The 57,098-nt window shown below is 69.0% G+C and carries 48 protein-coding genes, 1 tRNA gene and 6 pseudogenes (1 of these 55 running past the window's edge); 29 read left to right on the top strand and 26 right to left on the bottom strand.

The window, feature by feature from the left end; all coding sequences use genetic code 11:
* The 6 genes from ACWCQ6_RS18045 to ACWCQ6_RS18020 form a co-directional block, all read left to right on the top strand.
* A protein-coding gene (locus ACWCQ6_RS18045) for a copper chaperone PCu(A)C (protein ID WP_451090219.1) crosses the window boundary here: on the top strand, positions 1-377 show its 3' portion. It extends 73 nt beyond the left edge of the window; 377 of the gene's 450 nt are visible here — the last part of the coding sequence; the start codon falls outside the window, past its left edge; its stop codon occupies positions 375-377.
* A 14-nt stretch (positions 378-391) separates the two neighbouring features.
* Positions 392-2,389 carry a copper resistance CopC/CopD family protein gene (locus tag ACWCQ6_RS18040; RefSeq protein ID WP_451090217.1) on the top strand — a complete coding sequence of 666 codons (1,998 nt, stop codon included), beginning with the start codon at positions 392-394 and terminating at the stop codon, positions 2,387-2,389.
* A gap of 74 nt (positions 2,390-2,463) precedes the next feature.
* Positions 2,464-3,708, top strand: coding sequence for an iron uptake transporter deferrochelatase/peroxidase subunit (gene efeB, locus ACWCQ6_RS18035; RefSeq protein ID WP_451090265.1), 1,245 nt, complete (start codon positions 2,464-2,466; stop codon positions 3,706-3,708).
* A gap of 27 nt (positions 3,709-3,735) precedes the next feature.
* Complete coding sequence (gene pheA, locus ACWCQ6_RS18030; RefSeq protein WP_451090215.1) at positions 3,736-4,671, top strand: prephenate dehydratase; 936 nt, start codon at positions 3,736-3,738, stop codon at positions 4,669-4,671.
* A gap of 653 nt (positions 4,672-5,324) precedes the next feature.
* On the top strand, positions 5,325-6,614 hold the full coding sequence (serS, locus tag ACWCQ6_RS18025) for a serine--tRNA ligase (protein ID WP_451090213.1): 1,290 nt from the start codon (positions 5,325-5,327) through the stop codon (positions 6,612-6,614).
* Positions 6,611-7,414, top strand: coding sequence for an HAD family hydrolase (locus ACWCQ6_RS18020; protein WP_451090211.1), 804 nt, complete (start codon positions 6,611-6,613; stop codon positions 7,412-7,414). Before serS ends, ACWCQ6_RS18020 begins: the two co-directional genes overlap by 4 nt.
* 45 nt (positions 7,415-7,459) lie before the next feature.
* On the opposite strand, the gene ACWCQ6_RS18015 is transcribed toward ACWCQ6_RS18020, so the two are convergent.
* From ACWCQ6_RS18015 to ACWCQ6_RS17990, 6 genes and pseudogenes are all read right to left on the bottom strand, one after another.
* Positions 7,460-7,547, bottom strand: a tRNA-Ser gene (locus tag ACWCQ6_RS18015).
* 288 nt (positions 7,548-7,835) lie between these two features.
* Positions 7,836-8,129 carry a hypothetical protein gene (locus ACWCQ6_RS18010; protein ID WP_451090209.1) on the bottom strand — a complete coding sequence of 98 codons (294 nt, stop codon included), beginning with the start codon at positions 8,127-8,129 and terminating at the stop codon, positions 7,836-7,838.
* Positions 8,130-8,265: 136 nt separating this feature from the next.
* The gene (locus ACWCQ6_RS18005; protein ID WP_451090207.1) at positions 8,266-8,985 is read right to left on the bottom strand and encodes an ABC transporter permease; all 720 of its coding nucleotides are present in this window, start codon (positions 8,983-8,985) and stop codon (positions 8,266-8,268) included.
* Positions 8,986-9,015: 30 nt separating this feature from the next.
* Positions 9,016-9,927, bottom strand: coding sequence for an ABC transporter ATP-binding protein (locus tag ACWCQ6_RS18000; protein ID WP_451090263.1), 912 nt, complete (start codon positions 9,925-9,927; stop codon positions 9,016-9,018).
* Positions 9,924-10,820 (bottom strand): ABC transporter permease, encoded by an 897-nt coding sequence (locus ACWCQ6_RS17995; protein WP_451090205.1) that lies wholly within the window; start codon positions 10,818-10,820, stop codon positions 9,924-9,926. Before ACWCQ6_RS17995 ends, ACWCQ6_RS18000 begins: the two co-directional genes overlap by 4 nt.
* Positions 10,813-11,800: pseudogene (locus ACWCQ6_RS17990) on the bottom strand (ABC transporter ATP-binding protein); the annotation flags it as partial. The pseudogene ACWCQ6_RS17990 and the gene ACWCQ6_RS17995, both read right to left, overlap by 8 nt.
* 288 nt (positions 11,801-12,088) lie before the next feature.
* Here ACWCQ6_RS17990 and ACWCQ6_RS17985 point away from each other — a divergent pair.
* From ACWCQ6_RS17985 to ACWCQ6_RS17960, 6 genes are all read left to right on the top strand, one after another.
* The gene (locus ACWCQ6_RS17985; RefSeq protein WP_451090203.1) at positions 12,089-12,940 is read left to right on the top strand and encodes a M24 family metallopeptidase; all 852 of its coding nucleotides are present in this window, start codon (positions 12,089-12,091) and stop codon (positions 12,938-12,940) included.
* Between the two features lie 5 nt (positions 12,941-12,945).
* Positions 12,946-14,718 (top strand): SDR family oxidoreductase, encoded by a 1,773-nt coding sequence (locus ACWCQ6_RS17980; RefSeq protein ID WP_451090261.1) that lies wholly within the window; start codon positions 12,946-12,948, stop codon positions 14,716-14,718.
* Positions 14,715-15,689, top strand: a complete 975-nt coding sequence (locus ACWCQ6_RS17975; protein ID WP_451090201.1) for a MerR family transcriptional regulator — start codon at positions 14,715-14,717, stop codon at positions 15,687-15,689. Before ACWCQ6_RS17980 ends, ACWCQ6_RS17975 begins: the two co-directional genes overlap by 4 nt.
* 148 nt (positions 15,690-15,837) lie before the next feature.
* A complete protein-coding gene (locus ACWCQ6_RS17970; protein WP_451090199.1) occupies positions 15,838-16,380 on the top strand; it encodes an RNA 2'-phosphotransferase in 543 nt (180 codons plus the stop codon).
* A 123-nt stretch (positions 16,381-16,503) separates the two neighbouring features.
* A complete protein-coding gene (locus tag ACWCQ6_RS17965) occupies positions 16,504-17,415 on the top strand; it encodes an LLM class flavin-dependent oxidoreductase (protein ID WP_451090197.1) in 912 nt (303 codons plus the stop codon).
* 131 nt (positions 17,416-17,546) lie between these two features.
* On the top strand, positions 17,547-18,413 hold the full coding sequence (locus ACWCQ6_RS17960; RefSeq protein ID WP_451090195.1) for a Cof-type HAD-IIB family hydrolase: 867 nt from the start codon (positions 17,547-17,549) through the stop codon (positions 18,411-18,413).
* Between the two features lie 45 nt (positions 18,414-18,458).
* Here the strand turns inward: ACWCQ6_RS17960 and ACWCQ6_RS17955 are convergent, their stop codons facing one another.
* From ACWCQ6_RS17955 to hisC, 5 genes are all read right to left on the bottom strand, one after another.
* A complete protein-coding gene (locus ACWCQ6_RS17955; protein ID WP_451090193.1) occupies positions 18,459-20,162 on the bottom strand; it encodes a GAF domain-containing sensor histidine kinase in 1,704 nt (567 codons plus the stop codon).
* A 57-nt stretch (positions 20,163-20,219) separates the two neighbouring features.
* A complete protein-coding gene (gene cydD, locus ACWCQ6_RS17950; RefSeq protein ID WP_451090191.1) occupies positions 20,220-23,777 on the bottom strand; it encodes a thiol reductant ABC exporter subunit CydD in 3,558 nt (1,185 codons plus the stop codon).
* A gap of 106 nt (positions 23,778-23,883) precedes the next feature.
* Entirely contained in the window at positions 23,884-24,885 is a 1,002-nt protein-coding gene (gene cydB / locus ACWCQ6_RS17945; RefSeq protein ID WP_451090189.1) for a cytochrome d ubiquinol oxidase subunit II, read from the bottom strand.
* A gap of 18 nt (positions 24,886-24,903) precedes the next feature.
* Positions 24,904-26,412 (bottom strand): cytochrome ubiquinol oxidase subunit I, encoded by a 1,509-nt coding sequence (locus ACWCQ6_RS17940; RefSeq protein WP_451090187.1) that lies wholly within the window; start codon positions 26,410-26,412, stop codon positions 24,904-24,906.
* 290 nt (positions 26,413-26,702) lie between these two features.
* Positions 26,703-27,782: a histidinol-phosphate transaminase gene (gene hisC, locus ACWCQ6_RS17935; protein ID WP_451090185.1), complete on the bottom strand. Its 1,080-nt coding sequence runs from the start codon at positions 27,780-27,782 to the stop codon at positions 26,703-26,705.
* 373 nt (positions 27,783-28,155) lie between these two features.
* Here hisC and ACWCQ6_RS17930 point away from each other — a divergent pair, with 373 nt between their 5' ends.
* From ACWCQ6_RS17930 to ACWCQ6_RS17920, 3 genes are all read left to right on the top strand, one after another.
* Entirely contained in the window at positions 28,156-29,268 is a 1,113-nt protein-coding gene (locus tag ACWCQ6_RS17930; RefSeq protein WP_451090259.1) for a LacI family DNA-binding transcriptional regulator, read from the top strand.
* Between the two features lie 173 nt (positions 29,269-29,441).
* On the top strand, positions 29,442-30,500 hold the full coding sequence (locus ACWCQ6_RS17925; protein ID WP_451090183.1) for a metallophosphoesterase: 1,059 nt from the start codon (positions 29,442-29,444) through the stop codon (positions 30,498-30,500).
* Between the two features lie 182 nt (positions 30,501-30,682).
* Positions 30,683-31,507 (top strand): hypothetical protein, encoded by an 825-nt coding sequence (locus ACWCQ6_RS17920; RefSeq protein ID WP_451090181.1) that lies wholly within the window; start codon positions 30,683-30,685, stop codon positions 31,505-31,507.
* A 113-nt stretch (positions 31,508-31,620) separates the two neighbouring features.
* On the opposite strand, the gene thiC is transcribed toward ACWCQ6_RS17920, so the two are convergent.
* Positions 31,621-33,435 carry a phosphomethylpyrimidine synthase ThiC gene (thiC, locus tag ACWCQ6_RS17915; protein ID WP_451090179.1) on the bottom strand — a complete coding sequence of 605 codons (1,815 nt, stop codon included), beginning with the start codon at positions 33,433-33,435 and terminating at the stop codon, positions 31,621-31,623.
* A 157-nt stretch (positions 33,436-33,592) separates the two neighbouring features.
* Between thiC and ACWCQ6_RS17910 the strand changes: the two genes are divergently transcribed.
* On the top strand, positions 33,593-34,954 hold the full coding sequence (locus ACWCQ6_RS17910; protein WP_451090177.1) for a YibE/F family protein: 1,362 nt from the start codon (positions 33,593-33,595) through the stop codon (positions 34,952-34,954).
* A gap of 82 nt (positions 34,955-35,036) precedes the next feature.
* Here ACWCQ6_RS17910 and ACWCQ6_RS17905 read toward each other — a convergent pair whose 3' ends face one another.
* The 4 genes from ACWCQ6_RS17905 to ACWCQ6_RS17890 all read right to left on the bottom strand — a co-directional run bounded on the left by ACWCQ6_RS17905 (position 35,037) and on the right by ACWCQ6_RS17890 (position 37,268).
* A complete protein-coding gene (locus tag ACWCQ6_RS17905) occupies positions 35,037-35,474 on the bottom strand; it encodes an SsgA family sporulation/cell division regulator (RefSeq protein ID WP_451090175.1) in 438 nt (145 codons plus the stop codon).
* A 101-nt stretch (positions 35,475-35,575) separates the two neighbouring features.
* The gene (locus ACWCQ6_RS17900) at positions 35,576-36,346 is read right to left on the bottom strand and encodes an IclR family transcriptional regulator (RefSeq protein WP_451090173.1); all 771 of its coding nucleotides are present in this window, start codon (positions 36,344-36,346) and stop codon (positions 35,576-35,578) included.
* A 243-nt stretch (positions 36,347-36,589) separates the two neighbouring features.
* Positions 36,590-36,802 (bottom strand): DUF5326 family protein, encoded by a 213-nt coding sequence (locus ACWCQ6_RS17895; RefSeq protein ID WP_451090257.1) that lies wholly within the window; start codon positions 36,800-36,802, stop codon positions 36,590-36,592.
* Between the two features lie 148 nt (positions 36,803-36,950).
* Positions 36,951-37,268: a cupin domain-containing protein gene (locus ACWCQ6_RS17890; RefSeq protein WP_189546434.1), complete on the bottom strand. Its 318-nt coding sequence runs from the start codon at positions 37,266-37,268 to the stop codon at positions 36,951-36,953.
* A 68-nt stretch (positions 37,269-37,336) separates the two neighbouring features.
* On the opposite strand from ACWCQ6_RS17890, the gene ACWCQ6_RS17885 reads away from it, so the two are divergent.
* The 4 genes and pseudogenes from ACWCQ6_RS17885 to ACWCQ6_RS17870 all read left to right on the top strand — a co-directional run bounded on the left by ACWCQ6_RS17885 (position 37,337) and on the right by ACWCQ6_RS17870 (position 39,892).
* Positions 37,337-37,714 carry a phage holin family protein gene (locus tag ACWCQ6_RS17885; protein ID WP_451090171.1) on the top strand — a complete coding sequence of 126 codons (378 nt, stop codon included), beginning with the start codon at positions 37,337-37,339 and terminating at the stop codon, positions 37,712-37,714.
* An 81-nt stretch (positions 37,715-37,795) separates the two neighbouring features.
* Entirely contained in the window at positions 37,796-38,938 is a 1,143-nt protein-coding gene (locus ACWCQ6_RS17880) for a cystathionine gamma-lyase (protein WP_451090169.1), read from the top strand.
* Positions 38,939-38,971: 33 nt separating this feature from the next.
* Positions 38,972-39,349 (top strand): annotated as a pseudogene (locus tag ACWCQ6_RS17875) (LysR substrate-binding domain-containing protein); the annotation flags it as partial.
* A gap of 63 nt (positions 39,350-39,412) precedes the next feature.
* Positions 39,413-39,892 (top strand): NUDIX domain-containing protein, encoded by a 480-nt coding sequence (locus tag ACWCQ6_RS17870; protein ID WP_451090167.1) that lies wholly within the window; start codon positions 39,413-39,415, stop codon positions 39,890-39,892.
* 36 nt (positions 39,893-39,928) lie between these two features.
* Here ACWCQ6_RS17870 and ACWCQ6_RS17865 read toward each other — a convergent pair whose 3' ends face one another.
* Positions 39,929-41,131 (bottom strand): globin domain-containing protein, encoded by a 1,203-nt coding sequence (locus ACWCQ6_RS17865; protein ID WP_451090165.1) that lies wholly within the window; start codon positions 41,129-41,131, stop codon positions 39,929-39,931.
* 292 nt (positions 41,132-41,423) lie between these two features.
* On the opposite strand from ACWCQ6_RS17865, the pseudogene ACWCQ6_RS17860 reads away from it, so the two are divergent.
* Both ACWCQ6_RS17860 and ACWCQ6_RS17855 read left to right on the top strand, forming a co-directional pair.
* Positions 41,424-41,951: pseudogene (locus ACWCQ6_RS17860) on the top strand (DUF2269 domain-containing protein).
* Positions 41,952-41,956: 5 nt separating this feature from the next.
* Positions 41,957-42,823: a GNAT family N-acetyltransferase gene (locus tag ACWCQ6_RS17855; RefSeq protein ID WP_451090163.1), complete on the top strand. Its 867-nt coding sequence runs from the start codon at positions 41,957-41,959 to the stop codon at positions 42,821-42,823.
* Between the two features lie 10 nt (positions 42,824-42,833).
* On the opposite strand, the pseudogene ACWCQ6_RS17850 reads toward ACWCQ6_RS17855, so the two are convergent.
* Positions 42,834-43,146, bottom strand: a pseudogene (locus ACWCQ6_RS17850) (GlcG/HbpS family heme-binding protein); the annotation flags it as partial.
* 215 nt (positions 43,147-43,361) lie between these two features.
* Here ACWCQ6_RS17850 and ACWCQ6_RS17845 point away from each other — a divergent pair.
* Together ACWCQ6_RS17845 and ACWCQ6_RS17840 are read left to right on the top strand one after the other, a co-directional pair.
* Complete coding sequence (locus ACWCQ6_RS17845; protein ID WP_451090161.1) at positions 43,362-43,814, top strand: N-acetyltransferase family protein; 453 nt, start codon at positions 43,362-43,364, stop codon at positions 43,812-43,814.
* 31 nt (positions 43,815-43,845) lie between these two features.
* A pseudogene (locus ACWCQ6_RS17840) lies at positions 43,846-44,990 on the top strand (winged helix DNA-binding domain-containing protein).
* Positions 44,991-45,029: 39 nt separating this feature from the next.
* On the opposite strand, the gene ACWCQ6_RS17835 reads toward ACWCQ6_RS17840, so the two are convergent.
* A complete protein-coding gene (locus ACWCQ6_RS17835; protein WP_451090159.1) occupies positions 45,030-46,412 on the bottom strand; it encodes a serine hydrolase domain-containing protein in 1,383 nt (460 codons plus the stop codon).
* Between the two features lie 228 nt (positions 46,413-46,640).
* On the opposite strand from ACWCQ6_RS17835, the gene ACWCQ6_RS17830 reads away from it, so the two are divergent.
* Positions 46,641-47,366, top strand: coding sequence for a dienelactone hydrolase family protein (locus tag ACWCQ6_RS17830; protein ID WP_451090157.1), 726 nt, complete (start codon positions 46,641-46,643; stop codon positions 47,364-47,366).
* 485 nt (positions 47,367-47,851) lie between these two features.
* On the opposite strand, the gene ACWCQ6_RS17825 is transcribed toward ACWCQ6_RS17830, so the two are convergent.
* The gene (locus ACWCQ6_RS17825; RefSeq protein WP_451090155.1) at positions 47,852-48,532 is read right to left on the bottom strand and encodes a TetR/AcrR family transcriptional regulator; all 681 of its coding nucleotides are present in this window, start codon (positions 48,530-48,532) and stop codon (positions 47,852-47,854) included.
* Between the two features lie 65 nt (positions 48,533-48,597).
* Here ACWCQ6_RS17825 and ACWCQ6_RS17820 point away from each other — a divergent pair, with 65 nt between their 5' ends.
* Positions 48,598-49,707: an FAD-dependent oxidoreductase gene (locus ACWCQ6_RS17820; protein WP_451090153.1), complete on the top strand. Its 1,110-nt coding sequence runs from the start codon at positions 48,598-48,600 to the stop codon at positions 49,705-49,707.
* 310 nt (positions 49,708-50,017) lie between these two features.
* Here ACWCQ6_RS17820 and ACWCQ6_RS17815 read toward each other — a convergent pair whose 3' ends face one another.
* Together ACWCQ6_RS17815 and dnaB are read right to left on the bottom strand one after the other, a co-directional pair.
* Entirely contained in the window at positions 50,018-50,980 is a 963-nt protein-coding gene (locus ACWCQ6_RS17815; protein ID WP_451090151.1) for a phosphotransferase family protein, read from the bottom strand.
* 208 nt (positions 50,981-51,188) lie between these two features.
* A complete protein-coding gene (dnaB, locus tag ACWCQ6_RS17810; protein ID WP_451090255.1) occupies positions 51,189-52,649 on the bottom strand; it encodes a replicative DNA helicase in 1,461 nt (486 codons plus the stop codon).
* A gap of 477 nt (positions 52,650-53,126) precedes the next feature.
* Between dnaB and ACWCQ6_RS17805 the strand changes: the two genes are divergently transcribed.
* A complete protein-coding gene (locus ACWCQ6_RS17805) occupies positions 53,127-54,464 on the top strand; it encodes an MATE family efflux transporter (protein WP_451090149.1) in 1,338 nt (445 codons plus the stop codon).
* 183 nt (positions 54,465-54,647) lie between these two features.
* Here the strand turns inward: ACWCQ6_RS17805 and rplI are convergent, their stop codons facing one another.
* The 4 genes from rplI to rpsF form a co-directional block, all read right to left on the bottom strand.
* Entirely contained in the window at positions 54,648-55,094 is a 447-nt protein-coding gene (gene rplI / locus ACWCQ6_RS17800; protein WP_451090147.1) for a 50S ribosomal protein L9, read from the bottom strand.
* Between the two features lie 18 nt (positions 55,095-55,112).
* On the bottom strand, positions 55,113-55,349 hold the full coding sequence (gene rpsR / locus ACWCQ6_RS17795) for a 30S ribosomal protein S18 (RefSeq protein ID WP_003967857.1): 237 nt from the start codon (positions 55,347-55,349) through the stop codon (positions 55,113-55,115).
* Positions 55,350-55,392: 43 nt separating this feature from the next.
* Positions 55,393-55,983, bottom strand: coding sequence for a single-stranded DNA-binding protein (locus ACWCQ6_RS17790; RefSeq protein ID WP_451090145.1), 591 nt, complete (start codon positions 55,981-55,983; stop codon positions 55,393-55,395).
* A gap of 74 nt (positions 55,984-56,057) precedes the next feature.
* Positions 56,058-56,348, bottom strand: a complete 291-nt coding sequence (rpsF, locus tag ACWCQ6_RS17785) for a 30S ribosomal protein S6 (RefSeq protein WP_072487610.1) — start codon at positions 56,346-56,348, stop codon at positions 56,058-56,060.
* A 278-nt stretch (positions 56,349-56,626) separates the two neighbouring features.
* On the opposite strand from rpsF, the gene ACWCQ6_RS17780 reads away from it, so the two are divergent.
* A complete protein-coding gene (locus ACWCQ6_RS17780) occupies positions 56,627-56,941 on the top strand; it encodes a hypothetical protein (RefSeq protein WP_451090143.1) in 315 nt (104 codons plus the stop codon).
* A 72-nt stretch (positions 56,942-57,013) separates the two neighbouring features.
* Positions 57,014-57,098, top strand: a pseudogene (locus ACWCQ6_RS17775) (DUF4442 domain-containing protein); the annotation flags it as partial.

Genomic DNA, 57,098 nt, shown 5'->3' with positions numbered 1-57,098 from the left:
CGGACAGCGCGCCGGAGCTCAAGGTGAGCGGCGCGTACATGCCGCAGCCCGTCAGCGACATGGCGGCCGGATTCCTCGTCGTGAAGAACAGCGGCGCGGAGTCCGACCGGCTCACCTCCGTCACCAGCCCGCTCTCCGACGACATCACGATCCACGAGACGAAGAACCAGACGATGCGCATGGTGACGTCCTTCGACGTGCCCGCGGGCGGCGAGCTGAAGCTGCAGCGCGGCGGAAACCACATCATGTTCATGAAGCTCAAGCAGCAGCCCAAGCAGGGCGAAAAGGTGTCCGTGGAGCTGCACTTCGAGAAGGCCGACCCGATAAAGGTCGACCTTCCCGTGAAGGAGACCACCTACAACCCGAAAAAGCAGTGAGGGACTGACTCGTCATGACAGCCACCGCCCCGCACTTCGGACCGCCCCCGTCCACTCCCGCGGTACGCCGCCCACTCGCCGCAGCCGCGCTCCTTGCCGCCCTCGTCGGCATGGTGTTCAGCCTGTTGCTGGCAGGCGCGGGCCCCGCGTCCGCGCATGCCGCACTGACCGGGAGCGATCCGCAGGACGGGGCGGTGGTCGCCACCGCCCCCAAGGAAGTCACGCTCACCTTCTCCGAGCAGGTCGCCATGGGCGACGACTCCATCCGGATCCTGGACCCCGCCGGCAAACGCGCCGACACCGGCGCCGCACCACGTGATCTGCAGAGCGGGTCCACCGTGAAGTACGGCGTATCGCTGCACTCCGGGCTGCCCGACGGGACGTACACCGTCGCCTGGCAGGCCGTGTCGGCGGACAGCCACCCCGTGTCCGGCGCCTTCACCTTCTCCGTCGGAGCACCCTCGAAGACCGCCGTGGCGCTCCCGACGGACCAGGCCGGCGGCGGCCTCGTCGGCACGCTGTACGACATCGCGCGCTACGCCGCGTACGCCGGTTTCATCCTGCTGGCCGGCGGCTCCGCCTTCGTACTGGCCTGCTGGCAGCGCGGGGCGGGATCCCGCCCGCTCCAGCGCCTGGTGGCACGCGGCTGGACGACCCTCACCGTCGCCACCCTGGCCATGCTCCTCCTGCGCAACCCGTACACCGGGTCGGGGAAGCTCGTGGACGCCTTCGACCTCGACGGGCTGAAGGCCGTGCTCGACACCAAGACCGGCGCCGCGCTGGTCTCCCGGCTGCTGCTGCTCGGCGCCTCCGCGCTCTTCGTCGCCGTGCTCTTCGGAACCTACGCCAGGCGCGAGGACGAGCGCGAGAAGAGGGACCTCACCTTCGGACTGGCCATCGGCGGCACGGTGATCGCGGCCGGGATCGCCGGGACATGGGCGCTCGCCGAGCATGCCTCGACCGGGATCCAGTCCGGCATCGCCATGCCGGTCGACGTGCTCCACCTGCTGGCCGCCGCCGCCTGGCTCGGTGGTCTCACGGCCCTGCTGGTCGCGCTCTACCGGGCCCCCGACATCGATGCGACGGCCGTACGGCGCTTCTCCCACGTCGCGTTCGGCAGCGTGATCGTGCTCGCCGCGACCGGGATCTACCAGTCCTGGCGCCAGGTCGGCACCTGGTCCGCGCTCACCGGCACCGGATACGGGCAGTTGCTGCTCGTGAAGGTGGGGCTGGTAGCCGTCCTGATCGTGATCGCCTGGTTCTCACGACGCTGGACGGCTCGCCTGGTCACGGGCGGGGGCGGCGCGGTGACGGAGTCCGGGGCCGTGACCGAGGCCGAGGCACGGGCCGGGGTCGGGGTCGGGGAGAGTGCCGACGACGGGGACGGAAAGCAGTCTTCGGCGGAGGCGTCCGAGAAGGCCGAGAAGGCCGAGGACCCCGCGCGGGCGGCTCAACTCGCCCGGCAGCAGGCCGCCGTGGCCACCGCCGAGAGGAAGCGGATCCGCGACGCCGACCCCGACCGGTCCGGGCTGCGCCGGTCGGTGCTGGCCGAAGTGGGAGTCGCCGTGGCGCTGCTGGCGGTGACCACCGTACTGACCTCGACCGAGCCGGCGCGTACCGAGGAGGAAGCAGCCCGCTCGTCCACGGCGGCGGCCGCACCGGCGAACGATGGCCCGGTCAGCCTGAAGCTGCCCTTCGACACGGGCGGCGAGAACGGCAGGGGAACGGTGCGGATGGAGATCACCCCTGCCCGTACCGGCGTCAATGAGCTCCACATCTGGGTCGACGGCACCGACGGAAAGGCCATGGACGTCCCCGAGCTGAAGGTCGCCTTCACCTTGGAGTCCAAGGACATCGGACCGCTCCCCGTGATCCCCGCCCGGCTGACCGAGGGCCACTGGGCCGCCGACGGCGTCCAGATCCCGATGGCGGGCAACTGGAAGGTCGCCGTGACCGTACGTACGTCGGACATCGACCAGACGACCATCGACAAGAACGTAGAGATCGGTTGAGCAGGATCGTGAGCGCAGACAACAACAGGAAAGCAACCGGCAGCGGGGACGACGGTGTCCGCAGCAGCGCGGGCATCTCCCGGCGCCGGCTGATCGGCAGCGCGGGCGCTGCCGGTGCGACCGGGCTGGTGCTGGGCGCGGCGGGCGGTGCCACCGGCTACGCCGCGACCCGGCCCGACGAGCCCGCCGCGCTGACCACGGTCGGCTCCACCCGGGTGATGTTTCACGGGAAACATCAACCGGGGATCACCACTCCGCTTCAGGCCTGCGGCCATCTCGTCGCCTTCGACCTGGTGCCCGGTGCCGGACGCAAGGAGGCCATTGCTCTGATGCGCCGGTGGTCGGCCGCGGCCGGCCACCTGATGGCCGGCGAGCCCGCCGGGAGCGGCGCTGCGGACGGGCCGGACCACGACACCGGCATCGCGCTGGATGCCGGACCGTCCTCGCTGACCGTCACCTTCGGCTTCGGCCGGACCTTCTTCGAACGCACGGGCCTGACGGACCACCGCCCGCCGGGGCTCGACCCGCTGCCGCCCTTCTCCTCCGACCGCATCGACGCCGAGCGCTCCAACGGTGACCTCTGGGTCCAGATCGGCGCGGACGACGCCCTCGTCGCCTTTCACGCACTGCGTGCCGTGCAGAAGGAGGCCGCCCCGGCGGCCAGGGTCCGCTGGCAGATGAACGGCTTCAACCGCGCTCCCGGCGCCACGGCCCAGCCGATGACCGCCCGCAATCTGATGGGCCAGGTGGACGGCACCGCCAACCCGAAACCGGCCGAGAGCGACTTCGAGCGCCGCGTCTTCGTCCCGGGCGGAACCGATGCGAAGTACGACTGGCTCGCGGGCGGCTCGTACGTGGTTGTGCGCCGGATCAGGATGCTGCTCGACGACTGGGAGAAGCTCCCGGTGGCACGGCAGGAGCAGGTCATAGGGCGCCGGAAGGAGGACGGCGCCCCGCTGAGCGGTGGCACCGAGACCACCGCGATGGACCTCGACCGGGCGGGCCCCGACGGCAAGCTCCTGATCCCGGAAAACGCCCACGCCCGGATCTCCACCCCCGAGACGAACAGCGGTGCGGCCATGCTGCGGCGCCCCTTCTCGTACCACGACGGCATCTCGGCGGACGGCACTCCGGACGCCGGTCTGTTGTTCATCTGCTGGCAGGCGGATCCGCTGCGCGGGTTCATTCCGGTGCAGCGCAAGCTGGACCGGGGCGATGCCCTGTCGCCGTTCATCCGGCACGAGGCGAGCGGCCTGTTCGCGGTGCCGGGCGGTGCGGCCGACGGCGAGTACGTGGGGCAGCGGCTGCTGGAGTCCTGAGCCATCGGGGCGCATTAGGGTGACGGTATGTCCGCCACGCGCTACGCATATCTCGGCCCCGAAGGCACTTTCACCGAGGTCGCCCTCCGTACGCTCCCGGAGGCCGCCACCCGCGAACTCGTCCCGATGGTCTCCGTACCGGCGGCTCTGGACGCGGTACGCAGCGGGGCCGCCGCGGCGGCGCTCGTGCCGATCGAGAACTCGGTCGAGGGCGGCATCACCGCGACACTCGACGAGCTGACCACCGGCGAGCCGCTGATGATCTACCGCGAGGTGCTGCTCTCCATCACCTTCGCGCTGCTGGTGCGGCCGGGTACGAAGCTGTCCGACATCAAGTCGGTCACCGCGCACCCGGCCGCACAGCCGCAGGTGCGCAACTGGATGGCCGCCCACCTCCCGGACGCCGTGTGGGAGTCGGCGGCCTCCAACGCGGACGGGGCCCGGCTGGTGCAGGAGGGCCGGTACGACGCCGCCTTCGCCGGTGAGTTCGCGGCGGCGACCTACGGTCTCGAACCGCTGGTGACCGAGATCCATGACGCGGTGAACGCGCAGACCCGCTTCGTCCTGGTGGGCCGCCCGGCCCGGCCTGCGGCACCGACGGGCGCGGACAAGACCTCGGTGGTCATCTGGCTGGGTGAGGACCACCCCGGTGCGCTGCTCGAACTGCTCCAGGAGTTCGCGGTGCGCGGGGTGAACCTGATGCTGATCCAGTCGCGGCCGACGGGTGCCGGCATCGGGAACTACTGCTTCGCGGTGGACGCCGAAGGGCACATCGCCGACCGCCGGGTCGGCGAGGCGTTGATGGGGCTGAAGCGGATCTGCCCGAAAGTACGATTCCTGGGTTCGTATCCGCGTGCGGGGGTCGCGTTGCAGGACGTACGGCCGCTGCGGGCGGGCACATCGGACGCGGAGTTCACGGAGGCCGCTGACTGGCTGGCCAGGAACCTGGACGGACGGGGCTGACGGACGGGATCGAGGAGACCGGGCCCGCCAGGGCTGACGAAGTCGGTCGGGACCGGGCCCGTCGGGGGGTTCTCGGGTCTCAGCGCACCCTCACCGCTGGTCCGATCTGCCGATTTTCGATATCCACAGAGTTATCCACAGGAGCGGTTCCCGACCTGGGGACAAGTCGACACCTCAATGCGACATGGTCGACATATCACCCCAGTCGACTCAGGTGCATCCACAGGCTGACAGGTCGCCTGGGTCGCCCCACCTCGCCCCAATTCCATTGATCAACTCTTTAGGACGGTAAATTCCCACCCGAACGAGCACCTGAAGCGGGTTTGAACGGGAAATCCATGAGCCACCGCACGACTTCCGGAATGCCCCCTTCCGGCATCCACAGACCTTCCTCACACCCTGTGGATAACTTTCGAAAGCCCAGGAGCCTGTGGACAAGTAACGGCCAACTTCCGCTCCAGGTAAGGGGGATACGTCAAGACGAGTGAAGCCTTCTACCCCATTTGGGTGAGTAAGCTCTTTCTATTGACGATCTGGATCCGCTCCAGCCACACAATCTCCCCCAGCATTGCCAATTCAGGCAATTAGGGCAAAGTGACACGCTCGGCAATATCGGTTCGAGCGGAGGAAGTGCACACCGGTAGCCTGGAGGGGTGATTGACCTTCGCCTGCTCCGTGAGGACCCCGACCGTGTTCGCGCCTCCCAGCGCGCCCGTGGAGAGGACGTCGGACTCGTCGACGCCCTTCTCTCCGCCGACGAACGGCGCAGGTCGTCCGGTGTCCGCTTCGACGAACTCCGCTCCGAACAGAAAGCGCTTGGCAAACTCATCCCCAAGGCCTCGCCCGACGAGCGCGCCGAGCTGCTCAAGAGGGCCGAGCAGCTGAAGGCCGACGTCAAGGCCGCCGACGCCGCACAGGACGAGGCCGACGCCGAGGCCAAGAGCCTGATGCTCCAGATCGGAAACATCGTCCACGAGGACGTGCCGGTCGGCGGCGAGGAGGACTTCGTCGTCCTGGAGACGCACGGCACGATCCGTGACTTCGGGGCCGAGGGCTTCGAGCCCAAGGACCACCTGGAGCTCGGCGAGAAGCTCGGCGCCATCGACATGGAACGCGGCGCCAAGGTCTCCGGCTCGCGCTTCTACTACCTGACGGGCGTCGGCGCACTGCTGGAGCTGGCTCTCGTCAACGCGGCGATCGCGCAGGCCACCGAGGCCGGCTTCGTCCCGATGCTGACGCCGGCGCTGGTCCGCCCGCGCGCCATGGAGGGCACCGGATTCCTAGGCCAGGCCGCGGAGAACGTGTACCACCTGGAGAAGGACGACTTCTACCTGGTCGGCACCTCCGAGGTCCCGCTCGCCGCGTACCACATGGACGAGATCATCGACGCCGAGAAGCTGCCGCTGCGCTACGCGGGCTTCTCCCCCTGCTACCGCCGCGAGGCCGGTACGTACGGCAAGGACACCCGGGGCATCTTCCGGGTGCACCAGTTCGACAAGGTCGAGATGTTCTCCTACGTCGACCCGGCGGACGCCGAGGCGGAGCACCGCAGGCTCCTCGACTGGGAGAAGCAGTGGCTCACCGCTCTTGAGCTGCCCTTCCAGGTGATCGATGTCGCCACCGGCGACCTGGGCGCCTCGGCCTCCCGGAAGTTCGACTGCGAGGCGTGGATCCCGACGCAGGGCAAGTACCGCGAGCTGACCTCCGCGTCGAACTGCAACGGTTTCCAGGCTCGCCGCCTGTCCGTCCGGATGCGCGACACCCGCGACGGCAAGAAGGTCCTCCAGCCGCTGTCCACGCTGAACGGCACGCTCTGTGCCGTACCGCGAACGATCGTGGCGATTCTGGAGAACCACCAGTTGGCCGACGGTTCGGTGCGGGTGCCCGAGGTGCTCCGGCCGTATCTGGGCGGGCGCGAGGTTCTGGAGCCGGTCGCCAAGTGACCTTCCCGTACAGGCTCGTTGCGACCGATCTCGACGGCACGCTGCTGCGTGACGACGACACGGTCTCCGAGCGCACCCGCGCGGCACTGGCCGCGGCGACCGCGGCCGGTGCCGCGCACATCATCGTCACCGGCCGGGCGGTCCCCTGGACCCGCCACATCCTGGACGACCTCGGCTACGAGGGACTCGCCGTCTGCGGCCAGGGCGCACAGGTCTACCACGCGGGCGAGCGCAAGCTGCTGACCTCGCTGACGCTGGACCGGCAGCTCGCCGGTCTCGCGCTGTCCAAGGTCGAGGCCGAGGTCGGGCCGCTGGCTCTGGCGGCGAGCCGCGACGGGCTCGACGGCGAGGTGATGGTCGGCCCCGGCTACCGGGTACAGGAAGGCCCGCTTCCGGCTGTCTTCGTGAAGGACCCGGCCGAGCTGTGGTCCGCGCCCCTGAACAAGGTCTACCTCCAGCATCCCGACCTGGACGACGACGCACTGGCGAAGGCCGCGCGCGCGGCCGTCGGCAATCTCGTGGACGTGGTCGTGGCAGGTCCGGGAGTGGTGGAGATCCTGCCGCTGGGGCTGAGCAAGGCGACCGGGCTCTCGCTGGCCGCGCGTCGGCTGGGCGTGAAGGCCGCGGACACCCTGGCCTTCGGCGACATGCCGAACGACATCCCGATGTTCGCCTGGGCGCGGCGGGGCGTGGCGATGGCCAACGCGCACGAGGACCTGAAGGCCGTGGCCCAGGAGATCACCGCGTCCAACGAGGACGACGGCATCGCCGTGGTGCTGGAGCAGCTGCTCCAGTCGTAGGAGTGCGGACGCAGGGACGCGTGCCGACGCGCGGCCCTGCTGCGGCGGAGGATGCGCGGATCGAACGCGCGCGGGGTTCACGGCCCCGACGACGGCTTAGCAAGCCGCTGCCTTACCACTCGGCCAATCCTCCGGGTGGGCGGCCGCGCGATGCGCAGACCGGGCCGCCCCGGGCGTGCTGCTCCGGGCGCGGCAGGGTGGAGTCTTCGGTGACTACGCCGGCGCCTGCTCGGGTCCGTCCTGCGGGGAACTCGACGGACTCGGACTCTCGGTCATCGTCGCGCTCCTCTCCCAGTCCGTGGCATGCCTGTCGGTGTGCTGTTCCTGCCGGCGTGTGCCGCACCGACAACTGTGCCGGGGACGGCCTTTCGGCGCCACCCGTTTTCCGGGCGGCGCCGAAAGGCCGCGAACTCCCGCCGGATCAGCGCTGCTTGTTGTTGCGGCGGCTCAGATCCTTCAGTGTCCGGGCGAGATCGTCCATCCTGCGGTCGATGCGGACGATGTCCTCGGACATGTGGCCCAGCCGTACGCTCATGGCGCCGACGACCTGATGCGTGACGCCCAGCCTCCGGTCGAGGCTGTCGAGCCGGTGCGACATCCGGTCGAGGACGGGGCCGAGCCCGGCGGGTGCTGCTCCCTCACCGGCACCGGCAATCCCTGTTTCACGAAAGCTACGACGCCACAGATTCCGGTTGCCTCCACGCACCCTGCTCAACGAACCGATAACCGTACAGTTACGCGTACAACTGCCGGGAATGCGTCAACCCCCGCCCGGATGGCGAGGGTTGACGGATGCCGGAGTTTTCAGAAATGGACCGTTCGGTGAGGTGGGCCGGAGGGCGGCCCCCCGGTCACTCGTCGCCGGCCAGCTTCAGCGTGCGCAGCTTCTGGCCCGCGTACCAGGTCGCCACCACCGTGACCGCCGCCAGCAGGACCGTCGCGGCCGGCAGTCCGACGTCGGAGGTGATCGTGCCCGCCCCGCCGACCTTCTCGGCGACCGCGAGGGACCACTGCTGGACGCTGAGCGTGCGCGCGCCGGGCACCAGGGTGCCGAACAGGGCCTCCCACACCAGCGCGTAGACGAGGCCGAAGACGACCGCGTGCCGGCTGACGGTGCCCAGCAGCAGGAACAACGCGCTGTACGCGATCGAGGCGACCAGTGCCGCGATGGTGTAGGCGACCGCGATCTGCTGGCCGTTGCCGTTGAGGATCAGGCCCGCGATCAGCGTGGGCAGCGCGGAGAAGACCATCGTCACGGCGATGGCGACGATCAGCTTGGTGAAGATGATCGTCGGCCGCTTCACCGGCTTGGACAGCAGATAGACGATCGAGCCGTCGTCGATCTCGGGACCGATGGCCCCGGTTCCCGCGATCACTCCGATCAGCGGCACCATCGTGGCGATGGCGAAACCGCCCAGCACGTCCGAGGCCACCTGGTCGTCGGACCCGGTGAGCACCCGTACCGCGAAGGCGATGGCCACCAGCAGTGCGGGCAGGACGAACAGGATGGCGGCCCGGCGCCGGCCGAGCAGGGCCCGGTAGGTGAGCCGGGCGACTGTGGGGTCGTACATGACGCTTCACAGCTCCTTTCAGGCCACTACTCAGGCCGCTACGAGATAGGAAAAGACCGATTCGAGGGACTCGTCGGACGGCGAAACGGTCAGAAGACGAATTCCGTGCTCCCGCGCGACCTTCGGCAGCAGTTCGGTGAAGCGACCGAAGTCGACCGCCTGGATCCGCAGCGCCCGTTCGCCCAGGTCCACTTCGATACCGGCCGTCGACGGATCGGCGATCAGCGCGGCGGCGAGGGCGCGGTCGTCGCTGGAACGTACGAGATAGCGGTGCGGTCGGTCCGTCATCAGCCGGCGGATCCTGCGGAAGTCGCCGGACGCCGCGTGTCGTCCCGCCACGATCACCTCGATGTGGGAGGCGAGTTGCTCGACCTCTTCGAGGATGTGGGAGGAGAAGAGCACCGTACGGCCCTGGGCCCCCATCTGCCGCAGCAGCTCCATCAGTTGCATCCGCTGGCGCGGGTCCATGCCGTTGAACGGCTCGTCGAGCAGCAGCACCGACGGTTCGTGGACCAGGGCGGACGCCATCTTCACGCGCTGGCGCATGCCCTTGCTGTACGTCGAGATCTTGCGGTCCTGCGCGTACTCCATCTCGACCGTGGCCAGCGCCTTCTGCGCCTCCGCGTCGCCGAGCCCCTGGAGCTCGGCGTTGGCGACGACGAACTCGTAGCCGGTCAGGAAGTCGTACATGGCCTCCCGCTCCGGCACGATCCCGATCTCCTTGTACACGGCTTCGTTGCGCCAGATCGCCTGGCCGTCCAGCGTGACCGTGCCCGTGGACGGGGCGAGGAAGCCGGCCATCATGTTGATCAGCGTGGACTTTCCCGCACCGTTGGGACCGAGCAGACCGGTGACTCCCGGGCCCACCGTCATGCTCACGTCGTTGACGGCGACCACATTGCCGAACCAGCGCGAGGTGTGGTCGATCTCGATGGTGGTCACAGCCCGACCCTCCGGTAGCGGCGCATCAGTACGGCGTACGAGCCGGCGACGAGCGCGAGAACAACGATCAGATAGACCAGGCCGACCCCGGCTCCCGGGCCTTCCCCTCCGGGGAAGGCCGAGTTGGCCCCGAGGAACGCGGTCTGCACGCCGCCGATCAGCGTGATGGGGGAGAAGAGCCCCAGCCACTCGATGGCGCCGGAGGACCCCGTCTGCCAGGCGATGGCCTGGACCGTGGAGACCGCACCGTAGGTGATGGTCAGTACGGCGATCACCGCGGCGACACCGAAGCCGCGGCGCGGTGTCAGCGCGGCCATCACCAGGCCGAGTGCGGCGAAGAGCACCGAGAGCAGCGCCACCGATACCAGCCCCTGTCCGAATCCCTTGGTCTGGTCGGCGAAGTCGAACTTCCCGAGCAGCGCGCCCACATAGAGGATGAGGAGCGGCGTGCCGGTGAGAATGAAGAGCGCGGACGCCATGGCCGCCATCTTGGCCAGGACGTAGTCGACCCGTTCGATCGGCCGCGAGAAATACAGCGGCACACTCTTGAAACGCAGGTCCCGGGAGACCGACTGCGGTGCCTGTGCGGCGAGGAAGAGGCCGATCACGGCCTGGAGATAGATCGCGAACGCGGTGTACTTGATCGGCAGGGACGTCGATCCGGGGGCGGCGATGGCGACGGCGACGATGATCGCCGCGATCATGCACATCACGCCGAAGAGCAGCATCGGCAGCACCTTGGACTTGGCGGAACGGCCGAGTCCGAACGCACCCCGCAGGGACTGCGAGTAGAGCGAGCGCCGCGCATAGCCGCGGCCCAGCCGCGGGCCGTCGTAGGAGCGGTACCCGATGTTGTGGATGCGGGAGGTCTCGCTCCCGGTCTCGGTGCTCATCACGACCGCTCCCCTTCTGCTGTACGGCGTTCTGCAGGCGCGGGCGCGTTCTGGGCCACGGCTGCGGACGCGGGCGCCGGGTCGGTACGGAAGACCTCGGCAATGTGGTGGCGCCGCTGCTCCATCCGCACGAGGCCGAGTCCGAGGCCGGCGACGCTGTCGCGCACGATGTCGTACGTCTCGTCGCCGGTCGCCTCGACCAGCAGGATGTGGCCCGCGCCGGGCAGCCCCTGGGCGTCGTGGCCGTCCTGGCCGATGAACTTCACGCCGGCCCGGGTGAGGACCTGGCGCAGCGCGTCGGTGCCGTCCGGGTGGGTGTCGCTGTCGGTGACCTCGACGGCGAGGGTCGCGGTGGTCTGGGTGAAGTCGCTGGTGGAGCTGGAGCGCAGGAGTGTGCCGCCGTCGATGACGACGACATGGTCACAGGTGCGTTCCAGCTCGCCCAGGAGGTGCGAGGTGACCAGGACCGAGATGCCGAAGTCGGTGTGGACGCGGCGGATCAGTCCGAGCATCTCGTCGCGGCCGACCGGGTCGAGGCCGTTGGTCGGCTCGTCGAGCAGGACCAGCTGCGGGTCGTGGACCAGCGCCTGCGCCAGCTTCACGCGCTGCTTCATACCGGTCGAGTAGCCGCCGATGGGGCGGTAGCGCTCCTCGTAGAGGCCGACGTGCCGGAGCGTGTCGGCGGTGCGTTCGCGCGCCGCCGTCGGCGGCAGCCCGGACATCCGCGCCATGTGGACGACGAACTCGGTGGCCGAGACGTCCGGTGGCAGGCAGTCGTGCTCGGGCATGTAGCCGACCCGTTCCCGGATGGCGGCACCACTGGTGGCGACGTCGAGCCCGAGCACGGCGGCCCGGCCTTCGGTGGCGGGGGACAGACCCAGCAGGATCTTGATCAATGTGGACTTGCCGGCTCCGTTGGAACCCACCAGGCCGGTCACACCGGGGCCGATGTCCAGGGAGAGCCGGTCAAGTGCGGTCACCCGGGGGAACCGCTTGCTCAGGCTTTCGGTCGCGATCACAGTCACAGTCCGAAGGTAGTGGCGCGGGCCACATCAGTCGTCAGCCCTGGCGGCTGGATCGGCCTCCGACTCCAGATGTACGGACCCGTAGGGGGCCACCACGGGGGTATGACATCCGCGGCCGGAGTGGGGTCCGGAGCGTTGTCCACAGGTCCCCGCACACCCCTTGACGTAGCCGCTGGGCATTGTCACATTCATCAGTGTCACGTTACGGGCACGTACCGCACACGACAGGGGACGGACGGTGGCATGGCTTCGGCAGTGAAGGACACAAGGGCCCCGGATCTGCAGGCGTTCAGAGAAGTGCAAAGCCTCGCGTACGCCTGCGCGGAGGCGGTTGCGGGCCGGCTCCGGCCGGGGGTGACCGAGCGTGAGGCGGCTCGTATGCAGCGCGACTGGCTGCGTGAGCGCGGGGTGCGGGACTGGTTCCATCTTCCCTTCGCCTGGTTCGGGGACCGCACGGCGTTCGTCGGCTTCAGAGTCCCCCTGCAGTTCTTCCCGACCAACCGGAAGCTGGAGCCGGGGATGCCCTTCATCCTCGACATGGCTCCGGTGTACAAGGGCTTCACGGCCGATATCGGCTACTCCGGCCGTCTGGGGCTCAACCCCCTGCACGACAAGCTGCTCGCCGATCTGGAGGCCCACCGCGAGCTGATACTGCGCGAGGTGCGCGAGCGGCGTTCACTGCGCGAGATATATGAGGACGTCGACCGCCTGATGATCAGGCAGGGCTACGCCAACAGGCATCGCGCCTACCCCTTCGGCGTCATAGCCCACAAGGTCGACCGCGTTGCCGAACGCCGTTGGTCCCCACATGTGTTCGGCTTCGGCACCCAGTCCCTCAAGGGGCTGATGAGCGACGCTCTGCACGGGCACCGGGACGGCTGGTCGCCGCTGTGGAGTCCGTACCACTTCTCCGACCACCCGCCGCAGCCCGGCCTGTGGGCGGTCGAGCCGCATCTCGGGTTCCGGGGCACAGGTGCCAAGTTCGAGGAGATCCTGGTGGTCACCGACTCCAAGGACCCCGAGGAGAGCGCCTTTTGGCTGGACGACGATCTGCCGCATGTGCGGCGCTGGGCCGAGGAAAGGGTGGCGGCATGAGTCTGCTGGACCTGCCGGGGGCGCGAGAGCGCCGGGTGCGTACGGGCGGAATCGAGCTGTGCGTCGTCGAGTTGGGCGAGGAGGGGCGGCCGACGATCGTCCTGGTGCACGGCTATCCGGACAGCAAGGAAGTCTGGACGGAGGTCGCGAGCCGGCTGGCCGACCAGTGGCATGTCGTGCTGTACGACGTGCGCGGACACGGCCGGTCGACGGCCCCGAAGCCACTGCGCGGCGGATTCACCCTGGAGAAGCTCACCGATGACTTCCTGGCCGTCGTCGACGCGGTGAGCCCGGACCGGCCGGTCCATCTCGTCGGGCACGACTGGGGTTCGGTGCAGTCCTGGGAGTTCGTCACGGTCAAGCGGACCGAGGGCCGGATCGCCTCGTTCACCTCGTTGTCCGGCCCCTCGCTCGACCACTTCGGGCACTGGATCAAGCAGCGGATGGCCCGGCCCACCCCGCGCCGGGTCGGCCAGTTGCTGGGCCAGGGCGCCAAGTCCTGGTACGTCTACATGCTGCATACGCCGGTCCTGCCCGAGCTCGCCTGGCGCGGCCCGCTGGGCAAGCGGTGGCCGGGGATGCTCCAGCGGCTGGAGAAGGTACCGGCGGGCGACTACCCGACGCCCTCGCTGCCCGACGACGCGGCGCACGGCGCCTGGCTGTACCGCGACAACGTCCGCGCCCGGCTGAGCCGGCCGCGCACCGACGCCTACGCACATGTGCCGGTCCAGCTGATCACACCGACCGGTGACGTCTTCCTCTCGGAGAAGCTTTACGACCAGCTGGAGCTGTGGGCACCGCAGCTAATGCGCAGATCGCTGAACGGCAAGCACTGGGTGCCGCGTACCAGGCCGGACCAGCTCGCCGCCTGGACAAGCGAGTTCGTCGCCGCGAACGAGGCGGCGAAGGAGAACGGCGGCCCGGTGCAGGACACCGCCCCGACCGGGGCGTACGCGGACAGGTTCGGCGGCCTGCTGGTCCTGGTGACGGGCGCGGCCGGAGGCATCGGCCGGGCCACCGCCTTTGCCTTCGCCGAGGCGGGTGCCCGGGTGGTGGCCGTGGACCGGGACGCGGAGGGAGCGGCCAGAACGGCCGAGATGGCCCGGCTGATCGGCGCCCCGGCCGCCTGGGGCGAAGCAGTCGACGTCAGCGACGAACAGGCGATGGAGAAGCTCGCCGAGAAGGTCGCCGCCGAGTACGGAATCGTCGACGTCCTGGTCAACAACGCGGGGATCGGCCTGTCCGGCTCTTTTCTGGACACCACGAGCGAGGACTGGAAGAACGTCCTCGACGTCAATCTGTGGGGGGTCATCCACGGCTGCCGGATCTTCGGCAGGCAGATGGCCGAGCGCGGCCAGGGCGGCCATATCGTCAACACGGCCTCCGCCGCTGCCTATCAGCCGTCCAGAGCGCTGCCCGCGTACAGCACCTCCAAGGCGGCCGTGCTGATGCTCAGCGAATGTCTGCGGGCCGAACTCGCCGAGCGGTCGATCGGGGTCAGCGCCATCTGCCCCGGCATCGTGAACACGAACATCACCGCGACGACACGCTTCGCCGGCGCCGACGCCGCGGAGGAGAAGCGCCTGCGGAAGCAGACCGGCCGGCTGTACGGGCTGCGCAACTACCCGCCGGAGCGGGTGGCCGACGCGATCCTCAAGGCGGTGGTGCGCAACCAGGCCGTCGTGCCGGTGACCCCGGAGGCCCGCGGCGCCCGGCTGCTGTCCCGGTTCAGCCCCGGCGCGCTGCGCGGGATCGCCCGGCTGAAGCCGCCGCTGTGAGCGGCCCCGGGCGGTCGTCGGCGGGCCGGCAAGCCGCCGCCGAGTACCGGATCGAGGGCCTGGCGCACGCAAGCGGGGCCACGGTCCGCACGATCCGCGCCTACCAGGACCGCGGTCTGCTGCCGACACCGGAGCGGCGCGGCCGGGCCAATGTGTACCGGGACATCCATCTCGCCCGGCTCCGGCAGATAGCCGATCTGCTGGACCGCGGCTACACCCTGGCCAGCATCAAGGAGCTCCTGGACGCCTGGGACACCGGCCGCGGGCTGGGCGGGGTGCTCGGGCTGGTCGCCGAGGTGCACAATCCCTGGACGGACGAACAGGCCGACCTGATCACCCGGGACGAGTTGAACCTCAAGTTCGGCGGCACCTCGGACGACGAGGCGGTCGCCGAGGCGGTGGAGCTCGGTGTGCTCGAACCGATCCCGGGCAGGGAAGGGGAGTTCCTGGTGCCGAGCCCACAGGAACTGTCCGTGGCAGTCGAGTTGCATGCGGCGGGAGTGCCGCTCGGAGCGATATCCGGGCACCTGAGGGAACTTCGCGGTCAGGTGGAGCAGATCGCCTTGCGCTTCCTGGAGTTCACCACCGAGCATGTCTTCGCGCGCTATCTGGGCCATCGGCCGCCGACCGACTCGGAAGCGGCCGAGGCAGCCGCCATGGTACGCAGGCTGCGCCCGCTCGCTCAGCAGACCGTGGATGCGGAACTGGCCCGAGCGATGCGCCTGTTCGCCACCGGGCATCTGTATCACCACCTCGGTGCGGACACCCCGCTCGGCGCGGATTCTCCATCATTCGCGCCCCAGAGTGTGGATCTCCCGCAGGGCACAATCCGGGCTGTTCAACAGCTGGTTGGACCGGAGAACGTTCCGGCCTTTGTCGCAGCCGCAACAGAACGCGAGGTGCAATCAAGGACATTGGACTCGCTTGTTTCACCCGGCTTCAAACTTGGGCAAGTTGACCAAAGTGATTAATTCTACATGACCTTGTCCACAGAATCGCCAATTAGCCTGTGGATAAGTTGAACTGACTGTGGATCAAACCTGTGGACGAAAATTACTTCGGCACATCGTGAGCGAAACCCGGATGCGCCGGGGACGCCGTCGCGGGCACCCTGGCGGTATGGATGAAAGACGCACCGTCAAGGTGTCCAAGTACCTCTCGAAACACCTGCGCCATCAGCCGGAGCGGATCGGCATCACGCTCGACGCAAACGGCTGGGTACCGATCGACACGCTGCTGCGCGCCACTGCCCGCAACAACTTCCCCCTCACCCGGACCGAGCTCGACCATGTCGTCGCCGTCAACGACAAGCAGCGCTTCGCCGTCGAGAACGACCGGATCCGCGCGAGCCAGGGCCATACGGTCCCGGTGGACCTCGCCCTGCCGCCGGCCGAACCGCCCGCGTACCTCTACCACGGCACGGTGGGCCACGCGCTGGACTCGATCCGGAGCGAGGGCCTGCGGCCCATGGACCGCACGCACGTCCACCTCTCGTCCGACCGCGAGACGGCGACCAGGGTCGGCGCCCGGCGCGGCCGGCCCGTCGTCCTGTCCGTGCACGCGGGCGCGATGCACCGCGCGGGCCACACCTTCTACGTCAGCGCCAACGGCGTCTGGCTCACCGCCTCCGTGCCGCCCGAGTTCCTGCGGTTCCGCGACTGACCGGCGGTACCTGGTCCGGCGCCCCGTCCCGTGCCCTGCCGCACGTTCGCGCCCTGTCCCGTGTCCTGCCGCGCCGAAAAAACGCACACCTGCACGAATCGGTCCCGGCGCCTTCCGGCCCGTATGGTCGTATCCATGCGTCTGAGCACCGTGATTCTGCCGATCCACCGCTGGAGCGAGGGCCAGAAGCTCTGGCAGCGCGCCGAGCAGCTCGGCTTCCATGCCGCCTACACCTACGACCACCTGGCCTGGCGGACCTTCCGCGACGGCCCCTGGTACGGCGCCCTGCCGACCCTCACCGCCGCCGCCACGGCCACCACGCGGCTCCGCCTGGGCACCCTCGTCACCTCCCCCAACTTCCGGCACCCCGTCACGCTCGCCAAGGAACTCATCACGCTCGACGACATCTCCGACGGGCGCCTCACCCTCGGCATCGGCGCCGGCGGCAACGGCTTCGACGCCACGACCCTGCGCCGCAGCGACGAGGAAGCGTGGACGCCGCGCGAACGGGCCGACCACTTCGACGAGTTCGTACCGCTGCTCGACCAGCTCCTCCGTAACCCCTCCGTGTCGCACGAGGGCACGTTCTACTCGGCGAACGAGGCCCGGAACATCCCCGGCTGCGTGCAACGGCCCCGGCTGCCGTTCGCGGTGGCCGCGACCGGCCCGCGCGGCATGAAGCTCGCCGCCCGGTACGGCCAGGCCTGGGTCACCACGGGTGACCCGAAGCTGTACGAAACAGGGACCCCGGCGCAGTCCGTCGAGGCCATCCGGGGGCAGCTCGCCAAGCTGGGCACGGCCTGCGAGTCCATCGGCCGGGATGCCGACGAGCTGGACAAGATCCTTCTCACCGGCTTCACCCCGGACCGCCCGCTGCAGTCCTTCGACGCCTTCGTGGACTTCGCGGGCACCCACTTCGCCCTCGGCTTCACCGAGATCGTCGTCCACCTGCCGATCCCCGACTCCGACTTCGCGGCGGACGACAAGGTCTTCGACCGCATCGCCACCGAGGGCCTGGCCCAGCTCGGCCACTGACCCGGCCACCACCACCAGAACCGGTCCCCCTCTGGCATATGCAAACGGCATGTTCACCTGGTCAGGGGCGTGCATTCTCAGATGCGCGCCCCTCCGCACGCCCGTGCACCCTCGTGCGCGAGAATGGGCGGGTGACCTCAGCTACCGACTCGCCTTCGCCTGCCGCAATCCGGCTGATCGCCACCGACCTGGACGGCACCCTGCTCCGTGATGACAAGACGGTCTCCGACCGCACGGTCGCCGCGCTCGCCGCTGCCGAGGAGGCCGGTATCGAGGTCTTCTTCGTCACCGGGCGCCCGGCCCGCTGGATGGATGTCGTCAGCGACCATGTGCACGGCCACGGCCTGGCGATCTGCGCCAACGGCGCGGCGGTCGCGGATCTGCACGCCGGCGGCGAGCTGGTCAAGGTCCGGCCGCTGGAGCGCCCCATCGCCCTCGATGTGGTCCACTCGCTGCGCGCCGCCGCCCCCGGCACCTCCTTCGCCGTCGAGCTGGCCACGGGCATCCACTACGAACCGGACTACCCGCCGTTCCACCTGGACCCGTGCGCCTCGGTCGCCGTCGCCGAGAAGCTGCTGCACGAGGAGACGAGCGGCACCGGCGTCCCTGTGCTGAAGCTCCTCGCCCACCACGCCGAACTGACCCCGGACGACTTCCTCGACCTGGCCCGTACGACGGCCGGGGACCGGGCCTCCTTCACCCGGTCCAGCCCCACCTCCCTGCTGGAGGTCAGCGGTCCCGGGGTCTCCAAGGCCAGCACACTGGAGCTCTGCTGCGCCGAACGCGGCATCTCGCCCGCCGAGGTCGTCGCCTTCGGGGACATGCCCAACGACGTGGAGATGCTGAGCTGGGCGGGCACCTCGTACGCGATGGGCAACGCCCACCCGGCCGCGCTCGCCGCCGCCACCGGCCGGACCGGCACCAACGGCGAGGACGGCGTCGCGGTCGTCATCGAGCGGATCATCGCCGGGCGCCTGGCGTCCAGCGCCGGGCGCTGAGCCCCTCCGGGGAGGGACAGGCCGCCCGGCCACTCTCCCACACCCTCAGAGGGGCACCTCCCACACCACCGTCGTACCGGCTCCGTCCTCCCCGATCCCGGGGCCGAACCAGCTCGCGCCGCCGAGCGACTCCGCCCGGCGCGCCAGGTTCCGCAGCCCGCTGCGCCGGCCGCCCTCGGGGATGCCCACTCCGTCGTCGGCGACCGACAGCCGCACGGCCTCCCGCCCGTCGGGCAGCGTGACAGTCGCGTCGACGACTACGTCGATCAGCGACGCCTCGGCGTGCCGGAAGGCATTGGACAGTGCCTCCCGCAGCGCCGCGATCAGGTTCTTGCCGGTCAGCTCGCCGACCAGTGAGTCGACCGGGCCGAGGAAGCGGTGCGAGGGCTTGAAGCCCAGCGGCACCGCCGCCATGTTGATCTCGCGCAGGACGCGGGTACGGAGCCCCGACGGCGCCTCGGTGGGTTCCTGCTGCAAAGCGAAGATCGCGGTGCGGATCTCCTGGATGGTCACGTCCAGCTCGTCGACCGCCCGGCCGACCCCGGTCTGCACCTCGGGCACCACCGACCGGCGCTGGGCGCTCTCCAGCATCATCCCGGTGGCGAACAACCGCTGGATGACCAGATCGTGCAGATCGCGGGCGATCCGGTCCCGGTCCTCGTAGACCGCGAGCCGCTCCCGGTCCCGCTGTGCCTCGGCCATCATCAGCGCGAGCGCCGCCTGTGAGGCGAACTGGGTGGCGAGGGTCCGCTCCGCCTCCGTGAACGGTCTGCCGCCCCGGGCGCGGGGGGTGGCGAGCGCGCCGAGCACCCGCCCGCCGCTGTGCAGGGGCAACAGCATGCTCGGGCCGTACCGATGGGCCAACCCGGTGATCATGCGGGCGTCATCGGCCGAATCGTCCACGAAGACCGCCTCGCCGCCCAGCAGCTTCGCCGCCACCGGGCTCTCGGGCCCGATGATCACTCCGAGCAAGGAGGAGGGGTCGTCCGCGGAGACGGCGACGATCTCCAGCCCGCCGTCCTCGGTGGGCAGCAGCACCACCCCGGCGGCGGCGTCGGCGAGCCGGCGTGCCTGTTCGGCGACGACCGAGAGCGCGTCGTCGGCGTCCCCGCCGGAGAGCAGGGCGGTCGTCACGGCCACCGATCCGTCGATCCACCGCTCGCGCTGGCGTGCCGCCTCGTACAGCCGGGCGTTGCCGATGGCGATCCCGGCCTCCGTGGCGAGCACCCGCACCATGTGCAGGTCGTAGTCGTTGAACTCGCCACCCTCCTTCTCGGCCAGATAGAGGTTCCCGAAGATCTCTCCCTGTACGCGGATCGGAACGCCGAGAAAGGTCCGCATCGGGGGGTGGCCGGGCGGAAAACCGGCGAACCTCGGATCGGCCGTCAGATCGGCGAGCCGCACCGGCACCGGGTCGTGGATCAGCGCGCCCAGCAGCCCCCGGTGCCCGTCGGGGCGGTGGCCGATCTCCTCCGCCACCTCGTCCGGCACCCCGTACGTGACGAAGTCGGAGAGCCCCTCGCCCTCCTTGTCGACGACGCCGATGGCGGCATAGCGGGAGTGGGTGAGTTCGGCGGCCGTCTCGCAGATCCGGTCAAGGGTGGAGTGCAGTTCCAGGCCCGCACCGACGGAGCGCATGGCCTCCAGCAGCTGGGGGATGCGGGCGGTGATTTCGGTGGACAGGCCCTGCAGGCTGCGGGTCGCCTGGGTAGCGGCTTCGAGTGAGTCCTTCGGGTCCTGCTCCGGCATACCCCGAGAGTAGTTAGTCCAGATTGGGGAGGAAAGTCGGATGTTGTGTCGCACGGCTCATGCCCGCGTACCCACGGCTTCCTCCGGCACCCGCACGGTCACCCGCTCGACCATCGCTCCACCCGGTACCCGCGCAGTCTCCCGCTCTCGCTCCAGCATCCTCCGCAAGGGACCTTCCCCGGCGGTGAGATCGGCGTACGGGCCACGCTGCACGATCCGGCCGGCGTCCAGCACCAGCACCTCGTCGACGGCTCCGAGCCCCTCCAGACGATGGGTGATCAGTACGGTCGTGCGCCCCTCGGTGGCGGCCAGCAGATCCGCCGTCAGGGCGTCCGCGGTCGCCAGGTCGAGATGCTCGGCGGGCTCGTCCAGGACGAGGACGGGGAAGTCGGCGAGGATCGCCCTGGCCAGGGCGAGGCGTTGGCGCTGACCGCCGGAGAGGCGTGCGCCGTGCTCGCCGACGAGGGTGTCGAGCCCGTCGGGCAGCGCCTCGGCCCAGTCGAGCAGCCGGGCCCGGCCGAGGGCGGCGCGCAGTTCCTCGTCCGTCGCGTCGGTGCGGGCCAGCCGCAGATTCTCCCGGATGGAGCTGTCGAAGACATGGGCGTCCTGGGCGCACAGCCCGACGTACCGCCGGACCGTGTCCCCCTCCAGCGCACCGGCCTCGACCCCGCCGATCCGGTACGTCCCCTCCCGCGCGTCGAGGAAGCGCACCAGGATCTGCGCGAGGGTCGTCTTCCCGGAGCCGGAGGGCCCGACGACGGCGATGCGCCGGCCGGCCGTCAACGTCAGGTCGACAGCGTCGAGGGCGTCCTGTTCTGCTCCCGGGTAGCGGGCCGAAAGCCCCCGTACCTCCAGCGGGAAGGGCGATGCGGGCGCCTCGGCCGGGCTGCCGGGTTCGTGTACCGGCAGCGGCGCGTCCAGCACCTCGAACACCCGCTCCGCGCTCCGCTCGACCCGCCTGCGGTACTGCGCGGCGAGCGGCAGTCCGGTCACGGCCTCGAAGGCGGCCAGCGGGGTGAGCACCACCACCGCGAGTTCCACGCCCGCGAGCCGGCCGTCGTGCACGGCGGGAAGGGCGACGAGCGCGGTGGCGACGACGGTGAGGCCGGCGATCAGGGTGGTCAGGCCGGTGCCGAGTGCGGTGGCGGTCGCCGCACGGGCGGCGATGCGGGTCAGTACGCCGTCGGCCTCCCGGGTCCGTTCCGCGCGGGCGGGCAGGGCACCTGCGACGGTCAGTTCGGCGGTCCCGCCGAACAGGTCCGTGATCCGGGTGGCCAGTTCGGCGCGTGCGGGAGCGAGCCGGCGTTCCGTGTGGCGGGAGCAGGCAATGCTGACCAGCGGCACTCCCACCCCGGCCAGCAGCAGCCCGGCGGCCAGTACGACGCCCGCGGCCGGCAGCATCCAGCCGATGAATCCGGCGGCCGCCACTCCGACGACCACGGCGGTCCCGGCGGGCAGCATCCAGCGCAGCCAGTAGTCCTGCAGGGCATCCACGTCGGCGACGAGCCGGGAGAGCAGGTCCCCGCGCCGGGTCCGGCGCAGACCGGCGGGCGCGACGCGCTCCAGGCCCCGGTAGACCGCGACGCGCAGCTCGGCGAGCATCTTGAGCACCGCGTCGTGCGACACCAGGCGCTCGGCGTAGCGGAAGACGGCCCGCCCGATTCCGAAGGCGCGGGTCGCGGTCACGGCGATCATCAGATAGAGCACCGGGGGCTGTTCGGAGGCGCGCGAGATCAGCCAGCCGGAGACGGCCATGAGCCCGACGGCCGAGCCCACGGCGAGGCTGCCCAGCAGCAGCGCCAGTGCCAGCCGGCCGCGCTGTGCCCCCGCGGCCTCCCGGACCCTTGCCAGGACCCGCCCGGAGCGGGCCGCGGTGTCCCGCAGCGCCTCGGGCTCCGGTGCCTCCTCGTTCCGGTCGGAGCGAGTGTTCGTCGGGCGCGGCGCGGTCGCGGACGCCCCGGTCCTCGCCGGCCGCGCCGTCGCGGACGGTTCGAGGGTCACCACCCGGTCGGCCACCGAGAGCAGCGCCGGGCGGTGCACGACCAGCAGCACGGTCCGTCCCGCCGCCAGCCGCCGTACCGCCTCGACGATCCCCGCTTCCGTCTCGCCGTCCAGACTCGCGGTCGGCTCGTCGAGCAGCAGCACCGGGCGGTCGGCGAGGAAGGCCCTGGCGAGCGCCAGCCGCTGCCGCTGTCCGGCGGAGAGGCCGGCGCCGTCCTCGCCGATCAGTGTCCGCTCCCCGTCCGGGAGTTCCGCCACGAATTCGTACGCTCCGGCGTCCCGCAGCGCGGCCGTCACCGCGCCGTCGTCGGCGTCCGGCCGGGCCAGTCGTACGTTCTCCGCGATGGTGCCCGCGAAGAGATACGGGCGCTGCGGCACCCAGGCGATCCGCTCCCGCCACTTCTCGGGCGCGAGCGTCGCCAGATCGACGCCGCCGACCCGTACCCGTCCCTCGTCGGGCGCCGTGAAGCCGAGCACCACATCGAGCAGGGTGGACTTCCCGACGCCGCTGGGTCCGACCAAGGCCACGGTCTCCCCCTCGTCCACCACCAGCGAGGCCCCGTCCAGCGAGGGTTCGGACCGGCCCTCGTGCCGTACGGTCACTCCCTCCAGCTCCAGCCGCAGCACGCCGGGGACGTCCGCCGTGCCGCCCTGCCGGGGCTCGGTCTCCAGGACCGCGAAGATCTCCTCCGCGGCCGAGAGCCCCTCGGCTGCCGCGTGGTACTGCGCTCCGACCTGGCGGATCGGCAGATAGGCCTCGGGCGCCAGGATCAGCACCACCAGGCCGGTGTAGAGATCGAGTCCGCCGTGGACCAGCCGCATGCCGATGGTGACGGCGACGAGGGCCACCGACAGCGTCGACAGCAGTTCCAGGGCGAAGGACGACAGGAACGCGATCCGCAAGGTCCGCAGTGTGGCCCGGCGGTACTGCGAGGTGATCGTACGGATGGACTCGGCCTGCGCCTTGGCGCGACCGAAGACCTTCAGCGTCGGCAGTCCGGCGACCACGTCGAGGAAGTGTCCGGAGAGCCGGGACAGCAGCCGCCACTGGCGGTCCATCCGGGACTGGGTCGCCCAGCCGATCAGGAACATGAAGAGCGGGATGAGCGGCAGCGTGACGACGATGATCGCCGCCGAGACCCAGTCCTCGGTGACGATCCTGGCGAGGACCGCCACCGGCACGACCACCGCGAGTCCGAGCTGCGGCAGATAGCGCGCGAAGTAGTCGTCGAGCGCGTCCACACCACGGGTCGCGAGCGCCACCAGGGAGCCGGTGCGCTGTCCGTTCAGCCAGCCGGGGCCGAGCGCCGCGGCCCGCGCCAGCAGCCGACCGCGGAGTTCGGACTTGACCGCCGCGCTGGCCCGGTACGCGGCCAGTTCGGTCAGCCAGGACACCAGCGCGCGGCCGAGCGCGACCGCGGCAAGCAGGATCAGCGGGGTCCGCAGCCCGGAGACCGTCAGTCCGTCCTCGAAGCCGCCCACCACCACTTCGGCGATGAGCATGGCCTGGGCGATGACCAGCGCGGCGCCGATGGCTCCGAGCACCACCACGGCTGCCAGGAAGAGGCGGGTGGCGCGGGCGTAACGAAGCAGACGCGGGTCGATCGGTTTCACGTGAAACAGCCCCTAGCAAGCTCGGTCGGTGGACCAGGGTCTGTCCGGCGGATCGGGTTCGGTCCGGTGTCCCGGCCACGATCCGCCGGACAGGCTTCGGATGCGTTCAGTGTGCGTCGGCGATGTGCTGCGTGCCGATGCGCTTGCGGAACACCCAGTACGTCCAGCCCTGGTACAGCAGGACGAGGGGGGTGGCGATCCCCGCACACCAGGTCATGATCTTCAGTGTGTACGGGGTGGACGAGGCGTTGGTGACCGTGAGGCTCCAGGCGTCGTTCAGCGAGGACGGCATGACGTTCGGGAAGAGCGTCAGGAAGAGCATCGCGACCACGGCTGCGACGGTCACCCCGGAGAACGCGAACGACCAGCCTTCGCGTCCCGCCGCGATCGCGACGATCGCGGCGACCAGCGCCACCACGGCGATGATCATCGCCAGCAGGCTCCAGCCGTCCCCGTTGTCGAGCTGGGTCCAGGTCAGGAAGCCGAGCGCGAGCACCGCGGTGACGATCCCCAGCTTCAGCGCCAGCCTACCGGCCCGCTCCCGGATGTCCCCGACCGTCTTGAGCCCTGCGAACACGGCGCCGTGGAAGGTGAAGAGGGCGAGCGTGACCAGTCCGCCGAGGATGGCGTACGGGTTGAGCAGGTCCCAGAAGTTGCCCACGTACTCCATGTCGGCGTCGATCTTCACACCACGCACTATGTTCCCGAAGGCCACGCCCCAGAGCAGGGCGGGGAGCAGCGAGGTCCAGAAGATGGCGTGTTCCCAGTTGGTCTGCCACTTCTCGCCGGACCGCTTGGCCCGGTATTCGAAGGCGACCCCGCGCACGATCAGGCAGACCAGGATGAGCAGCAGCGGCAGGTAGAAACCGGAGAACAGGGTGGCGTACCACTCGGGGAAGGCGGCGAAGGTCGCACCGCCCGCGGTGAGCAGCCACACCTCGTTGCCGTCCCAGACGGGCCCGATCGTGTTGATCAGAACCCGCCGCTCCTTGCGGTCGCGGGCCAGCAGCTTGGTCAGGACGCCGATCCCGAAGTCGAATCCCTCCAGGAAGAAGTAGCCGGTCCAGAGGACGGCGATGAGTACGAACCAGACGTTGTGGAGTTCCATCTCTCAGCTCCTCTGCTCTCAGTAGGAGAAGGCCATCGGCCGGTCGGCGTCTTCATGGTCGCCGCCGATCTTGGTGGGCGGGTTGAGGTCGGCCTCGGTGAGCTCCGGCGGACCTGCCTTGATGTACTTCACGAGCAGCTTGACCTCGACGACCGCGAGCGCGGCGTAGAGCAGGGTGAAGCCGATCATCGAGGTGAGCACCTCAGCCTGCGAGACGCCGGGGGAGACCGCGTCGCGGGTCTGGAACACTCCGTAGACGACCCAGGGCTGGCGGCCCATCTCGGTGAAGATCCAGCCCCAGGAGTTGGCGATCAGCGGGAAGAGCATCGTCCAGAGCGCAAGGATCCAGTAGCACTTGGCGAACTTCGGGCTGAGTGCCTTGTTCTTGAAGAGGACCAGATTCGGCACTTCGTCCTCACCGGTCCGCAGTCCCGGCGGCAGCATGAACTTCTTCCGAGTCAGCCACAGTCCGAGGATGCCGAGGGCGAAGGACGCCATCCCGAAGCCGATCATCCAGCGGAAGCTCCAGAACGCGACCGGGATGTTGGGCCGGTAGTCGCCGGGGCCGTACTTCTCCTGCTCGGCCTTGTTGATGTCGTTGATGCCGGGGACGTACGAGGTGAAGCTGTCGTCCGCGAGGAAGGACAGCATCCCCGGGATGGAAATCTCCACGGTGTTGTGGCCCTTGGCCACATCACCGACCGCGAAGAGCGAGAAGGGCGCCGATTTCTGGCCATCCCAGAGCGCCTCGGCAGCGGCCATCTTCATCGGCTGCTGCTTGAACATGACCTTGGCGAGTATGTCGCCGCTGACGGCGGTGAGCAGTCCGGAGATGACCACGGTCACCAGGCCGAGCCGCAGCGAGGTCCGCATCACCGGGATGTGCTTCTTGCGCGCCAGGTGGAAGGCGGCGATGCCGACCATGAACGCGCCGCCGACCAGGAAGGCCGCAGTGATGGTGTGGAAGAACTGGGCGAGCGCGGTGTTCTGGGTGAGCACGAGCCAGAAGTCGGTGAGCTCGGCCCGGCCCCGTTCCTCGTTGATCCGGTAGCCGACCGGGTGCTGCATCCAGGAGTTGGCCGCCAGGATGAAGTAGGCGGACAGGACCGTCCCGAGGGAGACCATCCAGATACAGGCGAGGTGGATCTTCTTCGGCAGCTTGTCCCAGCCGAAGATCCACAGCCCGATGAAGGTGGACTCGAAGAAGAACGCGATCAGTGCCTCGAACGCGAGCGGAGCACCGAAGATGTCACCGACGAACCGCGAGTAGTCGGACCAGTTCATGCCGAACTGGAACTCCTGGACGATGCCGGTGACGACGCCCATGGCGATGTTGATCAGAAAGAGCTTGCCCCAGAACTTCGTCGCCCTGAGGTACTTCTCGTTGTTCGTCCGGACCCAGGCCGTCTGCAGGCCGGCGGTGAGCGCGGCGAGCGAGATCGTCAGGGGGACGAACAGGAAGTGATAGACGGTAGTGATACCGAACTGCCATCGCGCCAAGGTTTCCGGCGCCAGAGCTAGCTCCACGTCGTCTTCTCCTTACGTCGCCGTAATCACACCGGCAGTTTGCCCTTTAAATCCGACTAATGACGGGAGGAACAGGACACGTTTGTGAACGCGTTCACATTCACAAATATTATGACGCACACACTTTCGGGACGTTCGGGCGGGGTACCCCTCTTGGGACGTTCTGATCAATCCGCCCGAACCAGACGCCCCGGAAGCACCACGGCCCCCGGCAGCGAGAAGGCCCCGCGCCTCGTCGAACGAGGTACGGGGCCCTGGCCCTGGGTCGCGCAGTCGGCCTGCGCGACCGCCTACAGCTCCTTGCGGTACGACTCCGCCACCTTCAGGAACAGGTCGTTCGCCTCGTCCTCCCCGATCGTGACCCGCACACCCTCGCCCATGAACGGCCTGACCACCACTCCGGCTCGCTCGCACGCCGCGGCGAAGCCGGCGGTACGGTCCCCGAGACGCATCCAGACGAAGTTCGCCTGGGAGTCCGGAACCGTCCACCCCTGGCCGGCCAGCGCCCGCTGCACCCGCTGGCGCTCGGACACCAACGAGCCCACCCGACCCAGAAGTTCGTCCTCGGCGCGCAGCGAGGCGACCGCCGCGTCCTGCGCGAGCTGGCTGACGCCGAAGGGCACCGCCGTCTTGCGCAGCGCGGCTGCCACCGGCTCGTGGGCCACGGCGAAACCGACCCGCAGCCCCGCCAGGCCGTACGCCTTGGAGAAGGTCCGCAGCACCGCCACATTGGGCCGGTCCCGGTAGATCTCGATGCCGTCCGGCACCTCGACGTCCCGGATGAACTCCCGGTACGCCTCGTCGAGCACCACGAGGACATCGCCCGGCACCCGGTCCAGGAACCGTTCCAGCGCGGCCCGGCGCACCACGGTGCCGGTCGGGTTGTTCGGGTTGCAGACGAAGATCATCCGGGTGCGGTCCGTGATCGCGTCCGCCATCGCGTCGAGGTCGTGCACCTCACCGTCGGTCAGCGGCACCTTCACCGAGGTCGCACCGCTGATCTGCGTGATGATCGGGTACGCCTCGAAGGAGCGCCAGGCGTAGATGACCTCGTCACCCGGGCCCGAGGTGGCCTGGAGCAGTTGCTGCGCCACACCGACCGATCCGGTCCCGGTGGCGAGGTGGGACAGAGGCACACCGAAACGCTCGGCCAGCTCGTTCATCAGGCCGGTGCAGGCCATGTCCGGGTAACGGTTGAAGTTGGCGGCCGCGGCCAGGGCGGACTCCATCACCCCGGGCAGCGGCGGATAGGGATTCTCGTTGGAGGACAGCTTGAACGCGACCGGTCCGCCGGCCGCGGCCGGCTTGCCCGGTACATAGGCGGGGACGCCGTCCAGCTCGGCGCGCAGCTTGGGGCTCGTCTCGCTCACCGCAGGTCCTCCTCGACCGTCTCTGTACACATCAATACTGCTCACCTTATGAGGATTGGGCGCCGCTGCGAATGGCCCCGGGCGCCCAATCGTCCGGTGCGGCCAGGAATGGGGGGAGCGCTCCCGCTTCCAGCGCGCGCCGGTGGCTCACTCCGTGGCGCGCGTCCCCCGAAGAGGTGAGATGAGACCTCTTCGAGACATCGGCCATTTAGTAGGCCCATCGACTTCGACACATGACACACCACGGCCATCCCCAACAACATCCTTTGTTTGCAAGGAATTTGACCGTTAATGATCATGCAAAAACGTGCCTGTCAACAAGGGAATGCGCGACCGGGCCAACCGCCCCTCCGAGCCCTACTATCGGCTCGCCATGACAGCAGCAGGGAAGCACCAGGTGAACCGGACGGACACACCCCGGCGCGGCGGCCGGCAGGGACGAGCGGGAATCCGGGATGTGGCCGCCGCCGCCGGAGTCTCCATCACGACCGTCTCCGACGCGCTCAACGGCAAGGGCAGGCTCCCGGACGCCACCCGCCGCCATGTCCGCGAGGTCGCAGAGCGCCTGGGCTACCGCCCTTCCGCCGCGGCCCGCACCCTCCGTACCGGCAAGTCCGGCCTCATCGGCCTGACCGTGACGACCTACGGGGACGAACCCTTCACCTTCACCGAATTCGCGTACTTCGCCGAGATGGCCAGAGCGGCCACCTCCGCCGCGCTCGCCCGCGGCTACGCCCTCGTCATCCTGCCCGCCACCTCACGCCACGATGTCTGGTCGAACGTCGCCCTCGACGGCACCGTCGTGGTCGACCCCTCCGACCAGGACCCGGTCGTCACCGAACTCGTACGCCAGGGGCTGCCCGTCGTCTCCGACGGCCGTCCGGCCGGCACCCTCCCGGTCACCGCCTGGGTCGACAACGACCACCGGGCCGCCGTGCTCGACCTGCTCGACCATCTCGCCGCCGCCGGAGCCCGCCGCATCGGCCTGCTCACCGGCAACACCACCGACACGTACACCCGTCTCTCCACCAGCGCGTACCTCCACTGGTGCGAGCGCGTGGGCCAGGACCCGGTGTACGAGTCCTACCCGGCCCACGACCCGTGCGCGAGTGCGGTCGCCGCCGACCGCCTGCTCGCCCGCCCGGACCGGCCCGACGCCGTCTACGGGCTCTTCGACCCCAACGGCACCGATCTGCTGGCGGCGGCCCGCCGGTACGGACTGCGCGTCCCCGAGGACCTGCTGCTGGTCTGCTGCAGCGAGTCCGCCGTGTACGCGACAACCGAACCCCCCATCACCACCCTCTCGCTCAAGCCGCGCCGAATCGGCACGGCAGTCGTCCAGCTCCTGATCGACGCCATCGAGGGCGTGGATCAGGAGGGACCGGTGGAACAGGTCATACCGACCGAACTCATCGTGCGGACCTCCTCGCAACGCCGTCCACCCCGTACCACGGTCAGCGCGCCCCGCTCTCCGGCAGGGGATTGATCGGGTTATTTCGGACCAATCGGCTGGTGAACCCGACGTGCGTCCGGATTCACCACCCCTGGTGCGTCACACAGCACGATCCGCATTCCTATGATGGGCGCACGACACCGCGGACCGCCCCGACCAGCAGGGCCCGTCAGGTGTACGGCGGCGCGACGGTGGTGGAGGGGTCGATGACACAGGGGGCCGGTCAGGAACCCGTGGTGCGGACTGCGACGTTGCGCGACTTCCGCGTACCGCCCTATGCCCAGACCCCGGTGCCGCCATCACCACCGCACCCGGGCAACGCCGTACCCGGCGACGAGCCGCCGGAGGGATACACCCCCACCGCGCGCGATCTTCCCGTGATCAACCGCGGTGACACCCTGGAGGTGACGGCCGTCCCCGACCCGCGGCCCGTCCCGGACCAGGGCCTCGGACCGCTGTACGTCGTCGGCGACGTCCACGGCTATCTTGACGAGCTCCACGCCGCCCTCGCCGAGCAGGGCCTGATCGACGCCGACGGCAAGTGGGCGGCGGGCAATGCCCGGCTCTGGTTCCTCGGCGACTTCACCGACCGGGGCCCCGACGGCATCGGGGTCATCGACCTCGTGATGCGCCTGTCCGCCGAAGCCGCGGCCGCCGGCGGCTACTGCAAGGCCCTGATGGGCAATCACGAACTGCTGCTCCTCGGCGCCAAGCGGTTCAGCGACACCCCGGTCAACTCCGGCGCGGGCACCGCCACCTTCCAGGCCGCCTGGCTGCTCAACGGCGGCCAGAAGAACGACATGGAGCGGCTCCAGGACGTCCACCTCCAGTGGATGTCCCGCCTCGACGCGATCGTCGAGGAGGACGGGCATCTGCTGATGCACTCCGACACGACGGCCTACCTCGAATACGGCACCACCATCGAGGACGTCAACGACACGGTGCACGCCATCCTCACACGCAACGACGCCGACGAGTGCTGGGACCTCTTCCGCAAGCTCACCAAGCGGTTCGCCTTCCGCGACGAGGCGGGTCCGCAGGCCGTCCGGGAGCTGATGGCGACCTACGGCGGACAGCGCATCGTCCATGGTCACAGCCCCATTCCGTACCTCCTGGGAGAGGTCGGTTCGGAGGACGGCGAGGACGGCTCCGGCCCCGTGGTCGAGGGTCCGCACGTGTACGCGGACGGGCTCGCCATCGCGATGGACGGCGGAGTGACCATGGCCGGAAAGCTACTGGTCGTCCAACTGCCCCTGCATGACTGACGTTCTTCTGGGAAGACGCTCCCAGGAACTGAGCACGCCGAACACCGGGCCTATTTACGGAAACCCCCTGTCACCCCGTGCCGTGGGCGCTCTACCATCGGCGTATCAGTAGCAGGCTCTCCTCCGTTTCCGCCCAACTGCCCGTCCTGAGCGGGCATTCAGGCCCGACGGAGCATCGGGGGATGCACATGAACAGCGCTCCGCACCTGCTGGCCGAGGACCGACCCGAGTACGAGCGGATCCTCGACGACGCACTGCGCCATGCCCATGAACGGCCGGATCTGGCCGCGGTCGGCGAACGGCTCAACGCCGTGCAGCTGCGCACCATGGCGCTGGACGCCACGGAATTGATCACCTCCACGGCCGCCACCGAGTACAGGCACTATGTGCAGGCCCGGGAGGAACTGCGCGGCTCCGCCGAAGGAGAGGACCAGGACGCGGGCCCCGGGTCCACTGCCGCCCGTCCGCACCGGTCGGGCGCCGGCATAGGAGCCGTGGTCACCGTTCTGGCACCGGTGCTCGCCGGTACCGCCGCGTTCATATTCCTGCTGGCCGGCTATCTGCTGAGGCTGCTCGACCCACCACCGTCGTTCGCCTCCACCATGGTCTCCGCCGGCTGGTTCTTCGCGGCGGTCACCGCTGCAGCCATGCTGGCCGCAGCCGTCGGGCTGCTCATCACCGCACTGCGCAACGGATCGGACTCGCAGCCCGTCGACGACGAGGAGGACGAACTGCCGGAGGACGTGGCACGGGCCAGGGAAGCGTGGCGCCATGCCCTGCTGGAGCGCGGCATCCTGCCGTTCCTGCGGGACGCGCTCGCCGATCCCGAGGCCGGTCCCGCCGCACGCACCCCGCTGCCCTCGGCAAACCGCATCCCGAAGGTCGGCTACAGCCGGCCGGACTTCTCCAGCCCGGACGACGGCCCGGCGGCGGGGCCCCGCCCGACATTCACCTCACCGGACTTCACCGGCCCCGACTTCGGCGGCCCCGAGCACGAGCCGGACTGACCGGGTCCGCACACCGGCCCAACGGCGTGACCGGTCGCCCCGAACGCCGGAGCCTCCGGGGCGGTCGCTCGGGTCTGTCCGGCCACGATCCGCGGACAGACCCGAGTCCCGGATCAGTCCGCGATCGGCAGATAAACCCGGCTGCCGGCCGCCGCGAACTCCTTGGACTTCTCCGCCATGCCCGCCTCGATCTCCGCCTGCGAACCGCCGTGCTCGCGCCGGATGTCCTGGGAGATCTTCATCGAACAGAATTTCGGTCCGCACATCGAGCAGAAGTGCGCCGTCTTCGCCGACTCGGCGGGCAGCGTCTCGTCGTGGAACTCCCGTGCGGTGTGCGGGTCGAGAGCCAGATTGAACTGGTCCTCCCAGCGGAACTCGAAACGGGCGTCGGAGAGCGCGTCGTCCCAGTCCTGCGCGCCCGGGTGCCCCTTGGCGAGATCCGCCGCATGCGCCGCGATCTTGTAGGTGATGACGCCGGTCTTCACATCGTCCCGGTTGGGCAGGCCGAGGTGCTCCTTCGGCGTGACGTAGCAGAGCATCGCCGTGCCCCACCACGCGATCATCGCCGCACCGATGCCTGAGGTGATGTGGTCGTACGCCGGCGCGACATCGGTGGTCAGCGGGCCGAGCGTGTAGAAGGGCGCCTCCTCGCAGATCTCCTGCTGGAGGTCGATGTTCTCCTTGATCTTGTGCATCGGGACATGGCCAGGACCCTCGATCATGGTCTGGACGCCGAACCGCTTGGCGACCGCGTTCAGCTCGCCCAACGTGCGCAGTTCGGCGAACTGCGCCTCGTCGTTGGCGTCGGCGATCGAGCCGGGGCGCAGCCCATCACCCAGCGAGTACGTCACGTCATAGCTCGCGAGGATCTCGCAGAGCTCCTCGAAGTGCTCGTACAGGAACGACTCCTTGTGGTGCGCTAGGCACCACGCCGCCATGATCGAGCCGCCGCGGGAGACGATGCCGGTCTTGCGGCGGGCGGTCAGCGGGACGTACGGCAGGCGCACGCCGGCGTGGACCGTCATGTAGTCGACACCCTGCTCGGCCTGCTCGATGACGGTGTCCTTGTAGATCTCCCAGGTCAGTTCCTCCGCCCGGCCGTCGACCTTTTCGAGAGCCTGGTAGAGCGGAACGGTGCCGATCGGCACGGGGGAGTTGCGCAGAACCCACTCACGGGTGGTGTGAATGTTGCGGCCGGTGGACAGATCCATGACGGTGTCGGCGCCCCAGCGCGTCGCCCACGTCATTTTTTCCACCTCCTCCTCGATGGAGGACGTCACCGCGGAGTTGCCGATGTTGGCATTGACCTTCACCAGGAACCGCTTGCCGATGATCATCGGTTCGGTCTCGGGGTGGTTGACATTGGCCGGCAGCACGGCCCGGCCGGCCGCGATCTCCTCACGTACCACCTCGGGCTCGACGTTCTCCCGGATCGCCACGTACTCCATCTCCGGGGTGATCTCGCCCCGGCGGGCGTACGCGAGCTGGGTCACCGGCTGCCCGTCGCGACTGCGGCGCGGCAGGCGCGGGCGGCCGGGGAAGACCGCGTCGAGGTTGCGCAGCCCTTCCCCAAGCTCTCGGCTTTGCTCGAGCAGGGGAGACCCCATTCGCGGCGAGGTGTGCTTGAGCCCGTCGTCCTCTGGGCGGGCGGGGCGGCCCGGGTACTCCTCGGTGTCGCCGCGGGCGACGATCCAGTTCTCCCGCAGCGGTGCGAGGCCGCGGCGGACATCGGTCTCGACGGTGGGATCGGTGTACGGACCCGACGTGTCGTACAGCGTCACGTCCTTGCCGTTGGTGAGGTGCACCTGACGAACCGGCACCCGGAGGTCAGGGCACGAGCCCTGGACGTACCCCTTGTGCCAGCCGATGGACTTCCCGGCCTCGTCGCCCTGGTTCGAGGCAGGCGTGCGTGCGTCCGCTGTGGTCATGAGACCTACTCCCTACGCCGGCATTACCCGGTAACAGGTTCGGCGGTCGGCGCAGCTCCTCCCGTACGGACGTACGGATATCAGCGCCCTCTCAGCCCGGTGCTCCGAGCTCCCGCGTGTGCAAAGGTCCCTCCACGCTAGCGCCCCGTCCGGCGCAATGAACAGAGGGCCCGTCCCTTCTTGCGATGATCGGCCGGTGACGTCCCTCCATATCGACCACGAAACGCAGGGCCATCAGCACGGCCACTCGCACAGCCACGGCCCTGCCGCACCCGTCTCCAGACATCTGCGCAAGGTCATCGCGGCCGTACTGATCCCGTTCGCCACCGCCGTCCTCGTCGGTCTGGTGGCGCTCTGGCCGGGCGGTGCACCGTCGCACGAGCGGACCGGCGTCGGATTCGACCGGCAGACCCAGCAGGGAAAGGTGGTGAACATCGACATGGTGGACTGCAAGGACGTGAACGCGGTTCAGACGCCCATGAGCGGGGACACCACACCGCCCTCGGGCAGCGGAAGGGGGCCGTGCAAGAAAGCCACGGTCGAGGTGACGACCGGTCACGACAAGGGCCGGACCTTCGTCGAGATCGTCCAGCCCGACGCCCCGCGCCAGTTGCGCGAGGGTCAGGGCGTGGTCGTGGCGTACGCCCCGGACGCGCCCCGCGATCTGCAGTACTCGGTGACGGACGTCAACCGGAAGTTCCCGATGACCCTGCTGGCTGGGATCTTCGCCCTGGTCGTGGTCGCGGTGGGCCGCATGCGCGGAGTGATGGCACTGGTCGCACTCGCGGTGTCGTTCGCCGTGCTGACCCTGTTCATCCTCCCGGCCATTCTCCAGGGCTCGAACCCGCTGCTCGTCGCGGTGGTCGGGGCCAGCGCCATCATGCTGATCGCGCTCTACATGTGCCACGGCCTGACCGCTCGCACCTCGGTCGCGGTGATCGGCACGCTGATCTCACTGCTGCTGATCGGACTGCTCGGATCACTCTTCATCGGCTGGGCGAACCTGACCGGCAACACCGATGACAACACCGGCCTCATCCACGGCCTGTACCCGCACATCGACATGAGCGGTCTGCTGCTGGCCGGTGTCATCATCGGTTCGCTCGGGGTCCTCGACGACGTGACCGTGACCCAGACCTCAGCGGTCTGGGAACTGCACCAGGCGAACCCGACGTTGGGCGTGCGTGGCCTCTACCGGGCAGGGATCAGGATCGGACGCGACCACATCGCCTCGGTCGTCAATACGCTGGTGCTCGCCTACGCGGGCGCCGCGCTGCCGTTGCTGCTGCTCTTCTCCATCGCGCAGAGCAGCATGGGGACGGTGGCCAACAGCGAGCTGGTGGCGGAGGAGATCGTACGAACGCTGGTCGGCTCGATCGGACTGGTCGCCTCGGTGCCGGTGACGACGGTGCTCGCTGCGCTGGTCGTCTCCGCAGACCGCACAGAACTCGGCGCGGAAGCCGGAGCTTCGGCACCCGTACGGGCCGGGAAAGGCCGTCGTCGTAGGACGAAGCCTTGATCGTCTCCGTCAGGGTGAGCAATTCACCCATTTGGCCGGTGCCGTGTTCGACCGGTGAGCCGGTCGGCGACGCCCGTTCCTGTCAGCCGGCGTTCTGTTCCTCGGCGAGGATCCGGCCCAGGGCGTCCTCCAGATTGCCCTCGAAATCACCCAGCGTGCACTCCTGCCCAAGCGGCACAAGCTTGTCGGTCCGGTCGAGAAATGCCACAAGTGGCGCCGTACCGGCCCTGAAGAGAGCCCGGTCCTCGCCGACCTGAAGACGGATGTGTACGTCGCAAAGTCCCTCGGGCTCAGTGGGTCCGATGTGCACATCACCGTCACCACTGGGGCTATTGAGGCCGTCGAGCAGCAGCTCACGGCCGAATGCCCAGGTGACGGGGGCGTCACCTGGCAGATGGAAGGTCATCCGGATCGCATACGGATCGCAGACCTCGTACCGGAGCTCCACCGGGATCCGAAAAGAGAGTTCCTCGGAAACGAGGAAGCTCATCATGACCTCAGCTTGAACCGACTCGCGCATCGTTCAACCCCGCAGTAGATGAATCTGGCCAGGAATAATCCCCCATGGCCCTATTGACGCCATCGTGGTGCACGCGATAGCAGATCACAAGGAGTGATTTTTCAGATACTGATAGAGAACACGAACGAACGCAAGAGGGTGGCCACTTCGCCGCGTAGTTGTTCGACTGCGGGGAGCAACCGACTCTCGTGCTCCAAGGGTACGGAAATCGCCATCGCGGCGGCGGCGAATCCGGCGGTCATCGGGATGGCCGCGCAGACCGTGCCCAGGGCGTACTCCTGCCGCTCGATGACAGGTTCCATCCGCCCCAGAGACCGCAGTCGTTCGAGGAGTGCCGCGCGATCCTTCACCGAATAGCGGGTCAGCGGACGCACAGGGTGACGGTCCAGGTGGTCCTCGCGGGCCTTCTCGTCGAGCTGGCTCAGCAGGCACTGGCCGATCGCGTGGGCGTGCCCGGTCTCCCGGAAGGAGGCCCATTCGGCGACGGCGGGATTGGCGGGGGTGTCGGCGACCGCGACGAGTTCGATCTCGCCCTCGCGGTAGACGGCGCAGTACACCGGTGCCCCGATGGTGTCGCGCCAGCGGCCCAGCGACTCGACCATCCTGCTGCGGCGGTTCTGCAACGTCCCCTCGCCGACCAGGCGTTCCGCAGCGGTCCCCATGAGGAAGACGCCGTTCTCACGGCGTAGATAGCCTTCGTGCGTCAGGGTGCGCAACAGGTGATAGGCCGTCGGGAGAGGCAGGCCCGCCTCCCTGGCCAGTTGCTTCGCGGGCGCCCCGTCACGATGGGCGACCACGGCTTCCAGCAGCCTCAGCGCTCGCTGCACCGAACCGATCAGCGTCGGGGCCGCAGTGCTCGATGCCGTGGTCAACAGTCACCCCCAGGCATGGTGACGGGTGGTCAGCCCGCCTGTGGGGGCCGCCCCCACGGGCTGCCGCATGGCTGGGGTCCGGAGACCGAACGCCGTGCAAACCACTGGTCGTTGCGGTGACGGACTGTTAATTCCCAGGCACAGGCAGCGAACCGTCACTGTATCGGCCGGGTCCGCGAGGGGCGTGGTTTCGCCTTCCGCTTAGCTCAGCTGGGCTAACGCCCCGGCCGGTCTCCGATCGTCCTACCAGTCGCTGCGCGAGGCGGACGACGACAAGAACTTGCGCACGACGAAGATGAGCCCGCCGACCAGGATCACGAAAATCAAGACCTTGAAAAGCAGTCCGATCACGAACCCGATCACGCTGGCGATCAGACCGCCGAACACGACGATCGCGATGACCGGCACCGCGATCCACTTCACCCACCAGGGCATCCCAGCGAATATCTCCCGCACGGCCATCGTCCCTACCTCGTCTCCTTGAGTTCCTGCTTCGATGCTAGGGGCGCGGAGGGCGCCGCCGGGGGTTCCGCAGCCCTTGAAGTCCCCTGATCGACCCCTGAGGGACCCCTGAGACCGGACCCCCGCCCTCCGGCGGACCGGCTCAGCTCTCTGGTGGGGAGAAGACCACCATCACTCGCAGGTCCTCGGTGATGTGGTGGAACTTATGGGCGACACCCGCCGGTACGTACACCACGCTTCCTCTGCCCACCTGCGTGGTTTCCATGCCGACCGTGATCGAGGCGCGGCCGCTGACGACGAGGTAGACCTCGTCCTGGTTGTGCGGCTGCTGCGGGTCGAGCTCACCGGCGTTCAGCGCGTACAGGCCGACGGACATGTTGCGTTCCTTCACGAACTGCAGATATGCGCCGTCGTTGGCGGCCCGCTCCGCTTCCAGCTCGTCCAGTCTGAATGCCTTCATGGCCTGTGCGCCCCTTGCCTCTGCACCGCCGGTGTCCGCCACCGATCACGTCTGCCACGATCAGACACATGAAGAATTTCGTAGTCAAGACGATCGCCAACGCAGGTGCGCTGGCCGTGGCCATCTGGCTGATCCAGGACATCACGCTGTCCGGCGGCAGCACCGGCCGCAAAGCGCTCACGCTGATCCTGGTCGCCCTGCTCTTCGGCCTGGTGAACTTCGTGGTGAAGCCGGTCGTGAAGCTGCTGACCCTGCCGCTCTTCATCCTCACGCTCGGGCTGATCACGCTGGTGGTCAACGCGCTCATGCTGCTGCTGACCTCGTGGCTGGCCGGGCTGTTCGACCTGAGCTTCCACGTCGAGGGCTTCTGGACCGCCGTGCTCGGCGGCCTGATCATCTCGATCGTGTCGTGGGCGCTGAACGTGGCCCTGCCCGACGAGGACTGATCCGAGGCCTACTGATCCGAGGCCTGCTGAAACAGTGCAGGCAGGAACCGTGGCACGCCGGAGAGAGAAAGAGGGAGCCGTATGAGCACCATGGGTGACGGAACCCGGGCGGTACGCGCCGGACTGCCCGAACCGGAGCAGTTCGAGCCCACCCTGCCCGGCCCGGTCTTCGCCGCGCACTTCCATCTCTCCGGTGAACCGACCGGTCCGTACACCTACGGCCGGGACACCAATCCGACCTGGACCCATCTGGAACGCGCCATCGGCGCGCTGGAGGCACCGGGGGAGCCCGTCGAGACCACGGTCTTCGCCTCCGGAATGGCGGCGATCTCGGCCGTGCTGCTGTCCCAGGTACGCACCGGCGACGTGGTGGTCCTGCCCGACGACGGCTATCAGGCCCTGCCGCTGGTGCGGGAGCAGCTGGAGGCGTACGGGGTCGAGGTGCGGACCGCGCCGACCCGTGGCGATGCCCAGCTGGCGGTCCTCGAAGGCGCCAGGCTGCTGTGGATCGAGACCCCGTCCAATCCGGGACTCGACATCTGCGACATACGTCGGCTCGTCGAGGCGGCGCACTCGGCCGGCGCGCTGGTGGCCGTCGACAACACCCTCGCCACACCGCTCGGCCAGCGCCCGCTGGAGCTGGGGGCCGACTTCTCGGTGGCCAGTGACACCAAGGGCATGACCGGGCACGGGGACATCCTGCTCGGCCATGTGACCTGCCGCGATCCGGAGCTGACAGCGGGAGTGCGGCGCTGGCGCAAGGTGGTCGGTGCCATCCCGGGCCCCATGGAGGCCTGGCTCGCGCACCGCTCGCTGGCCACGCTGGAGCTGCGGATCGACCGGCAGTGCGCCACCGCCCTGACGCTGGCGGAGGCGCTGGTCAAGCGGCCCGAGGTGACCGGGCTGCGCTATCCCGGGCTGCCCACCGACCCTTCGTATCCGAACGCCGTACGGCAGATGCGGCGCTTCGGCTCCGTGGTGTCGTTCGTACTGCCCGACCGCGAACGGGCCGAGCGCTTCCTGACCGAGCTACGGCTGGTCGAAGACGCGACGAGCTTCGGCGGTGTGCGCTCCACCGCCGAGCGCCGGGCCCGCTGGGGCGGGGACGCCGTGCCCGAGGGCTTCATCCGTTTCTCGGTCGGCGCGGAGAACCCGGCGGACCTGGTGACGGATGTGGAACGCGCACTGGACGCGGCGCTGGGCCAGGGCGTATTTCGAAAGTAGCGTCGTCCGCCCGGAGGGCGGGGCCGGGGCGGGCGCCTCGTGCCGGGGGCCCTGCGGCACAAGGGGCCCGTGGTGCTGGACCAGCTGCCGGTCGTGGAAGTCCACGAGAGCCTGCCGCTCGTCTCCCGCTACTGGGCCTCGGTCTTCGAGAGCCGGCCCGCTGTAGCGGGGTCTGTCATCGTGCCGGACCTCCGGGCGGTCCTGGAGTGCGCTGCGGCGGGCGCCGGACTCGCCGTGCTGCCGCGCTATCTGTGCGAGAGAGCGCTGGAACGGGGCGAGGTCGTGGCGCTCCTGGACCCGCCTGTACCTCCTCTGCGCACATACTTCCTGGCCGTGCGGACCGGCACGCTCGCGCTGCCCCACATCGCGCGGGCGCACGAGTGGCTGCTGCGGACCGCCGCCGACTGGTGAGCGCAGGACGGCCCGGCGCCGGTCCGGTGTTTCAGAACCGGTTCCGCGGGCCACGCTCTTGCCATGACCGAACGTCCTGTGGTCAAGCGCACCGCACGCGCCATCCTGCTCGACGGCAACGACCTGATCCTCATCAAGCGCACCAAGCCCGGGGTGGATCCCTACTGGCTCACCCCCGGTGGCGGGGTCGAGCCCGAGGACGCGACCGTCGTCGACGCCCTGCACCGCGAGGTGGACGAGGAGCTCGGCGCCAAGATCACCGATGTGGTCCCCTGTTTCGTCGACACCGTGGAGCACATCGAGGGCGGCGGGGTGAAAGGCGTGAAGGTCCAGCACTTCTTCGTCTGCCGGCTGGAATCGATGGACCCGGCCCGGCGCCACGGCCCCGAGATCGACGATCCCTGCGGGGAGTACGACATCGTGCGGGTGCCGTTCAGCCGGATGGGGATCGCCGCCGTCCACCTCGTGCCGCTGTCGCTGCGGCACTACCTGGACGGCAACATTGAGGGCGTACGCGCGATGCACGCGCCCGACCTGGGCTGACCGCCGCCGCGCCGGGTGCGACGGCGGCCGCCGTGGTCAAGCGGGCCGCTCGTGGTCAGGCGGGGCCGTCGTGGTCAGGTCCTCGATGAAGTCGTGCCGGATGCGCTCGGCGGGCATGCCGGTGCCTCTGAGCGCGTCCACGCCACTGCGGATCATGCCGGGCGGACCCGAGAGGTAGGCGTCGTACTCGTGCCACGGGCCACGCTGCCGCACCGCCTCGGGCAGCAGCAGCCCCCTCATCAGTCCTCTTCCCGTCTCCGGACCGGTGGCGACCACCGGCCGCACCGCGAGCCAGGGAAAGGTGTTCTGGAGCCGCATCATCGTGTCGATGTCGTACAGGTCGTGATCGCTGCGTGCCCCGTAGAAGACCTCCATGGGACGCCGGTGGCCATGCTCCGCGACGTCCTCGACGAGCGCCTTGATGGGGGCGATACCGGTGCCCCCGCCCAGGCAGAGCAGACCGTTGTGGGTGGAGTGGTCGACCGTCATCGAGCCCGCGGGCGGGCCGAGGCGAATCAAGTCCCCGGGCCGGGCCCGGTGCACCAGGGCACTGGAGACCCAGCCGGCCGGGACCGCCTTGATGTGAAAGGTGAGCAGGCCGTCGTGACGGGGCGCAGAGGCGAAGGAATAGTGCCGCCAGACCCGGGGCCACCAGGGGGTCTCCACGGCCGTGTACTGACCTGCGAGGAAGGGATAGGGCTGGTCGGGACGGAGCGTGAGCACCGCTATGTCACGGGTCCTGAGGTCGTGGGACACCACCTCCGCGTGCCACAGGGCGGGGGCCCACTGCTCGTCCTCGGCGGCCGCGTCAATCATGATCTGCGATATCGCGGTGTAGGCGCGCACCCAGGCCGCCTCGGTCTCGCCACCCCAGGTGGTGGTCGCGTAGCGGCTCAGGGCGCCCATGAGCGCCTCCCCCACCGCGGGATAGTGCATGGGCAGCGTGCCGTACTTGCGGTGTCCCCGGCCCAGCTCGCCGAGGTACTCAGCCAGCGCACGCGGATCGTCCAGCCGGTCGGCCGCAGTGAGGATCGCGCGAAGGAGCCGGTCGCGCTGGACATCCATCGCGACCGGGAACAGATCACGCAGTTCGGGGTGGCGTATGAAGAGCAACGCGTAGAAGTACGAGGTCGCCTGGTCCGCGACGGGCGAAATCTCGGTCAGGGTGCGATGGATCAGATCCGCGTCGGCAGATCTGTGCGATCCGTCTTCGGCCCATCCGGTGGCCGGAGCATCCATACTGTGCCTCGCCTCGTACGTCTCGTGTTCGCCTTACGCACCGAAACGGCCCGCGGTTGCTTGTCCGCGGACGCGGTCGGGCCCTGCTGACGGTCGCCGGTCGGCCACTGCCCGCGGTCCCTCGGCCCAGCATGCCTTCAGGCACCCGTGAGCGCATCCGTACCCGCCGAGGGCGGCAACTCACCGTCCGGAGAGGAATACAGAGGAGAGCCTGCTGTACGCCGAGGCCGGTACGCGCGGTCACTCCCGTTCTCAGACGCCGGATCGCCTCGCTCCCGGCACCGTGTTTCACGTGAAACCACTCAAGCGCTCCGCCCGCCGCAGCCTTCTGGTGGCACATGTCGCGGTATCCGTCGGCCGGCTGGGACTGACCGTCGGACTGCTGGCCCTCACCATCACGGCGTTCTTCACCGCGGACCCCGCCATGGCACGGGCCGCCGCCCGTGCCATGAAAGTCTCCGGGGACTGGCTGATCGTGCCGGTCGCCCTGTTCTCGCTGTTCAGCGGTCTCGTTCTGGCCCTCGGTACGCCATGGGGGCCGGCCAGGCACCGATGGGTCTGGACGAAGTTCTGGCTCACTCTGATCACCACGGTGCTGTCCGTCTTCTCCCTGCGGCCCGGCATCGACGAAGCTGCGGCCCGGCACCGCCGATGTCGACCTGGCGATCGCTCCGCCGGTGGCAACGGCGACCTACCTCTTCATCACCGCGATACCGGCGCTGAAGCCCTGGGCCCCGGCCTGGCGGCGCGGCCACCGGCTGCGCCGCCAGGCCGGGCCGCTAAAGAAGTGGACGCGCGAACACAGCGTCGGACAGCCTGACCTCCATGCCCAGCTCACTGCCCCGCCCGACAGCCGAATTGCCCCTCCGGCGCCTCACCCAGAACGACCTGGTCGCCTGCGCCGATCTCTGCGAAGATCGCGGCTGGACACGCGATGAGCACCGGTGGGGCCTGCTCCTCGCCGCCGGAACCGGCTACGGCATGGACGATCCCGGGGGCACGGGGCTGATGGCCTGTTGCGTGGTGACCTCCTACGGTCCGCGGCTGGCCGCCATCGGCATGCTGCTCGTCGCGAAGCGTTACGCGCGGCAGGGGGTCGCTCGGCATCTGATGAACCAGGTGATCGCCGATTGCGGAGACACACCCCTCAGCCTCTACGCGACAGCCTCAGGGCAACCGCTGTACGAGCAGCTCGGCTTCTCGGTCGTGGGCCGCTCCCAGCGGGTCACCGGCTTTTTCCGGCCGGCCGGAGACAGATCCGCCGTGACCGTGCGCCCGGCCACGGCGGAGGATCTGCACGCCATGGTCCAGCTGGACTCGGACGTCTTCGGAACCGACCGGACCCATGTCCTCGCCCGGCTGCCCGTGTACGCCGACCACATCCGGGTTGCCCAGGACGGGAGACGACTCATCGGATACGCAGCGGCCTGGCCGAGCGACGGGGCGCATGTGGTCGGCCCGCTGATCGCGCGCGACACCGCCACGGCTCAGGCACTCGTCGCCTCTCTCGCGGAGGCGACCGACCGGCCCCTGCGCGCGGACATCGACGCGCGCCACACCGAACTGCTCGACTGGTTCGAGGAGTCCGGTCTGCGGCCCGGCTCCGTGACCACGGTGATGACCCACGGGGTCTCTGACCTGCCGGGCGACTGGACCCGTCGCTACGCACCACTGACCGTGGCGACAGGCTGATCGAGGAGAGCTACGCGGCCCGAGGAGTGCGTCGGACGAGAGCCTGCACGGCGGCCGACGCGAAACCGTGATGCTGGTCGGGGGCGCCTCCACCGACGCCGATGGCACCGATGAGCCGGCCGTCGCGGTGGACGGGAACACCCCCGGCGATGAAGAGCAACGACCGGTCGAGGGCGGTGGGCAGTGCGCGGAAGAGCCCGCCGGGCTGGACGGCGTCGACGAGGTCGGCCGTGGGGGCGTTGAGCTGGAGAGCTGTGTACGCCTTACGGGTGCTGGTCTCGCCGGCAACGAGGACGGCCCGGTCGTCCCCGCCGGAAGGCCAGGCGCCCTGCTCGCCCAGGCCCGGACGGCCAATGACAGCGCGCTGCGCGCGACGTTGGCAAGGCCGCGAAGTCGCCCGAACTGGCACCGCTGGTCAGGGCGGTCGGGGAACTGAAGGCCCCTGTGCAGGTCGTCTGAGTCGCTCCGTGGTCGCGAGGGGCCCGCGAGGCCGGGCAAATTCCCGCGCCGCCCGGATGATCTGCGTACCCTGCCGATCATGAGCGATCTGGAAATACGGGCGGCTGCCCTCGACGACATCCCCGCGATCGTGGCCATGCTCGCCGACGATCCGCTGGGTGCACAGCGTGAGTCGCCGGACGACCTCGCCCCGTACCACGCCGCGTTCCGGCGGCTGGTGGACGACTCGAACCAGCATCTGGTCGTCGCGGTGCGTGAGGGCCGCGTTGTCGGAACCCTGCAGCTGACCGTGATTCCCGGTCTTTCCCGGCGCGGCTCGACCCGCTCGGTCATCGAGGGGGTACGCATCCATACCGATGAACGCGGCAGCGGCCTCGGCACCCTGCTGATCGAGTGGGCCGTGAACGAATCCCGGCGCCAGGAGTGCCAGTTGGTGCAACTGACGTCCGATGCGACCCGGACCGACGCCCATCGCTTCTACGAGCGGCTCGGATTCACCGCCAGCCATGTGGGCTTCAAGCTCGCACTCTGATCGCACTTCGGAATCCGGAAGAGGGACGTCCATGCACCGCATCAGTGACGAGCAGCGCAGGATCAGGCTCGGCCGTCGCCATCTCCTGGCCCCGTTCCTGCGAGCCGCTTCCCCGGTCTCCGTTGCCGATGCGGTCGTAGCGCTGCACGCAACAGATGCCGCCACCGTCTTCCTCTCCACCTGTGCCCGGCTGTCCGAGGCGGGCGTCGTCCCGGTGGAGCAGGCACTCTACGGGGACGTCTCACTGGTCCGGCAGCTCTCCATGCGGAACACCCTCTTCGTTGTATCGCGGGAACTCGCCCCCTGCATCGACGCGTCGAACGCCCGGGCTGTGGCTGCCAAGGAACGCCGGACCTTCCTCAAGCACCTCGCGGACGACGGCAACGGCCTGGACGAGCGCTGGCTCGCCGATGCCGAACAGCAGACCCTGGCCGCTCTATCCGACCGCGGCACCGCCACCGGCACCGAACTCTCCGCCGCCGTGGCCGCTCTGCGTACGAAGATCACCGTCTTCCCCGGCAAGAAGGCCGAGGGCGTACAGGGCGTCGCCTCCCGTGTCATCCGGATCCTGGCGGCCGAAGGCCGTATCCGCCGGGACCGGCCGCGCGGTTCCTGGACCTCCAGCCAGTTCCGCTGGACAGCCTCCAAGCCCTGGCCGTACGACGACCCCGCGCAGGCACGGGCCGAGCTGACCCGGCGATGGCTCCGCTCCTACGGCCCGGCGACCGAGGCCGATCTCAAGTGGTGGACGGGCTGGGGGTTGGGACAGGCCCGCAAGGCGCTGGCAGCCGTCGGAGCCGAGGAGGTCCGGCTGGACAACGGAACCGTGGGACGGGTGCTGCCGCAGGACATGGAGCCGGAACCGGCCCCAGAACCCTGGGCCGCACTGCTTCCAGGGGATGGGCCGATCGCGGGTTCCACCTGCCGACCGGGCACCGGGAGGCTCTCTTCGACCGGTCCGGCAACATCGGCCCGACCGTGTGGTGGAACGGTCGGATCGTGGGCGGCTGGGCCCAGCGAGCCGACGGTGAGCCGGTCTGGCGGCTGTTGTCCGACATCGGCCGGGACGCTTCCGCCGCGATCGAAGCGGAAGCGTCCCGGTTCTCGCAATGGGTGGGTCCGGCACGGGTCACTCCGCGCTTCCGTACCCCACTGGAACGGGAGTTGACAGCCTGAACCGGCCCACCCCCTCCCGTTTCACGTGAAACGTAACGCTCAGGCTCCCAAGCCCCGCCATCCGCCTTCGTCCACACCGCCGGGAACGGCCGCGGCCGGGTCGTAGGGCTCTCGCGTGAAGACGAACGAACCCAGATCGAGATGGTTCACGCTGCCGTCGCTGTTCCGGACCACACGCAGCGTCTCCCCCGCGTAGTAGCCGTCAAGACCGATCCAAGTGCCGTCGGGCTGTGCGGTGAACCGGGCGCCGCGGCCGGCACCCTGCAGGGGCGCGAGCTCCAGCCCACCGTCCGAGGCCATCCGCAGGACGTGCGGGCGCGTACCCCAGTACCAGGGACCGGTCAGCGCGAGAAGCTCGGCATCCACCTCCGGCAGCGGGCGCCAGGGCTCGGGGATGCGGGGCTCGGAATCGGCCACGATGCTCACGAGGTCGGCGGCCAGGCCACCGATCATCAGCCCCGACGTCGTGTTGGTGAGCGCGACGGCCGCCACGTCGTCCTCGACGCTGATCCACAGGGCGGCCAGGAATCCGGGCAGCGAGCCCGTATGTCCGATGAGCGTGCGGCCTCCGATGTCCACCACCTGAAGGCCCAGGCCGTAAGCGAAGTTCCAGTCGCCGTGCTCGGTCGGTGCGGAAGGCCCGCGCATCTGCGCCACGGAGTCGGCGCAGAGCACCTGGTCGTCCCCCTCGGCCAGGAGCATCGCCAAGCGCAGAAGGTCGTCGACGGTGGACCAGAGCTGGCCTGCCGGGGCCATCAGCCCGAGATCCTCGGCCGGCTCGGGCAGCATGACATCGGCCCAGGGATGCACGGCCCAGCCACCAGCGTGCGGCGCCTGCGGGTGAAGGCTCGTGCGGTGCATGCCGAGCGGTTCCAGGATCTCGCGTCGCAACACCTCTCCCCAGCTCGCCCCGCGCACCTTCTCGACCAGGGCGCCCAGCAGCGTGTAGCCGGGGTTCGAGTAGTGGTGACGGTGCCCGGGACTGTGCATCCGCGTCTGTTCGCCGAGCACATCGGCCAGCTCGGGCCGCAGCGTGCCCGGGGTCCGCTCCCACCAGGGTCCGGGCGACTCGGCACCAAGTCCCGCGCTGTGTCCCAGCAGTTGGTGGATGGTCACATCACCGACGCCGGTGCCGGCCAGATGCTTTTCCAGCGGATCGTCCAGGTCGATAAGGCCCTCGTCACGCAGGCGCAGGACCAGCACCGCGGTGAAGGTCTTGGTGAGGGAACCGATCCTGAACTGTGTGTCGTTGTCGGGAGCATGGCCGTCCACGCAACTACGGGATCCGCTCCAGACTGTCCGCCCCTGCCGCTGTACCGCGGCGACGACCGAGGGCGCACGGCCTTCCGACTGCGCGGTGGCGATGCGGTGCAGCAGAGCACGCTGCGTCCCCGGGAGCAACTGTTCGGATGTGAAGGTCATGCTCAAACAACTACCCGCAGAACCAAGCGGTGGCGAGTGCATTTCACCGCCCCCGGTCCCGGCCCGAAGTCCTGCAACGGGTTTCGGCCCGGTTCACATCGATGCCGATGTGCTCCGCCAGAACCAGAGCCTTCCGCAGTGCCCACCCACAGACCCACGCCCACGCTCTGTTCTGCCGATGGTGAAGACCGGCCCGACCGGGCTCGGCCATCACTACGGTCCGGTCTCATGACGACGATCACCACACGCACGATCGAATACCCGGCCGACGGCCTGACGATGGTCGGGCATCTCGCGCTCCCCACCGGTGCCGACCGCCGGCCCGCAGTCCTGATCGGGCCCGAGGGGCCCGGCCTGAACGACTTCCAGCGTCTCCGGGCCGACGCCCTCGCTGAACTGGGATACGTGGCGCTGGCCTTCGACATCAACGGTGGGCGCTGGTTCACCGACCCGCAGGAGATGCTGGCGCACGTGACCCCGCTGCTCGCCGATCCCGACCGGATGCGGGGTATCGGCCATGCGGCACTCGATGTGCTGCGTGCCGAACCGCGGACCGACCCCGACCGGATCGCCGCCATCGGCTACGGCACCGGGGGAGCGATCGCGCTGGAACTCGGGCGCGACGGCGTCGGCCTGCGGGCGATCGGGACGGTCAACGCACTGACCACGGGCCGACCGGGCGAAGCGGCGCGCATCCGTTGCCCCGTGTGGGCGGGGGTCGGATCGGAGGACCCGATCATGCCCGCTGAGCAACGGGACGCCTTCGCCGCCGAGATGCAGGCCGCGGGCGTCGACTGGCGCCTCGTGGTCTACGGCGGAGCCCAGCACGCCTTCCACCACCCGCCGGTCGACCAGACCGTGCTCCCCGGCGTCGGCTACCACCCGCAGCACGCGCAGCGGGCCTGGCACGACATCGTCGGCCTGCTCGCCGAGTGCCTGCCCGTCACGGAGTGAGCCGGAGCCTCAGGACTGCCGTCGTCACGGCCGCTTGTAGGTTCTCAGGCTCCGTGTCATACGCCGGTGACTGTGACCTGCGGTTCAGGCCGGCATCTCACGCCGTGTCCGCCGTGGGCCGTCTCAACCTCCCTGTCATCTCTCCAGCTCTGCTGTTCGATGCAAGGCTGACCTGCGACATGACATCGACCTGAGACTGCGGCGGAGATGACACAGGATTTGAGACCCCACAAAAGCTGCAGGGTCTCAAATCCCGTGACATGTTGATCGAGTAGAGCATCACCGCGTCGTCGGCGTCGCTGTCGGCCTCGGCGTCGGGGTCTCAGCCGACCAGCGAATCCCCGGGTTGTCTCACGGGATGTAATGCGGCCTGAGTCTCACTTCCACGGCACTTCATCAATTTCCGCGCGCTTTGGTGAGGCTGCGTCATCTCAACACGTCAGCGCCGACCTGGTGCTATGGCCGGTCCGGCCCTTCGGCACACGTCATCTCGAGATGCGGGCTTCGATGCCGTCGAGCAGGAAGTCGAGGCCGATCCGGAAGGTGTGGTCGGCGTCCAGGTGGGCGGCATCGCGCACCACCGTGGCCAGCGCGGGGAATCGGCCAGTGGCGAAGGTTCGCTCCATATAGGGTCCGAGTGAGGCCTGCCAACGCTTCTCGTCCATCCCGGTGGCCCGCTCGGCACGCCGCTCGGCGATCTCCCGACGCACCGCGCCGATCACGTACGCGTTGACTGCGGCGACCACCGGCATGATGGCGTCCACGTCGATGTCGCCCAGTGCGGCCACCACGGTCTCCCCACTGGCCAGCGCGTGCGGCCCGAGCTGGGGCCGGCCACCCAGTAGATCGGCGAGCCATTCGTGCTCGTGAGCGGCGTGCCGAGTGGCTTCGGCAAGAGACCGGAGCACCTCCCGCCAGCCGTCTCCGACCGGCCGGATCTCGGCGTGGGCGGCGTCGACCATCAGGTCGAGCAACTCCTCCTTGCTGGCGATGTAGCCGTACAGCCGCATCGGACGGACGTCCAGTGCGGTGGCGACCTTGCGCAGCGACACCGCGTCCAGGCCGTCCGCGTCGGCCAGCTGGACCGCCGCTCGCACGATCCGTTCCCGGCTCAACGGGGCCGGCACGGGTCGATTCGGCGGCTCCGGCCGCTCCCACACCAACATGCCGCTGACAATACACCGCAGCGATACAGTGTATCGACACGTACGGTGTATCGAGAGAGGCAACCATGACCATCGCCATTGTCGGAGCCGGCTTGGGCGGCTTGGCCCTTGCCCGGGTACTGCACGTGAACGGCATCGACGCCGTCGTGTATGAACGCGAATCGTCACGCGGTGCGCGCGGCCAGGGCGGCATGCTCGACATCCACTCCGGCCAGCGGGCGCTGCGCGAGGCCGGTCTGATCGACCACTTCTACGCGATTGCCCGTGGTGAAGGCCAGGACATGCGTCTTCTCGAGCCGGATGGCACCCTGCTGCTCCAGGAGGACACGCCCGACGACGCCCCGCTTGAGCGACCCGAGGTCGACCGCGCCGATCTGCGCAACCTGCTGCTGGATTCCCTCCCCGAAGACGTGGTGCGCTGGGGGCACGCGTTCAGATCCGCCGACAACGGCCTGCTGTACTTTGCCGACGGCAGCAGTGCGACGTATGACCTGCTGGTCGGCGCGGACGGCGCGCAATCCCGGGTCCGCGCGCTGCTCACCGATGCCCGCCCGGCGCATATCGGCCAGAACGTCGTCGAGGTCGGCATTCCCGACATCGACCGCACGCACCCCGACCTCGCGGCGATGGTCGGGCGCGGCAACTACTGGGTGCTCGGCAACGGACTGTCCCTGGCGGCGCAGCGCAACGGCGACGGCCGCGTTCGCATCGGCCTCAGCTTCTACAACACTTCTGAGGACTGGTTCGCTACCAGCGGGATCCCGTTCGACGACCCGGCCGCCGCCCGGGCACGACTGATCGACCTGCTCCCCGGCTGGGACTCACGGTTCACCGCGCTGATCGCGGCCTGCGACGACACGGTCGTGCCACGGTCCATCAGCACTCTCCCGGTCGGCCTGACCTGGCCGTCGATGCCAGACGTCACACTGCTCGGCGATGCCGCGCACCTGATGCCGCCGGTGGGAGAGGGCGCCAACATGGCGCTGCTCGACGGCGCGCTGCTCGGTCTCGCTCTGGCCGCGCACCCGGACGACTTTCCCGCCGCCATCAAAGAATACGAACGCGAGATGTTCGAACGCACCAGCGCTGCCGCCCGGATGTCCGCGGACATACAGGAATTGCTGATGTCGCCGGACGCCGCCCAGAAAATGCTCGCATTCTTCCAGCCTGACTGAAGGTAACCAAATACGATCAGGAAACCGGTCATCCAGCGACGCGATCACGAACTCCAGCGCGATCTCCACCCATCAGCCATCGGCCCTGTCGAAGGGACGCGCCTCGGCAGGGCCGCCGCCACGGAGCCGGCTTCCCCGTGTCGGCGGAAGTCGGCGACCCACCGTCGAACCGTGCGATCAGTCACCCCGGGTTCCGCAGCCCCCGCCGCGGATCGTGGCATGTGCCCGAGATTCCCCAAGGTCTGCTCGATTCCCCACCCGGTTGAGCGGTGATCGATGAGGTCGGGGCGGCACCCCGGACCGCCTTGGCTCAGCCCAGCGTGTCCATCAGGGCGGTGACGTAGGCATCCAGCCGCTCCTCCACAGCTCGCGTCGTCAGCTCTGTCCTCCCTGCCTCCCGCCATGGCTGCGCCACCGACTGCACTTCTTCTGAGCACGCCAGCCCGTCCCGCACCCGCCAGTACAGCCGCTCGCTCGCGGTCGCGGCCAGCACCCCGCCGGCCTCCTCGTACGCCTCGGCGAACCGCAGCCCCCACGCCGGGCCGTGCAGCAGCGCGAGATTGGTGGAGCAGTGCGCCACATCGAGATCCGCCGGGCCCCAGGAAGCCGCTGCCCAGTCGACGACGCCGGTGATCCGGGCACCTGCCGGCCTTGGGTGCGGCACGTCGAACAGCACGTTGCCGGGTTGGAAGTCCCGGTGCAGGAATCGCCCTTCATAGGGCGGCGCGGGCTTGCGGATCACGTCGATCGCCGCAGCCCATGCCGCCACGTCGGCGCCCTTCGGGATCACGACGGTGTCGGCGGTCGTCAACGCCACATACTCCGGGGGCCGCTCGGCGGGTCGCAGCCCGTGGATCGCCACGAGTTGACGGGCCAGCAGAGGAACGCGCATCTCCAACCCCTCATCGTCGAGGACCGTCCGGCCCGCCAGATGTGTCATAAGGAGCGATGGATACTCGCAATGCGCAGCGGTCGGATCAACCGCGACCAGTCCAGGAGCCGGCACGCCGGTCCCCGTGAGCAGGGTCAGAGCGCCGGCCTCCCTGTTCAGCCACTCCTCGGCGTGCTCCACGTAGAACGGGTCGACGAAACTCCGCAGCACCAGGTGACGAGTGCCTCCGCCCCGCGTGCCAATGGTCAGCCTCCGCATTTCGGCAGTGATGCCGCCGTGCAGTGTCTCGGTTCTGACGATCAGTTCGCCGATCTCCAGGTGCTGGCTCACCCAAGCCAGTGTCAACGGTCGAACAGCTGCCGCGTCATCATGGTTGATCACCGTGCCACCTCATCGTCCGGACGGCGATACGCGCGAAAGGCATCCGGAAGATGGCGTCCTGATCGCCGAGCTGCTTGTGTCGGGAGAGTTCGAAGGGGCCGCGTGACGGCAGTGGCCAGGGTTTCTCGATCCCGTGTCGGATCGACCGGTCAGACGACATCGCGACTGAGAAAATGACACGGGATCTGAGAACCGACAAACGCTGTCGTCAGGTCTGCGCCATGTCGACGAAGCGCGAGTAGTGGCCCTGGAAGGCCACCGTGATCGTCGCCGTCGGACCGTTACGGTGCTTGGCCACGATCAAGTCGGCCTCGCCGGCGCGGGGGGACTCCTTCTCGTACGCGTCCTCGCGATGCAGCAGGATCACCATGTCGGCGTCCTGCTCGATGGATCCCGATTCACGCAGGTCGGAGACCATCGGCTTCTTGTCCGTGCGCTGCTCGGGGCCACGGTTCAGCTGGGAGAGCGCGATGACCGGGAGCTGAAGCTCCTTCGCCAGCAGCTTGAGGTTTCGGGACATGTCCGAGACCTCCTGCTGGCGGCTCTCGGCGCGCTTCGAGCCGCCGGACTGCATCAGCTGGAGGTAGTCGATGACCACGAGCTTGAGGTCGTTGCGCTGCTTGAGACGGCGGCACTTTGCCCGGATCTCCATCATGGAGAGGTTCGGGGAGTCGTCGATGTAGAGCGGGGCGGCCGAGACATCCGGCATCCGGCGGGCCAGTCGCGTCCAGTCCTCGTCGGTCATGGTGCCGGAGCGCATGTGGTGCAGCGCCACCCGCGCCTCGGCAGAGAGCAGACGCATCGCGATCTCGTTGCGCCCCATTTCGAGGGAGAAGATCACGCTGGGCAGGTTGCTCTTGATCGAACAGGCTCGGGCGAAGTCGAGGGCCAGCGTGGACTTACCCATGGCGGGGCGGGCAGCGATGACGACCATCTGGCCCGGGTGCAGGCCGTTCGTCAGAGCGTCGAGGTCGGTGAAGCCGGTCGGAACCCCGGTCATCTCGCCGCTGCGCGAACCGATCGCCTCGATCTCGTCGAGTGCGCCCTCCATGATGTCGCCGAGCGGCAGGTAGTCCTCGCTGGTGCGCTGCTCGGTGACGGCGTAGATCTCGGCCTGCGCGGAGTTCACGATGTCGTCGACATCGCCGTCGGCCGCGTATCCCATCTGCGTGATCTTCGTGCCGGCTTCGACGAGCCGCCTCAGGACCGCCCGCTCGTGAACGATCTCCGCGTAGTACGAAGCGTTGGCCGCGGTCGGCACGGACTGGACGAGGGTGTGCAGATATGGTGCCCCGCCCACCTTGGTGATCTCGCCGCGCTTGACCAGTTCGGCCGCCACCGTGATCGGGTCGGCCGGCTCGCCCTTGGCATAGAGGTCGAGGATCGCCTGGTAGACGGTCTCGTGAGCGGGACGGTAGAAGTCGTGGCCCTTGAGGACCTCCACGACCTCGGCGATGGCGTCCTTGGACAGGAGCATGCCCCCGAGTACCGACTGCTCGGCGTCGAGGTCCTGGGGCGGCACCCGCTCGAAACCGGGAGAGCCGCCGTCCCATCCGCCGCTCTCCCTGCCGCGCTCGTGCTGCTCACCGCGGTCCCGGCCTTCACCACGACGCTGCCGGGAGACGGGCAGACGGTCACTGGGACCGGCCTCGGCCCAGGGGTCGTCCAAAGGCTCGGGAATGCTCACCGGGCCGCCTCCTCCCGTCCGCTCCGCGGACCTCGCCATGCCACTCTTTCTTACGGCACAGCACCGACAAACAAGACGCCCGACTCCGGTTCCGGCGCATCGAGTTCTGCATGGTTCCAAGACGGGAACGGGGTGCGGGCGCCGGTCCACGGTAGGCCGCTCGGCACCGTCAGCCAATCTGGTTATCCACAGGGCATGTGGACGACCGACCAGATGCTGTGGAGAACTCCGCAGAACCTGTGCACGGAGCGGGGGACAGCACTGTGGACAAACTCATAGGGTCCACACCATCACCGCGCTGACCTGGCCTTTCCCCATCCACGGGCTGTGGGGGAGAAAAACTTTCCACCTCGGCTCAAGATCACGACAAACGGCACGCGGGAGAACCCCGGACACCAGCAAATGTAAGGACTACTCAGCCATTGCATCCATTACCTGTGGAAGATTAGATTGACCCTCATGATCCAGGCCCCGGCACCACCGCCTACCAGTCGCCGACAGCACGACCGCGAGATCATCTCGCTCGCCGTCCCCGCCTTCGGCGCACTCGTCGCCGAGCCGCTCTTCGTCATGGTCGACAGCGCCATCGTCGGCCATCTCGGCACCCCGCAGCTGGCCGGCCTGGCCGTCGCCGCCGCCCTGCTGACCACCGCCGTCAGCATCTTCGTCTTCCTCGCGTACGCCACCACCGCGGCGGTGGCACGACGGGTCGGGGCGGGCGATCTGACCTCTGCGATCCGACAGGGCATGGACGGCATCTGGCTGGCGCTCCTGCTGGGCCTCGTCGTCATCGCCGTCACCCTTCCCACGGCCCCCTGGCTGGTGGACGTCTTCGGGGCCTCCGACACGGCGGCCCCCTACGCGATCACGTATCTGAGGATCTCCAGCCTCGGCATCCCGGCCATGCTCGTGGTGATGGCCGCGACCGGTGTCCTCCGCGGCCTGCAGGACACCAGGACTCCGCTGTACGTCGCCGTCGGAGGCTTCGCGGCCAACGGAGCCCTCAACGCCGGACTGGTCTACGGTGCCGGTCTCGGCATCGCCGGATCGGCGTGGGGCACCGTGATCGCACAGGTCTCGATGGCCGCCGCCTATCTGATCGTGGTGGTACGAGGGGCGCGACGGCACGGCGCCTCGCTGCGCCCCGATGCCGCGGGTATCAGGGCCGGTGCTCAGGCAGGCGTTCCACTGCTGGTCCGTACGCTTTCGTTGCGCGCCGTCCTGCTGATCGCCACGGCCGTCGCCGCCCGCCTCGGCGACACCGAGATCGCCGCGCACCAGATCATCCTGTCTCTCTGGAGCCTGACGGCCTTCGCCCTCGATGCCATCGCCATCGCCGGCCAGGCGATCATCGGCCGCTACCTGGGAGCCGATGACGCCAAGGGCGCACGCGAGGCATGCCGCCGCATGGTGCAGTGGGGCATCGTTTCCGGGGTGGTTTTCGGGGCACTGATCGTCCTCGCCCGTCCGCTGTTCGTGCCCCTGTTCACCAGCGACCGGTCCGTGCAGGACGCCCTTCTCCCTGCGCTGCTGGTGGTCGCACTGTCCCAGCCGATCGCCGGCGTGGTCTTCGTCCTGGACGGGGTGCTGATGGGCGCCGGGGACGGCCCGTACCTCGCCTGGGCCATGCTCGTCACGCTCGCGGTCTTCGCCCCGGTCGCGCTGCTGGTGCCGGTGATCGGTGGCGGCCTGACAGCGCTGTGGTGGGCAATGACCCTGATGATGGCCGTCCGCCTGGTGACGCTCTGGCTGCGCACTCGCTCCGGCAGGTGGATCGTCACCGGCGCCACGCGCTGAGTCACCGGCCGTGGCCCGTTTCACGGCCGTGGGCCCGTTTCACGTGAAACCGTGAAACGGGGTAGGCGCGGCAACGAGGCAACGGGAAGGCCACGAAACCCGGCCGGGACCGCGCGGCCAGAAACGTCGAAGGGCCGCACCCCGCGGGGTGCGGCCCTTCGACTGCTCAGGTGAGCTGTGCCCTTAGGCAGCAACGACCTCGATGCCGAGGTTCGCAGCGACCTCGGGGTGCAGACGCACGGAAACCTGGTGTCCGCCGAGCGTCTTGATCGGCGAGCCGAGCTCGACGCGACGCTTGTCGACGTCGGGGCCACCGGCGGCCTTGATCGCCGAGGCGATGTCGGCCGGGGTCACGGAGCCGAAGAGACGGCCGGCGTCGCCGGAACGAACGGCCAGACGGACCTTCACAGCCTCGAGCTTGGCCTTGATCTCGTTGGCCTGCTCGATCGTGGCGATCTCGTGGATCTTGCGGGCGCGGCGGATCTGCGCCACGTCCTTCTCGCCACCCTTGGTCCAGCGGATGGCAAAGCCACGCGGAACCAGGTAGTTACGGGCGTACCCGTCCTTGACGTCGACGACGTCGCCCGCAGCACCGAGGCCGGAGACCTCGTGGGTGAGGATGATCTTCATGATTCGGTCACCCTTCCCTTATCGCGCGGTGGACGTGTAGGGCAGCAGCGCCATCTCACGGCTGTTCTTGACTGCCGTGGCGACATCACGCTGGTGCTGCGTGCAGTTGCCGGTCACGCGGCGGGCACGGATCTTGCCGCGGTCGGAAATGAACTTCCGCAGCATGTTCGTGTCCTTGTAGTCCACGTACTGGGTCTTGTCCTTGCAGAACGCGCAGACCTTCTTCTTAGGCTTGCGCACAGGCGGCTTCGCCATGGTGTTTCTCCTGTGTGATCAAGAAGTGGGGGTACGAGCTGCCCTAGAAGGGGGGCTCGTCCGAGTAGCCGCCGCCGGAGCCGCCGGAGCTTCCGCCCCAGCCGCCTCCGCCGCCCTGCTGACCCCCGCCCTGCTGACCGCCGGACGGCGCACTCGTGGCCCACGGGTCGTCGGCGGGAGCGCCGCCACCACCCTGCTGGCCACCACCGGGACCGCCGCCCCAGTTGCCGCCGCCCTGCTGGCCGCCGTATCCACCCTGGCCACCACGACCGGTGGTCTTGGTGACCTTGGCCGTGGCGTTCTTCAGGCTGGGGCCGACTTCCTCGACATCCAGCTCGTAGACCGTGCGCTTGACGCCCTCGCGGTCTTCGTACGACCGCTGCTTCAGCCGGCCCTGCACGACAACGCGCATGCCTCGCTGGAGCGACTCGGCGACGTTCTCCGCCGCCTGCCGCCAGACCGAGCAGGTGAGGAACAGGCCTTCGCCGTCCTTCCACTCATTGGTCTGCCGGTCGAAGATGCGGGGAGTGGACGCGACACGGAACTTCGCGACCGCCGCACCGGACGGGGTGAAGCGCAGCTCGGGGTCGTCGACGAGATTGCCGACGACCGTGATGACGGTCTCGCCTGCCATGGATGAACCTCTCGGCGGGGATTGCTTCTGGCTGCTTGCTGCTACTCGAACCCGATGACCACTGAGCTAGATGCTCAGTGGGACTCGGGACGGAGGACCTTGGTCCGGAGGACCGACTCGTTCAGGTTCATCTGGCGGTCGAGCTCCTTGACGACCGCAGGCTCGGCCTGCAGGTCGATGACCGAGTAGATGCCCTCGGGCTTCTTCTTGATCTCGTAAGCGAGACGACGACGGCCCCAGGTGTCGACCTTCTCGACCTTTCCGTTGCCCTCACGGACGACGGAGAGGAAGTTCTCGATCAGCGGGGAGACAGCGCGCTCCTCGAGATCGGGGTCGAGGATGACCATCACCTCGTAGTGACGCATGTGGAACCCACCTCCTTTGGACTCAGCGGCCACGGTCGTTCCGTGGCAGGAGGGTCGTGATGCGTGAGCAACAGTGTCTTCCGAGTAGAACAGCCGCCACTGACAACACCCTCCACAGGGAGGGGGCCGACGCGCTGGCCTGGGCAGACACCGGTGCAGACCGTACAGAGTACCCGCACACCGGCTTCCGGTTGAAATCCGGTGCCCATAAGACGCAATCTGGACACAACGGGCGTGACCGACGCCACTGTGCGCTTCATTCGGCCAGGAGGTACTCCATGGCACAGGCAATACGACCCCGTCCCCGTGTCTCCCTTCTCGCCACGGACGGCAAGCCCCATCCCCGCCAGCAGGTCCTGGTGGCGGTGACGCTGGTCCTCGGTGCGCTCGCCTTCGTGACAGCGATGTTCCACAACCTGCATCTGATCAGCTCGTGGGCCGGACTCATCGGGATCCTGGCGGGTGCGTACGGGCAGTACATCTCGGTGACCACGCGTGAACGGTTCCCGCTGATCGTGGGCATGGGCGCAGCCGCCATCGGCTTCTTCCTGGGCATGGCCCACGGCGGCCTCTTCGGTGGCGTGGTGGGCTGACGCACGGCGGACAGCAGATGGTCCACGTCCGGTAGCAGGACGGAGGAAACGGCGCGAGGCCCCTGCAGGGGCCTCACCGTCGAGTACAAAGTGAATCTTCTCGCACCCGCCGCCGGCGACCACATCGAAGCGATCGGGACCGTCCTGAAGTCCGGAC

It is taken from the genome of Streptomyces sp. NPDC001880 (assembly GCF_053594575.1).
The sequence above is the reverse complement of the archived record's forward strand: the minus strand, read 5'-3'. Positions and strand labels throughout refer to the sequence as shown.

What these genes read in the sequence shown, in the direction of transcription:
- ACWCQ6_RS17885 (WP_451090171.1), top strand. Translation starts at nt 37,337, where the DNA reads ATGAAGAATTTCGTAGTCAAGACGATCGCCAACGCAGGTGCGCTGGCC.
- ACWCQ6_RS17925 (WP_451090183.1), top strand. Translation starts at nt 29,442, where the DNA reads ATGACACAGGGGGCCGGTCAGGAACCCGTGGTGCGGACTGCGACGTTG.
- ACWCQ6_RS18040 (WP_451090217.1), top strand. Translation starts at nt 392, where the DNA reads ATGACAGCCACCGCCCCGCACTTCGGACCGCCCCCGTCCACTCCCGCG.
- ACWCQ6_RS17910 (WP_451090177.1), top strand. Translation starts at nt 33,593, where the DNA reads ATGAACAGAGGGCCCGTCCCTTCTTGCGATGATCGGCCGGTGACGTCC.
- ACWCQ6_RS17825 (WP_451090155.1), bottom strand. Translation starts at nt 48,532, where the DNA reads ATGTTGGTGTGGGAGCGGCCGGAGCCGCCGAATCGACCCGTGCCGGCC.
- ACWCQ6_RS17870 (WP_451090167.1), top strand. Translation starts at nt 39,413, where the DNA reads ATGACCGAACGTCCTGTGGTCAAGCGCACCGCACGCGCCATCCTGCTC.
- ACWCQ6_RS17995 (WP_451090205.1), bottom strand. Translation starts at nt 10,820, where the DNA reads ATGAGCACCGAGACCGGGAGCGAGACCTCCCGCATCCACAACATCGGG.
- ACWCQ6_RS17985 (WP_451090203.1), top strand. Translation starts at nt 12,089, where the DNA reads ATGGCTTCGGCAGTGAAGGACACAAGGGCCCCGGATCTGCAGGCGTTC.
- ACWCQ6_RS17780 (WP_451090143.1), top strand. Translation starts at nt 56,627, where the DNA reads ATGGCACAGGCAATACGACCCCGTCCCCGTGTCTCCCTTCTCGCCACG.
- ACWCQ6_RS17845 (WP_451090161.1), top strand. Translation starts at nt 43,362, where the DNA reads ATGAGCGATCTGGAAATACGGGCGGCTGCCCTCGACGACATCCCCGCG.
- rpsF (WP_072487610.1), bottom strand. Translation starts at nt 56,348, where the DNA reads ATGCGTCACTACGAGGTGATGGTCATCCTCGACCCCGATCTCGAGGAG.
- ACWCQ6_RS17890 (WP_189546434.1), bottom strand. Translation starts at nt 37,268, where the DNA reads ATGAAGGCATTCAGACTGGACGAGCTGGAAGCGGAGCGGGCCGCCAAC.
- ACWCQ6_RS17970 (WP_451090199.1), top strand. Translation starts at nt 15,838, where the DNA reads ATGGATGAAAGACGCACCGTCAAGGTGTCCAAGTACCTCTCGAAACAC.
- pheA (WP_451090215.1), top strand. Translation starts at nt 3,736, where the DNA reads ATGTCCGCCACGCGCTACGCATATCTCGGCCCCGAAGGCACTTTCACC.
- ACWCQ6_RS17830 (WP_451090157.1), top strand. Translation starts at nt 46,641, where the DNA reads ATGACGACGATCACCACACGCACGATCGAATACCCGGCCGACGGCCTG.
- ACWCQ6_RS17820 (WP_451090153.1), top strand. Translation starts at nt 48,598, where the DNA reads ATGACCATCGCCATTGTCGGAGCCGGCTTGGGCGGCTTGGCCCTTGCC.
- ACWCQ6_RS17790 (WP_451090145.1), bottom strand. Translation starts at nt 55,983, where the DNA reads ATGGCAGGCGAGACCGTCATCACGGTCGTCGGCAATCTCGTCGACGAC.
- rpsR (WP_003967857.1), bottom strand. Translation starts at nt 55,349, where the DNA reads ATGGCGAAGCCGCCTGTGCGCAAGCCTAAGAAGAAGGTCTGCGCGTTC.
- ACWCQ6_RS17930 (WP_451090259.1), top strand. Translation starts at nt 28,156, where the DNA reads ATGACAGCAGCAGGGAAGCACCAGGTGAACCGGACGGACACACCCCGG.
- ACWCQ6_RS17865 (WP_451090165.1), bottom strand. Translation starts at nt 41,131, where the DNA reads ATGGATGCTCCGGCCACCGGATGGGCCGAAGACGGATCGCACAGATCT.
- ACWCQ6_RS17905 (WP_451090175.1), bottom strand. Translation starts at nt 35,474, where the DNA reads ATGCGCGAGTCGGTTCAAGCTGAGGTCATGATGAGCTTCCTCGTTTCC.
- ACWCQ6_RS17880 (WP_451090169.1), top strand. Translation starts at nt 37,796, where the DNA reads ATGAGCACCATGGGTGACGGAACCCGGGCGGTACGCGCCGGACTGCCC.
- ACWCQ6_RS17805 (WP_451090149.1), top strand. Translation starts at nt 53,127, where the DNA reads ATGATCCAGGCCCCGGCACCACCGCCTACCAGTCGCCGACAGCACGAC.
- rplI (WP_451090147.1), bottom strand. Translation starts at nt 55,094, where the DNA reads ATGAAGATCATCCTCACCCACGAGGTCTCCGGCCTCGGTGCTGCGGGC.
- ACWCQ6_RS17965 (WP_451090197.1), top strand. Translation starts at nt 16,504, where the DNA reads ATGGTCGTATCCATGCGTCTGAGCACCGTGATTCTGCCGATCCACCGC.
- thiC (WP_451090179.1), bottom strand. Translation starts at nt 33,435, where the DNA reads ATGACCACAGCGGACGCACGCACGCCTGCCTCGAACCAGGGCGACGAG.
- ACWCQ6_RS17955 (WP_451090193.1), bottom strand. Translation starts at nt 20,162, where the DNA reads ATGCCGGAGCAGGACCCGAAGGACTCACTCGAAGCCGCTACCCAGGCG.
- ACWCQ6_RS17920 (WP_451090181.1), top strand. Translation starts at nt 30,683, where the DNA reads ATGCACATGAACAGCGCTCCGCACCTGCTGGCCGAGGACCGACCCGAG.
- ACWCQ6_RS17835 (WP_451090159.1), bottom strand. Translation starts at nt 46,412, where the DNA reads ATGACCTTCACATCCGAACAGTTGCTCCCGGGGACGCAGCGTGCTCTG.
- ACWCQ6_RS18005 (WP_451090207.1), bottom strand. Translation starts at nt 8,985, where the DNA reads ATGTACGACCCCACAGTCGCCCGGCTCACCTACCGGGCCCTGCTCGGC.
- cydB (WP_451090189.1), bottom strand. Translation starts at nt 24,885, where the DNA reads ATGGAACTCCACAACGTCTGGTTCGTACTCATCGCCGTCCTCTGGACC.
- ACWCQ6_RS17855 (WP_451090163.1), top strand. Translation starts at nt 41,957, where the DNA reads ATGCCCAGCTCACTGCCCCGCCCGACAGCCGAATTGCCCCTCCGGCGC.